Source organism: Bradyrhizobium sp. Kon10 (assembly GCF_055807395.1).
Genome location: NZ_JBVVOZ010000007.1, coordinates 55,459 through 111,727 on the forward strand (window position 1 = coordinate 55,459; position 56,269 = coordinate 111,727).

53 protein-coding genes and 1 pseudogene (2 of these 54 running past the window's edge) are annotated in these 56,269 nt (G+C 63.8%); 30 read left to right on the plus strand and 24 right to left on the minus strand.

What is annotated here, in order from left to right; all coding sequences use genetic code 11:
• Both AC0L2O_RS12670 and AC0L2O_RS12675 read right to left on the minus strand, forming a co-directional pair.
• Positions 1-1,375: the 5' portion of an outer membrane protein assembly factor BamB family protein gene (locus AC0L2O_RS12670; RefSeq protein WP_473369946.1), read on the minus strand. The gene continues 158 nt to the left of window position 1, outside the view; the window shows 1,375 of its 1,533 coding nt (coding positions 1-1,375); the start codon lies at positions 1,373-1,375; its stop codon lies beyond the left edge, outside the window.
• A 367-nt stretch (positions 1,376-1,742) separates the two neighbouring features.
• A complete protein-coding gene (locus AC0L2O_RS12675; RefSeq protein WP_473370071.1) occupies positions 1,743-2,087 on the minus strand; it encodes a hypothetical protein in 345 nt (114 codons plus the stop codon).
• A gap of 1,050 nt (positions 2,088-3,137) precedes the next feature.
• On the opposite strand from AC0L2O_RS12675, the gene AC0L2O_RS12680 reads away from it, so the two are divergent.
• The 8 genes from AC0L2O_RS12680 (at position 3,138) to AC0L2O_RS12715 (ending at position 11,059) form a co-directional block, all read left to right on the plus strand.
• Positions 3,138-3,596, plus strand: a complete 459-nt coding sequence (locus AC0L2O_RS12680) for a nuclear transport factor 2 family protein (protein ID WP_473369947.1) — start codon at positions 3,138-3,140, stop codon at positions 3,594-3,596.
• Positions 3,597-3,741: 145 nt separating this feature from the next.
• Positions 3,742-4,290, plus strand: coding sequence for a TetR family transcriptional regulator C-terminal domain-containing protein (locus AC0L2O_RS12685; protein WP_473369948.1), 549 nt, complete (start codon positions 3,742-3,744; stop codon positions 4,288-4,290).
• Positions 4,291-4,385: 95 nt separating this feature from the next.
• Positions 4,386-5,294 carry a LysR family transcriptional regulator gene (locus AC0L2O_RS12690; protein ID WP_473369949.1) on the plus strand — a complete coding sequence of 303 codons (909 nt, stop codon included), beginning with the start codon at positions 4,386-4,388 and terminating at the stop codon, positions 5,292-5,294.
• A 144-nt stretch (positions 5,295-5,438) separates the two neighbouring features.
• The gene (locus AC0L2O_RS12695; RefSeq protein WP_473369950.1) at positions 5,439-6,650 is read left to right on the plus strand and encodes an MFS transporter; all 1,212 of its coding nucleotides are present in this window, start codon (positions 5,439-5,441) and stop codon (positions 6,648-6,650) included.
• 209 nt (positions 6,651-6,859) lie between these two features.
• Positions 6,860-7,429 carry an aldehyde dehydrogenase iron-sulfur subunit PaoA gene (gene paoA, locus AC0L2O_RS12700; RefSeq protein WP_473370072.1) on the plus strand — a complete coding sequence of 190 codons (570 nt, stop codon included), beginning with the start codon at positions 6,860-6,862 and terminating at the stop codon, positions 7,427-7,429.
• A complete protein-coding gene (locus AC0L2O_RS12705; RefSeq protein WP_473369951.1) occupies positions 7,426-8,379 on the plus strand; it encodes an FAD binding domain-containing protein in 954 nt (317 codons plus the stop codon). The genes paoA and AC0L2O_RS12705 overlap by 4 nt, the downstream gene beginning before the upstream one ends.
• The gene (gene paoC, locus AC0L2O_RS12710; protein ID WP_473369952.1) at positions 8,376-10,595 is read left to right on the plus strand and encodes an aldehyde oxidoreductase molybdenum-binding subunit PaoC; all 2,220 of its coding nucleotides are present in this window, start codon (positions 8,376-8,378) and stop codon (positions 10,593-10,595) included. The genes AC0L2O_RS12705 and paoC overlap by 4 nt, the downstream gene beginning before the upstream one ends.
• A 62-nt stretch (positions 10,596-10,657) precedes the next feature.
• Positions 10,658-11,059, plus strand: a complete 402-nt coding sequence (locus tag AC0L2O_RS12715; protein WP_473369953.1) for a (R)-mandelonitrile lyase — start codon at positions 10,658-10,660, stop codon at positions 11,057-11,059.
• Between the two features lie 216 nt (positions 11,060-11,275).
• On the opposite strand, the gene AC0L2O_RS12720 is transcribed toward AC0L2O_RS12715, so the two are convergent.
• Positions 11,276-12,346: a LacI family DNA-binding transcriptional regulator gene (locus AC0L2O_RS12720; RefSeq protein ID WP_473369954.1), complete on the minus strand. Its 1,071-nt coding sequence runs from the start codon at positions 12,344-12,346 to the stop codon at positions 11,276-11,278.
• A 213-nt stretch (positions 12,347-12,559) separates the two neighbouring features.
• On the opposite strand from AC0L2O_RS12720, the gene AC0L2O_RS12725 reads away from it, so the two are divergent.
• The 8 genes and pseudogenes from AC0L2O_RS12725 to AC0L2O_RS12760 all read left to right on the plus strand — a co-directional run bounded on the left by AC0L2O_RS12725 (position 12,560) and on the right by AC0L2O_RS12760 (position 21,066).
• Positions 12,560-13,801 (plus strand): ABC transporter substrate-binding protein, encoded by a 1,242-nt coding sequence (locus AC0L2O_RS12725; RefSeq protein ID WP_473369955.1) that lies wholly within the window; start codon positions 12,560-12,562, stop codon positions 13,799-13,801.
• Between the two features lie 99 nt (positions 13,802-13,900).
• The gene (locus AC0L2O_RS12730) at positions 13,901-14,755 is read left to right on the plus strand and encodes a carbohydrate ABC transporter permease (RefSeq protein ID WP_473369956.1); all 855 of its coding nucleotides are present in this window, start codon (positions 13,901-13,903) and stop codon (positions 14,753-14,755) included.
• Positions 14,752-15,648 (plus strand): carbohydrate ABC transporter permease, encoded by an 897-nt coding sequence (locus AC0L2O_RS12735; protein WP_369719542.1) that lies wholly within the window; start codon positions 14,752-14,754, stop codon positions 15,646-15,648. The genes AC0L2O_RS12730 and AC0L2O_RS12735 overlap by 4 nt, the downstream gene beginning before the upstream one ends.
• Positions 15,649-15,654: 6 nt before the next feature.
• Positions 15,655-16,740, plus strand: coding sequence for an ABC transporter ATP-binding protein (locus AC0L2O_RS12740; RefSeq protein ID WP_473369957.1), 1,086 nt, complete (start codon positions 15,655-15,657; stop codon positions 16,738-16,740).
• Between the two features lie 26 nt (positions 16,741-16,766).
• On the plus strand, positions 16,767-17,528 hold the full coding sequence (locus tag AC0L2O_RS12745; protein ID WP_473369958.1) for a sugar phosphate isomerase/epimerase family protein: 762 nt from the start codon (positions 16,767-16,769) through the stop codon (positions 17,526-17,528).
• A 10-nt stretch (positions 17,529-17,538) separates the two neighbouring features.
• Positions 17,539-18,702: pseudogene (locus AC0L2O_RS12750) on the plus strand (Gfo/Idh/MocA family protein); the annotation flags it as partial.
• A gap of 119 nt (positions 18,703-18,821) precedes the next feature.
• The gene (locus AC0L2O_RS12755) at positions 18,822-19,877 is read left to right on the plus strand and encodes a sugar phosphate isomerase/epimerase family protein (protein ID WP_473369959.1); all 1,056 of its coding nucleotides are present in this window, start codon (positions 18,822-18,824) and stop codon (positions 19,875-19,877) included.
• Positions 19,878-19,890: 13 nt separating this feature from the next.
• Positions 19,891-21,066 carry a Gfo/Idh/MocA family protein gene (locus AC0L2O_RS12760; RefSeq protein WP_409190819.1) on the plus strand — a complete coding sequence of 392 codons (1,176 nt, stop codon included), beginning with the start codon at positions 19,891-19,893 and terminating at the stop codon, positions 21,064-21,066.
• A 510-nt stretch (positions 21,067-21,576) separates the two neighbouring features.
• Here the strand turns inward: AC0L2O_RS12760 and AC0L2O_RS12765 are convergent.
• Entirely contained in the window at positions 21,577-22,455 is an 879-nt protein-coding gene (locus AC0L2O_RS12765; protein WP_473369960.1) for an SDR family oxidoreductase, read from the minus strand.
• 150 nt (positions 22,456-22,605) lie between these two features.
• Here AC0L2O_RS12765 and AC0L2O_RS12770 point away from each other — a divergent pair, with 150 nt between their 5' ends.
• From AC0L2O_RS12770 to AC0L2O_RS12785, 4 genes are all read left to right on the plus strand, one after another.
• On the plus strand, positions 22,606-23,262 hold the full coding sequence (locus tag AC0L2O_RS12770) for a TetR/AcrR family transcriptional regulator (RefSeq protein WP_409192727.1): 657 nt from the start codon (positions 22,606-22,608) through the stop codon (positions 23,260-23,262).
• Positions 23,263-23,594: 332 nt separating this feature from the next.
• Complete coding sequence (locus tag AC0L2O_RS12775; RefSeq protein WP_473369961.1) at positions 23,595-23,891, plus strand: hypothetical protein; 297 nt, start codon at positions 23,595-23,597, stop codon at positions 23,889-23,891.
• Positions 23,892-23,913: 22 nt separating this feature from the next.
• Positions 23,914-24,618: a RibD family protein gene (locus tag AC0L2O_RS12780; RefSeq protein ID WP_473369962.1), complete on the plus strand. Its 705-nt coding sequence runs from the start codon at positions 23,914-23,916 to the stop codon at positions 24,616-24,618.
• 9 nt (positions 24,619-24,627) lie between these two features.
• Positions 24,628-25,890 carry a flavin monoamine oxidase family protein gene (locus tag AC0L2O_RS12785; RefSeq protein WP_473369963.1) on the plus strand — a complete coding sequence of 421 codons (1,263 nt, stop codon included), beginning with the start codon at positions 24,628-24,630 and terminating at the stop codon, positions 25,888-25,890.
• A 48-nt stretch (positions 25,891-25,938) separates the two neighbouring features.
• Here the strand turns inward: AC0L2O_RS12785 and AC0L2O_RS12790 are convergent, their stop codons facing one another.
• From AC0L2O_RS12790 to AC0L2O_RS12820, 7 genes are all read right to left on the minus strand, one after another.
• On the minus strand, positions 25,939-26,256 hold the full coding sequence (locus AC0L2O_RS12790; RefSeq protein ID WP_473369964.1) for a hypothetical protein: 318 nt from the start codon (positions 26,254-26,256) through the stop codon (positions 25,939-25,941).
• 108 nt (positions 26,257-26,364) lie between these two features.
• Positions 26,365-26,940, minus strand: coding sequence for a cysteine hydrolase family protein (locus AC0L2O_RS12795; RefSeq protein WP_473369965.1), 576 nt, complete (start codon positions 26,938-26,940; stop codon positions 26,365-26,367).
• A gap of 95 nt (positions 26,941-27,035) precedes the next feature.
• Complete coding sequence (locus AC0L2O_RS12800) at positions 27,036-27,383, minus strand: DUF3088 domain-containing protein (protein WP_473369966.1); 348 nt, start codon at positions 27,381-27,383, stop codon at positions 27,036-27,038.
• 32 nt (positions 27,384-27,415) lie between these two features.
• Positions 27,416-27,994 carry a hypothetical protein gene (locus AC0L2O_RS12805; protein WP_473369967.1) on the minus strand — a complete coding sequence of 193 codons (579 nt, stop codon included), beginning with the start codon at positions 27,992-27,994 and terminating at the stop codon, positions 27,416-27,418.
• 217 nt (positions 27,995-28,211) lie between these two features.
• Positions 28,212-29,525 (minus strand): tetratricopeptide repeat protein, encoded by a 1,314-nt coding sequence (locus AC0L2O_RS12810; RefSeq protein WP_473369968.1) that lies wholly within the window; start codon positions 29,523-29,525, stop codon positions 28,212-28,214.
• A 15-nt stretch (positions 29,526-29,540) separates the two neighbouring features.
• Positions 29,541-30,557: an aldo/keto reductase gene (locus tag AC0L2O_RS12815; RefSeq protein WP_473369969.1), complete on the minus strand. Its 1,017-nt coding sequence runs from the start codon at positions 30,555-30,557 to the stop codon at positions 29,541-29,543.
• A gap of 323 nt (positions 30,558-30,880) precedes the next feature.
• Positions 30,881-31,306, minus strand: a complete 426-nt coding sequence (locus AC0L2O_RS12820; protein WP_473369970.1) for a PaaI family thioesterase — start codon at positions 31,304-31,306, stop codon at positions 30,881-30,883.
• Between the two features lie 71 nt (positions 31,307-31,377).
• Here AC0L2O_RS12820 and AC0L2O_RS12825 point away from each other — a divergent pair, with 71 nt between their 5' ends.
• Together AC0L2O_RS12825 and AC0L2O_RS12830 are read left to right on the plus strand one after the other, a co-directional pair.
• Complete coding sequence (locus AC0L2O_RS12825) at positions 31,378-32,004, plus strand: NUDIX hydrolase (protein WP_473369971.1); 627 nt, start codon at positions 31,378-31,380, stop codon at positions 32,002-32,004.
• Between the two features lie 56 nt (positions 32,005-32,060).
• Positions 32,061-33,278: a hypothetical protein gene (locus tag AC0L2O_RS12830; protein ID WP_473369972.1), complete on the plus strand. Its 1,218-nt coding sequence runs from the start codon at positions 32,061-32,063 to the stop codon at positions 33,276-33,278.
• Positions 33,279-33,465: 187 nt separating this feature from the next.
• Here the strand turns inward: AC0L2O_RS12830 and AC0L2O_RS12835 are convergent, their stop codons facing one another.
• The gene (locus tag AC0L2O_RS12835) at positions 33,466-33,768 is read right to left on the minus strand and encodes a hypothetical protein (protein WP_473369973.1); all 303 of its coding nucleotides are present in this window, start codon (positions 33,766-33,768) and stop codon (positions 33,466-33,468) included.
• A 194-nt stretch (positions 33,769-33,962) separates the two neighbouring features.
• Between AC0L2O_RS12835 and AC0L2O_RS12840 the strand changes: the two genes are divergently transcribed.
• Positions 33,963-34,442, plus strand: a complete 480-nt coding sequence (locus AC0L2O_RS12840) for a hypothetical protein (RefSeq protein WP_369719523.1) — start codon at positions 33,963-33,965, stop codon at positions 34,440-34,442.
• A gap of 139 nt (positions 34,443-34,581) precedes the next feature.
• Here the strand turns inward: AC0L2O_RS12840 and AC0L2O_RS12845 are convergent, their stop codons facing one another.
• Positions 34,582-35,958, minus strand: a complete 1,377-nt coding sequence (locus tag AC0L2O_RS12845; protein ID WP_473369974.1) for a tetratricopeptide repeat protein — start codon at positions 35,956-35,958, stop codon at positions 34,582-34,584.
• A 134-nt stretch (positions 35,959-36,092) separates the two neighbouring features.
• Positions 36,093-36,869, minus strand: coding sequence for a tetratricopeptide repeat protein (locus tag AC0L2O_RS12850; RefSeq protein ID WP_473369975.1), 777 nt, complete (start codon positions 36,867-36,869; stop codon positions 36,093-36,095).
• 104 nt (positions 36,870-36,973) lie between these two features.
• Between AC0L2O_RS12850 and AC0L2O_RS12855 the strand changes: the two genes are divergently transcribed.
• Positions 36,974-38,518, plus strand: coding sequence for a cation:proton antiporter (locus tag AC0L2O_RS12855; RefSeq protein ID WP_473369976.1), 1,545 nt, complete (start codon positions 36,974-36,976; stop codon positions 38,516-38,518).
• Positions 38,519-38,607: 89 nt separating this feature from the next.
• Here AC0L2O_RS12855 and AC0L2O_RS12860 read toward each other — a convergent pair whose 3' ends face one another.
• Positions 38,608-40,386, minus strand: a complete 1,779-nt coding sequence (locus tag AC0L2O_RS12860) for a tannase/feruloyl esterase family alpha/beta hydrolase (protein WP_369719518.1) — start codon at positions 40,384-40,386, stop codon at positions 38,608-38,610.
• 133 nt (positions 40,387-40,519) lie between these two features.
• On the minus strand, positions 40,520-41,509 hold the full coding sequence (locus AC0L2O_RS12865; RefSeq protein ID WP_473369977.1) for a helix-turn-helix transcriptional regulator: 990 nt from the start codon (positions 41,507-41,509) through the stop codon (positions 40,520-40,522).
• A gap of 173 nt (positions 41,510-41,682) precedes the next feature.
• On the opposite strand from AC0L2O_RS12865, the gene AC0L2O_RS12870 reads away from it, so the two are divergent.
• On the plus strand, positions 41,683-42,558 hold the full coding sequence (locus AC0L2O_RS12870) for a helix-turn-helix domain-containing protein (protein ID WP_473369978.1): 876 nt from the start codon (positions 41,683-41,685) through the stop codon (positions 42,556-42,558).
• A gap of 8 nt (positions 42,559-42,566) precedes the next feature.
• Here the strand turns inward: AC0L2O_RS12870 and AC0L2O_RS12875 are convergent, their stop codons facing one another.
• From AC0L2O_RS12875 to AC0L2O_RS12890, 4 genes are all read right to left on the minus strand, one after another.
• A complete protein-coding gene (locus AC0L2O_RS12875; protein WP_473369979.1) occupies positions 42,567-43,373 on the minus strand; it encodes an SDR family NAD(P)-dependent oxidoreductase in 807 nt (268 codons plus the stop codon).
• A 94-nt stretch (positions 43,374-43,467) separates the two neighbouring features.
• Entirely contained in the window at positions 43,468-43,845 is a 378-nt protein-coding gene (locus tag AC0L2O_RS12880; RefSeq protein ID WP_473369980.1) for a DUF1850 domain-containing protein, read from the minus strand.
• Entirely contained in the window at positions 43,842-45,953 is a 2,112-nt protein-coding gene (locus AC0L2O_RS12885) for a TRAP transporter permease (protein ID WP_473369981.1), read from the minus strand. Before AC0L2O_RS12885 ends, AC0L2O_RS12880 begins: the two co-directional genes overlap by 4 nt.
• 150 nt (positions 45,954-46,103) lie before the next feature.
• Positions 46,104-47,051: a TAXI family TRAP transporter solute-binding subunit gene (locus AC0L2O_RS12890; protein ID WP_473369982.1), complete on the minus strand. Its 948-nt coding sequence runs from the start codon at positions 47,049-47,051 to the stop codon at positions 46,104-46,106.
• Positions 47,052-47,371: 320 nt separating this feature from the next.
• Between AC0L2O_RS12890 and AC0L2O_RS12895 the strand changes: the two genes are divergently transcribed.
• Positions 47,372-49,282 carry a propionyl-CoA synthetase gene (locus tag AC0L2O_RS12895; RefSeq protein WP_369719512.1) on the plus strand — a complete coding sequence of 637 codons (1,911 nt, stop codon included), beginning with the start codon at positions 47,372-47,374 and terminating at the stop codon, positions 49,280-49,282.
• Between the two features lie 171 nt (positions 49,283-49,453).
• A complete protein-coding gene (locus tag AC0L2O_RS12900; RefSeq protein ID WP_369719511.1) occupies positions 49,454-49,714 on the plus strand; it encodes a hypothetical protein in 261 nt (86 codons plus the stop codon).
• Between the two features lie 284 nt (positions 49,715-49,998).
• Here the strand turns inward: AC0L2O_RS12900 and AC0L2O_RS12905 are convergent, their stop codons facing one another.
• The gene (locus AC0L2O_RS12905) at positions 49,999-50,694 is read right to left on the minus strand and encodes a DUF1013 domain-containing protein (RefSeq protein WP_369719510.1); all 696 of its coding nucleotides are present in this window, start codon (positions 50,692-50,694) and stop codon (positions 49,999-50,001) included.
• A 243-nt stretch (positions 50,695-50,937) separates the two neighbouring features.
• Between AC0L2O_RS12905 and ispH the strand changes: the two genes are divergently transcribed.
• The 3 genes from ispH to rnhA are packed head-to-tail and all read left to right on the plus strand — an operon-like array spanning position 50,938 to position 53,357.
• Positions 50,938-51,906, plus strand: coding sequence for a 4-hydroxy-3-methylbut-2-enyl diphosphate reductase (ispH, locus tag AC0L2O_RS12910; RefSeq protein ID WP_369719509.1), 969 nt, complete (start codon positions 50,938-50,940; stop codon positions 51,904-51,906).
• A gap of 6 nt (positions 51,907-51,912) precedes the next feature.
• Positions 51,913-52,896: a homoserine kinase gene (locus tag AC0L2O_RS12915; protein ID WP_369719508.1), complete on the plus strand. Its 984-nt coding sequence runs from the start codon at positions 51,913-51,915 to the stop codon at positions 52,894-52,896.
• A complete protein-coding gene (gene rnhA, locus AC0L2O_RS12920) occupies positions 52,893-53,357 on the plus strand; it encodes a ribonuclease HI (RefSeq protein WP_409190799.1) in 465 nt (154 codons plus the stop codon). Before AC0L2O_RS12915 ends, rnhA begins: the two co-directional genes overlap by 4 nt.
• Before the next feature lie 176 nt (positions 53,358-53,533).
• Here rnhA and AC0L2O_RS12925 read toward each other — a convergent pair whose 3' ends face one another.
• From AC0L2O_RS12925 to AC0L2O_RS12935, 3 genes are all read right to left on the minus strand, one after another.
• Positions 53,534-54,019 (minus strand): peroxiredoxin, encoded by a 486-nt coding sequence (locus tag AC0L2O_RS12925; RefSeq protein ID WP_369719506.1) that lies wholly within the window; start codon positions 54,017-54,019, stop codon positions 53,534-53,536.
• A 201-nt stretch (positions 54,020-54,220) separates the two neighbouring features.
• Positions 54,221-55,906 (minus strand): long-chain-fatty-acid--CoA ligase, encoded by a 1,686-nt coding sequence (locus AC0L2O_RS12930; protein ID WP_473369983.1) that lies wholly within the window; start codon positions 55,904-55,906, stop codon positions 54,221-54,223.
• A gap of 196 nt (positions 55,907-56,102) precedes the next feature.
• Positions 56,103-56,269, minus strand: partial view of a D-alanyl-D-alanine carboxypeptidase family protein gene (locus AC0L2O_RS12935; protein ID WP_473369984.1) — the final stretch only. 1,285 nt of this gene lie beyond the right edge of the window; only the last 167 of its 1,452 coding nucleotides appear in the window; its start codon lies beyond the right edge, outside the window; its stop codon occupies positions 56,103-56,105.

Below are 56,269 nucleotides of genomic sequence, written 5' to 3' on the forward strand. Positions count from 1 at the left end.
CGGTAGACGAATCATAGGCCGCGAACTTGCCGTTGCCTTCGCCGCTGAACACGAGGCCGCCAGCCGTGGCGAGAATGCCCCCGATCATCGGCTCCGGTGTCTTCACCTGCCATTTGATCTTGCCGGTGTTGTAGTTCACCGCCGTGATATTGCCGGACTGCTTCTCCTCCGGGATGGCAGTGAATGCGCCGCCCAGCCACAGCTTTCCGTTCGGATACGGCGAGCTTTCGACGCGGTAGTGCATGGGCTGATGCAAGTTGATCGCGTAGGCGAGCCCCTGACCCGGGTCGGTCGCGATCGGCGACCACTCAACGCCGCCGTTGGCGCCCGGCAGCATGCGCGCACCTTCCTTGGTCGGCAGCACCCACATGTTCTCCTGCGGCACCATCGCTTCGGAGAAGCGGATCAGGCTACAATCCTTGCGGTCGTGCACGTAGATGTGCCCGGTCTTGCCGGCATGGATCACGCCGGGAATGGTCTTGCCGTTCTTGTCCGCCACGTTTACGAGCACCGGCGGGCTGACGGCGTCGAGATCCCAGACGTCATGCGCGATGTACTGGAAGTGACATGCATACTTCCCGGTATCGAGATCGAGCGACACCAGCGAATCCGTATAGAGATTGTCGCCAGGCCGGCTAGCGCCGTCGAGGTCGGGCGAGGGATTGCCGACCACGAAGTAGATCCGGTTTGTCTCGAGGTCGACGGCGGGATTTTGCCAGACGCCGCCACCGAGCTTTGCGTAGGGATCGCCGTTCTTGGCGACCGCATCCTTTTCTGCCGCGATGTCGCGATGCATGTCGCGGCCGGTGGCATCTTTGGTTGCCCAGACGCCGACCGACTTCTCCGGAACGGTGTCGAAATTCCACAGCTGCTTGCCGGTCTTGGCGTCGTAGGCCCGGACGAAGCCGCGAATGCCATATTCACCGCCGTTGGTGCCGATCAGGACCTTGTCCTTCACGACGGTCGGAGCCATCGTCTCGCTGTAGCCGAGCTCGGGATCGGCAATGTCGGTCTTCCAGACGACGTCTCCGGTCTTGGCATTCAGCGCCACCAGCTTCGAATCCAGCGTAGCCAGGTAAACCGTGTCATTGAGAACCTGGACGCCGCGATTGTTGGGACCGCAGCAATAGGTCGTGATGGGTCCCATCTTGTGATTGTAGTGCCAGAGCTCGCGGCCGCTCTTGGCATCGAGCGCGTAGACGTGGCTGTAGGATGTCGTCACGAACATCACGCCGTCCACCACGATCGGTGAGGTCTCCAGGGATTCCTTGACGTCCGTTTGGAAGATCCATGCAACGTGAAGGTTCTTCACGTTGTTGCGGTTGATCTGCTTCGCCGGATGAAACCGCGTCTGCGCGTAATTGCCGTTGGTCAAAAGGAAGTTGCTAGCGCTTTTGTCCGCTCCATTGAGCAGAGCTTGTGTGACGGGTGTGACGTTCGCCTGACCCACGGGGCCAATCGAGTCTTGCTTTACCTCCTGCTGTGCATAGGAGAGGGTTGGCAATGTGCAGGCTAACCCAAGTAGCGCGGCGTATCCGATCGAAAATCTATTCATCCGTTCCGCCCCAAACTATTCTTGCTTTTAACCGGCCAAAATACTGCGCGGTGCAATCGAACTGTGACTCCGGAGAGACTGGTTTGACAAGCAAAGTTGATGGCGTGTGCTGTTTATTTTCGACTCCTCAGCGGTTCGCGACCGCGATATGCGCGCGGTTGCGTTGCGAGATGCGCAACGGATTCACTCAGGTCATGCTTCCCGGCATGAAACAGCGGACAACTGGATTGCCGTTGAGGTACTGCGGCCAAACAATCGTCCGGCCCGTGCGATTGGCGTCAGTAACCACTCTATCACTCGGAACGATCACCCACTGTCCGTCAATGCGCACGCGATAGTGCCCATCCTCGGTGTCCCAATCGACGTCCGCGAGTGCCATGCCATCGGCATCCGAGCAACATTGAACGCCGTCCTTGCTGTGCAGGCCTTCGAACCATGATTTCAGTGGCGAATTCGCGTATCGGCCGTCATCATGCACCGCAATAGGACCGAGCGAGATCAGCACCGAGACGAGCAGGTTGGTGAGAGACATACTGAGGCCCGTAAACAACAAAAAGTTCACGCCAGCCCCGCAATCGTGCCGGCGCCAAATACGCAACGCTGATGGAAATATTTCGATCCACGCGGCCGAATCGACTGAGGAACCAAAGACTTATCACTGGTTAGCTGAATCAGCTGGGTATGAGGACACGCTGAATCCAACCGGCATTGGGAGTGGTAAATTCATTCGCTCTTTGGTCTTGGCGTTGGCCTGTCTATACAGTGGGAAAAATTCGGATCTCTTTGCCCGAGGGCCTTTTAATCGGCGCGGTGGCGCTTCCGTCCAGGAGCTTGAGGGCGCACTTCTCCACCGGCTAACTCCGCCGAATCTGACCTGCCACCCATGCCGCCCGGGGAAACGACGCAGCATCCGGAATTGACGGAAGCGACATCGGCTTTCACGCGGCGCAGCCGGTCTGGGGCGAGATTGACCGGGGCCCTCTCATGTTTCCAAGTTTGAAAATCTCAGCTTTCGAAGCTGTCAGCTTTGCCGACGCCTTCCTGCCGTATCCGCTTGGTCTCCAGTGCCCGTACACTTTTGAGTGGCGGAGCCGTTGAGGCGCTGCCCGCTACCGGCAAATTATTATGCGCTCTACGGCGCATCAGAGCGTTTGACCGTTGTACGGGACGGGCGATCGAGGGTCGCTTGCGGGCAAGTAGGATCGACAAAAGCACATTTGAGTGGTACAAACAGCATATCCGTCACTGTCGTAAGTTGTTGTTTTTGCGGATTGTTCTGGGATGCATGTCCAGTCCGCCCCTGGGCACCACGGCCCTTCTAAGGGTCTCTTCTCCCCGATTGAATCAGCAACCAACGGATTAGCGCTGCACGTTTGTAAAAAAAAACGGTGGTCAATGCCGCTCGCAATGTGACGTCCCTGAAAGCACTCCCAACCGCTACCGGAGGAGCTCGGCCAGATTGTCGCGAACGCGAGGAGAAGGTCGCCTTCACAACAAGCCGGACGATCGTACTTATAATTGTTGACTCTTCGCCGTAAAAACAATACGTACGATCGTGTTGTTAATTGAAGAGGAGACAACAATGTCCAGTGTTGGCACCCAAGCTCAAAATGCCTACGTCGCTCCCACTGCGGGGCAGCTTGCCGCGGCGCGCGATATCGTCGCGCGCTTTGCAGAGAAGTGGGACAAGCCGAGCGCGGACGCCCTGCGCGATCTGATGCACCCGGAGACACAAAATCTGATCCCGCCGATGACTGCTCCGGGCAACAGAGAGGCTGTCGTCGAACATTTCAGGGACGTCTTGAGGAGACTGCCGGATCTGCGACTCCAGATCGTGCGGTGGGCGCCTACGGACGACGCTGTGATGATCGAATGGCAAGCGACCGCAAGCGTCGCCGGCCAGCCGCTCGCGTGGAGCGGCGTAGATCGTTTCAACGTTCGCGGCGATCGCATCTACCAAGCCAATGTCTATTGGGACACCAGAGGCTTGGCTGAACGCATGGCGGCCGTGGTTGCGAAAACCAGTGCAGGTGTGGCCTAGTCGCGACCGCGAAAATTCCAGAGGCAGAGCGGCCAATTTGAATCTAGACGACCGGTCGTGTAATTTTCTGCCGATGAGTGCGACGATTCCAAGAAGCGAACGGCCCGACGGGCGCAGAGTCCGAGGCGATCGGACCCGCGCCGCTGTGCTCGAACAAGCCGCCAAAATCGCCGGCATCGAGGGCCTAGAGGGAATCACGTTCGGTCGTGTGGCGCTCGTTGCCAACGTCCCGAAGAGCACCTTGGCCAATCTTTTCCAGGACCGAGAGGATCTTCAGCTACAAACACTCAGGTTTGGAGCGGACGCATTTGCCGCCGCCTTGCGTGCCAAAATGCGCGCCCGGCGGGGCACTTTGGGGGCGCTGAAGGCGCTCTGCGATGCTTGGTTCCAACTGCTGGAGGACGAGGAGTTTCCGGGCGGCTGCATAGTGACGGCGGTAGCAGGCGAGTATCGCGCCCGGCCGGGCGCCATTCAATCGCTTGTCACGGAGTATAGGGAGATTTGGCGCCAAGCGCTTCTTTCGGCGACAATGCGGGCCAAGGGCGAGGGTGCGTTAGCGCCCAATGCGGATCCACAGCAGATCGTGTTCGAGATTGTTGCGTTTCAAGAGGCGGCCCATGTCGGAACCGCCGATCGGCTCCGAGCGCAGCGCGCCGTCAGCGCGCTGATTGATCGGATTCAGCGCGGCTCATGACCCACCGCTGTCACCGGGCGCGCGACTGACGTAAGAATGCCGCTTGGGAAGTCGTCGCCTCCTGCGAGGGCGTATTTGCGTGAGAGCCGCTGAGCATGCAGTTTCGCCGGTCCGACCTTGCTGACCTTGCCTACTTCCTGGAGATCGCGAAGCACCGGAATTTCCGTCGCGCTGCGCTCGAGCTCGGCATTGGCGCTTCGGCGCTGAGTCACGCGATCCGGAGCCTGGAGGAGCGCCTTGGGGTCCGGCTGCTCAACCGGACCAGCCGCAGCGTGACGCTCTCTGCGGCCGGCGAGGCGCTGCAGTCTGCGCTGGCGCGCCCGTTCGACGAGATCGGAAGCGCGATGGACGTGCTCAATCGCTTCCGGGACGGACCGATGGGCCGCGTGCGAATGAGCGTGCCGACCGAGGCGGCCGAATTTCTCGTCGGACCGGTGATGGCGACGTTCCTCGATCGCTACCCCGACGTCGAGATTGAATTCTCGGTGAACAACCGGATGATCGACGTGATCGAAAGCGGCTTCGACGCAGGGATCCGCCATGGCGGCACGGTGCCGCAGGACATGATCGCACAGCGTCTGTCCGCTGACGTCAGGTGGATGGTCGTCGGGGCGCCGTCCTACATCGAGCGGGTCGGCGCGCCGACGCATCCTGACGACCTCCAGGCTCATCGTTGCGTCAAGATTCGGATCGGAGACGAGAGCATCTACCGCTGGGAATTCGAGCGAGGTGACGAGAAGATCGAGGTGAATGCCCCAGGCGGGCTCACCGTCGATCAAGGCCATCTTGGCTTGGTCGCGGTGAGGGACGGGGCTGGGCTGATGTACGTCGCCGAGCCGATGGTCCGCAAGGATCTCCGCGACGGCACGCTGCGGACGGTGTTGGACGATTGGGCGCCGCTTGGCCCCGGCTTCCATATCTACTACTCGAGCCGGCGCCAGCTCCCCGCGGCGCTTCGACTGTTCATCGATCTCGTCCGGGAGCTGCGTCCGCTCGGCCTCTGAAGCGGCCATCGATGAATTCTTCTCAACGCGGCGTCCGATTGGCTCGGCCTATGCTGCACCTCGCCTGAAAGTTATCTGAACGAAGGCGGCAGATGGTCGCCTGATGTCCGGCTCGCCCGGGCGCTGAGCCGTTCAGAGGCAACAATGACATTTCAAACCACGCATGAGAACGGCGCCGTTCGCCGGCAATCGCCCGCGTGGAGTGCGGTCTTCGCGCTCACCTTGTGCGTTGCGACGCTGATTGCGTCCGAATTCATGCCGGTTAGTCTGCTGACGCCGATCGCCGCGGATCTCCACATCACAGAGGGTCAGGCGGGCCGGGCCATCGCGGTCTCCGGAATTTTCGCCGTGCTGGCGAGCCTGCTCATTTCCAGGGCGACGCGGGGCATCGATCGGCGCATCGTCTTGCTGTCTCTCACCGGCGTGATGATGATCTCGGGGCTGATCGTAGCGGTTGCGCCGAGCCAATCCGTCTTCATGGCGGGGCGGGCGCTGATCGGGATCGTCATCGGCGGCTTCTGGTCGATGTCTGCGGCCACTGCCATGCGCCTGGTCCCCGAGAGGCAGGTGCCGCGGGCGCTCGCCATCTTCAACGGCGGCAATGCGCTGGCGACGACGATTGCCGCGCCATTGGGAAGCTTTCTCGGTCAGTACATCGGTTGGCGAGGCGCCTGCTTTTCGGTCGTTCCGTTCGCGGCGCTCGCGCTGGTCTGGCAACTCCTGACGCTCCCGTCGATGCCGGCGGACAAAGCCACACGCGAGGTCTCCGTGTTCGGCATCCTTCGCATTCCGAGGGTCGGTTTCGGAATGGTGTCCGTCGCGTTCTTCTTCATGGGGCAATTCGCGCTGTTCACTTACGTGCGACCGTTCCTGGAAACCATCGCCCATGTCAGCGTTTCCACCCTTTCGTCGCTGCTGCTGATCATGGGTCTCGCCGGACTGCTTGGAACCTACTTGATCGGTACGATCCTCGAGACCCGGCTCTACGGCCCGCTTGTCGCAATGCCGCTGGCGATGGCGTTGATCGCGGTTGGGCTCATTTTTCTCGGAAGCTCGCTTCCGGCCGTGGCTAGCCTGATCGCGGCATGGGGATTGATCGGCACGGCCGCGCCCGTCGCGTGGTGGACCTGGCTCAGCCGGGTGCTGCCTGACGATGCCGAGCGGGGTGGGGGTCTCATGGTGGCCATCATCCAGCTCGCGATCACTATTGGCGCCACCGTCGGGGGTCAATTCTACGATTCGAGCGGTTACCAAAGCACCTTCGGCATCAGCGCGGCCTTGCTTTGTGCCTCTGCGCTCTTCGCCTGCTTCGGACGGCGCGCAAGCCGCCATGCTCGTACCATTGCCCAGCAATGAGGCAATCGAGCCGCCTGCCATTGATGAAAAACATTCACCGCCACATCCAGGCGGTCCACTCGAACTTGCGCGCCGCGTGGGAATTGTTGTGCGACGGAACCGTCCTGCAATCCGGCGGCCGGCGCAGGAAACCTAGCGGTGATGATATGCAAAAACCCGAACAGGAAATATCGAGGCGGCGCATTCTCGCGGCCGGGACTGCAACAGCCATGATCGGAGCTGTTCCGGGCGCACAGGGCCAACCGGCGCAACCGAAGCTCACCCAGCCCGGACTTGCTGTCTCGTTCGAGGTGAACGGGAAACCGTGCAGCCTTCAGCTCGATCCCCGCACGACGCTGCTCGACGCGCTGCGCGAACATCTGAACCTGACCGGCACCAAGAAAGGCTGCGACCACGGCCAGTGCGGAGCTTGCACCGTGATCGTCAACGGCGTGCGCATCAATTCGTGTCTCACGCTCGCGGTCATGCACGAAGGCGACAAGGTCACCACCATCGAGGGATTGGGCCAGCCGGACCGCCTGCATCCGATGCAGGCGGCCTTCGTCAAGCAGGACGGATATCAATGCGGATATTGCACGCCGGGGCAGATCTGCTCGGCCGTGGCGGTGCTCGACGAAATCAAGGCGGGAATCCCGAGCCACGTCACCGCCGATCTGGCTGCATCGCCTGAACTTACGAATCTCGAGCCGCGTGAGCGCATGAGCGGCAATATCTGCCGGTGCGGTGCTTACTCCAACATTGCCGAGGCCATCGTCGAGGTCGCCGGGAGCAAGACATGAAAGAGTTCACTTACCAGCGCGCCACCTCGGCCGAGCAAGCGGCCACTCAGGCTCAGGCAACGCCCGGAGCGAAGTTCATCGCCGGCGGGACCAATCTGCTGGACCTGATGAAGCTCGAGATCGAGACGCCGCAGCATCTGATCGACGTCAATGGTCTCGGCTTCGACAAGATCGAACCCACCCCGGAAGGCGGGCTCCGAATCGGTGCCCTGGTTCGCAATACGGCGCTCGCCGCCGAGATGCGGATCAGGAGAGACTACGGCGTGCTCAGCCGGGCGCTTCTGGCCGGTGCATCGGGCCAGCTCCGCAACAAGGCGACCACCGCGGGCAATCTGCTGCAGCGGACGCGCTGTCCCTATTTCTATGACACCAACCAACCCTGCAACAAGAGAAGCCCGGGATCGGGCTGCGCGGCCATCGACGGCGTCAGCCGTCAGCTGGGAGTGATCGGCGTGAGCGATGCCTGCATCGCGACGCACCCCTCCGATATGGCTGTCGCCATGCGCGCACTCGACGCGGAGGTTGAGACCACCAGTCCCGGAGGTAAGACGCGGCGCATGCCGCTTGCGGACCTGCATCGCCTCCCCGGTGATACGCCGCACCTGGAGACGACGCTTGCGCCGGGAGAACTGATCACGGCGGTCACGCTGCCGCCTCCGATCGGCGGTCGGCATATCTACCGGAAAGTCCGTGACCGCGCGTCCTACGCATTCGCACTCGTTTCCGTCGCGGCGGTGCTTCAGCGCGACGGCACCGGCCGGGTGGCGGTGGGCGGCATCGCCCCCAAGCCATGGCGGGTCGAGGCGGCCGAGACCGAATTGCCGCGCGGCGCGAAAGGGTTCGCCGCGCGCCTGCTCGCCGGCGCGAAGTGGACCGAGAAGAACGCATTCAAGGTGGCGCTGGTGGAGCGCACCGTGGCGGCGGCCATGAACGAAGCGAGGCAGCCATGAAGTTCGATACACCTGCGCAGACCAACCCCATCGATCGCCTGCGTGTCGTCGGACGTCCGCACCCGCGTATCGAGGGCCCGCTGAAGACCACCGGCAAGGCGACCTACGCCTACGAACACAATGACGTCGTCAGCAATCCGACCTACGGCGTGATCGTGGGCGCCGCGATCGGCAAGGGGCGCATCAAGAAGATGCATCTGGATGAGGCGCGCCGGGCGCCGGGCGTCATCGCCATCGTCACGGCCGAGAACTCCGGAAAGCTCGGCAAGGGTCAGTTCAACACCGCAAAGTTGCTCGGCGGCCCGGAGGTCGACCACTATCACCAGGCGATCGCCGTGGTGGTGGCGGAGAGCTTCGAACAGGCGCGCGCCGCGGCCGCCCTGGTCAGGGTCGACTACGCATCCGCAGCAGGGGCGTTTGATCTCGCGGAGGCACTGAAGACGGCACCCTTCGGAAAAGACCCGAACAGTCCCGAGGAGGACGGACCTCCCGAAAGTCGCGCCGGCGAATTCGAACAGGCCTTCGCTGAGGCTCCCGTCAAGCTCGACCAACACTACACGACTCCCGACCAGAGCCACTCGATGATGGAGCCGCACGCCTCGATCGCGACCTGGGCGGGCGACAAGCTGACCATCTGGACCTCCAGCCAGATGATCGATTGGGGCAGGACCGATCTCGCGGCCACGCTTGGCATCCCGAAGGAGAACATCCGCTTCATCTCGCCCTATATCGGCGGCGGATTCGGCTGCAAACTGTTCCTGCGTTCGGATGCGGTCATGGCCGCTCTGGCGGCGAAAGCCGCCGGCCGCCCCGTCAAGGTTGCGCTGCCGCGGCCGATGATCCCGAACAACACCACGCATCGTCCGGCCACCAGCCAGCGCATCCGGATTGGGGCCACGACAGACGGCAAGATCCTGGCGATCGCGCATGAAAGCGGCTCGGGCGATCTGCCCGGCGGCCAGCCGGAAACCGCGGTCAATCAGACTAGGCTGCTATACGCGGGCGCCAATCGTCTCACTTCGATGCGGCTCGCCGTCCTGGATCTTCCCGAAGGCAACGCGATGCGGGCTCCCGGCGAGGCGCCGGGAATGATGGCGCTCGAAATCGCCATGGACGAATTGGCCGAAAAACTTGGCATCGATCCGGTCGAGCTTCGGGTGCGGAACGACACCCAGGTCGACCCGGAGAACCCGAACCGTCCGTTTTCCCAGCGCAACCTCATCCGCTGTCTGCGCGAAGGCGCCGAGCGATTTGGCTGGCGCGATCGAAAGCCAGTCCCGGGCAAGGTGCGCGATGGTGACTGGCTGATCGGAATGGGCGTCGCGGCCGCGTTCCGCAACAATCTTCTGTTGCCATCCGGCGCACGCGTCCGTCTGGGACAGGACGGGCGGGTCACGGTCGAGACGGACATGACCGACATCGGCACGGGAAGCTACACGGTGATCGCGCAGACCGCGGCCGAGATGATGGGCGTCGACATCGACCAGGTCGCGGTTCGGCTCGGCGACTCGTCCTTCCCCGTTTCTTCCGGGTCGGGAGGACAATTCGGCGCGAACTGTTCGACCTCCGGCGTCTACGCAGCATGCGTGAAGCTACGTGATGCCATCGCGCAGAAGCTGGGCTTCAACTCTGAGGATGCTTCCTTCGCCGATGGCCTGGTGGTCGGCGGCAACCGTTCCGCAAGGTTGGTCGACGCCGTCCGCGACGGCGAGCTTGTCGGCGAGGACAAGATGGAGTGGGGCGACCTCCACAAGAGCTACCAGCAGTCAACTTTCGGAGCCCATTTCGTCGAGGCGGCGGTCGATAGCTTCACCGGCGAGATCCGCATCCGCCGCATGCTGGCGGTCTGCGCGGCTGGCCGCATCCTCAATCCGACGACGGCGCGGAGCCAGGTGATCGGAGCCATGACCATGGGCGCGGGAGCCGCCTTGATGGAGGAGCTCGCGGTCGACAAGCGGCGCGGCTTCTTCGTCAACCACGATCTTGCCGGCTACGAGGTGCCGGTCCATGCCGACATACCGCATCAGGAGGTGGTCTTCCTCGACGAGGCCGACGACAAGGTCTCGCCGATGAAGGCGAAGGGTGTGGCCGAGCTCGGCATATGCGGGGTTGCCGCTGCGATCGCCAATGCCGTCTATAACGCGACCGGCGTTCGGGTGCGGGATTATCCGATCACGCTGGACAAGCATCTGGACGCTCTGCCGCCGGTCTCGTGATCGAGACCGAATGGCTGCTCCGCGGAAGAGCGGCCCAGCATCCTATCATCCGGAGTGAGATCATGGATTTAGAGATACATAGAAGTGGCTCCAGACCGTCCGCCAAAGGGCCGGAGGATTGGTTTACCGGAACAGTCCGCCTCGATCCGCTGGTCCAGGCGCCTGATCCGGCGCGGGTGAGCGCGGCCCATGTGACGTTCGAGCCCGGCGCGCGGACAGCGTGGCACACGCATCCTCTCGGCCAGACGCTGATCATCACGTCAGGATTGGGATGGGTGCAGCGCGAGGGTGGGCCGATCGTGGAGATCCGCCCGGGCGACGTGGTGTGGTTTCCTCCGGGCCTGAAGCACTGGCACGGAGCCACCCCCTCCACGGCCATGAGCCATATCGCCATCCAGGAATCGCTGAACGGAAGTCCGGTGAGCTGGCTGGAGAAGGTCAGCGAGGAGCAATACCGCAAGTGATGTCGTCAAGCGCGATCGATGTGCTCGATCGCTTTCACGACCGCTCCGACGAGAAATTCGGCCGCCTCGGTCATGCCGACGTTCCTGGCAATGGAGCTGTGGGCAAAGGAGACGTTCTGAAGAAATGCCCGGTCCGCCTCTTGCCACCAGCAAGGAAGCAGATGATCGCCCGATGTCCGGCTCGCCCGCTCAGCCGTCAGAGACATCAATGACAGTTCAAACCAGGTTCGACAACGGCGCCGTTCGCCGACACGTCCCTGTGCTGTCGCGCAGCATCAGCCTGGCGGGAAGCGTGATGTCCTTGCGCGGCGCCGATTTGTCAGCCGTCATCAGCGCAATCAGTTCGGCCGCGGCGGTGGCCCCGAGCTCGCGGCGGGGCTGGACGACGGTCGTCAGCGTGGGCTCGCAATAATCGGCATAGGCAATGCCGTCGAAGCCGACGACGGAAAGATCATCCGGGATCTGCAGACCGGCCGCGTGCACGGTCTTGATCAGGCCGATCGCCATTTCGTCATTGGCCGCAAACAGCGCGGTCGGACGCGCCAGGGGCTCGAGCGCGAGCAGCGCCCGGCCGGCCTCGACACCGGTCCGGAAGGTGAAATCGCCGGGGAGAATCAACTCTGCATCGGCAGCAATCGCCGCCTTGCGCAAGGCCTGCCGGTAGCCTTCGAGACGCTGCTGCGCGAGGATGTTGGATTTGGGCCCGGACAGATAGGCGATGTTGGTGTGGCCTAGCTCGATGAGGTGTGCCACCGCCTCACGCGCAGTGGCGACATTGTCGATCGTGACCTGCGGGAAGCTTTCGCGGGGGATGTACTCGCAAGCGGCAACCAACGGCACGCGCGCTTCGCGCAAGTCGCGGTCGGGGCTGCGCATCACGTGGCCGCACAACAGCAATACGCCGTCGGCCTGGCCGGCGCAGACCAGGTCGACGTAGCGCGCCTCCTTCTCTGGCGAGCCGGCCAAATTCGCAATGATGAGTCCGTAGCCGGCGGTCGAGAGCGTATCGTCGATGCCCTGTAGAACCTCGGCGAAGAAGGGGTTGGCGATGTCAGGTACCGCGACCAGCACGACCATGGTCTTGCGGACACGCAGGTTTCTCGCGGAAATGTTGGGCGTGTAACCGGTGTCGCGCACGGCGGCGAGCACGCGCTTGCGGGTTTCTTCGGTGACCACTTCGGGCCGCGCCAGCGTGCGGCTGACGGTTGCGACCGAGACGCCGGCGAGCCGAGCGACATCCGCGATCTTGGCCGTGTTGCGGTGCAACGCTCGGGTTCGCTTTGCCATTCGGTTTCCTGCCGTCAAAACGGCCCTTGCAAAATCGCTGGCTTCTGATACGATAGAAATGTAATCGATTACATCGCCGTTGTACAGACATAAGAGCCCAAAGGCATGATCCGGAAAACCGCGCAGCGATTTTCCGAAAAGATCCTAACCTAACAAAAAGGGCCCCAAGCGCAAGACCAACAAGCCCGCGAGGGCAGATCCTGGGAGGGAATCATGAAACGCGCGCTGTTCGCATCGGTGGCGATTGCCGCCATCGCCTTGGCCTCGGTGCCCGTCTGTGCCGAGGAAATGAAAGCCGAGGTCATTCACTGGTGGACCTCCGGCGGCGAGGCCGCTGCCGTAAAGGTGTTCGCCGATCAGTTCACCAAGGCCGGCGGCACCTGGATCGACAGCGCGGTCGCCGGTGCCGCGAATGCCCGAAACGCCGCGATCAGCCGCACCGTCTCCGGCAATCCGCCGACCGCCATGCAGCTCAACACCGGAAAACAGTTCGACGAGTTGGTCGAGGGCGACCTGCTCGCCGACGTCGACACGGTCGCGACCGAAGGGAATTGGAAGAGCGTGATGCCGCAGGCCTTCGTCGCCGCGGCAACGCGCAAGGGCAAGATGTACGCGGTGCCGATCAACATCCATGGCCAGAACTGGCTCTGGTACAACAAGGAGGTGCTCGCCTCGGTCGGCGCCGCCGAGCCGAAGACCTGGGACGATGCCTTCGTCATCCTCGACAAGCTCAAGGCCGGGGGCAAGGTGATCCCGCTGGCCTTCTCGGGCCAGAAGAACTGGGAGCAAAACCTGTTCAACTCGGTCCTGATCGGCGTTGGCGGCGGACCGATGTGGATCGCCATGATGGGCAAGCGCGATGCGGCGCTGGCGCAGAGCGCCGAGTTCAAGGCTGTCGCGGTCGCCTACAAGAAGCTGAAGGACTATGTCGATGCCGGTGCGCCCGGGCGCAACTGGAACGATGCGACCAACCTGGTGATCCAGGGCAAGGCCGGCATGCAGATCATGGGCGATTGGGCCAAGGGCGAGTTCGTCGCCGCCGGCAAGGTCGCCGACAAGGATTATGGCTGCACCGTGCTGTCCAATCATGGCGGCGGCTACATGATGGGCGGCGACGTCTTCGTATTCCCGAAGTCGAATGATGCGGCCACCACCAAGGCGCAGATGACCCTCGCCAAGGTGATGCTGACGCCCGAGACCCAGATCCAGTTCGCGCTCAAGAAGGGCTCGATCCCGGTGCGCAGCGATGTCGACACCTCTGCGCTCGACGCCTGCGCCCAGAAGGGCACGCGATACGTCGCCGACAAGGCGCAGCAATTGCCATCTGTCGACATGCTGGCGGCGCCCGCGCTGGTTGGCGCGGTCCAGGACGCGATCTCGGAATATTGGAACACCGACATGAGCGCCGACAAATTCTCCGCCAAAGTCGCCGCGGTGCTGAAGGCGCAGTACTGACGCATCTCGATCGGGCGGCCGATGTTCCCGGCCGCCCTGTCTCGCTGGTCCATCCTCTCTCATTCGTTGGGCACGATGCGTCTTTCTCTGTCTTCCAGATTGTCCGCGATCTCCGCGCTCGTGCCGGCGCTGCTGGTGATGTTCGTGGTCTATATCGGCGCCACCGCCTGGACCGTGTGGATATCGCTGACCAATTCGCGCATGCTGCCGAACAACAATTTCATCGGCCTGCGCCAATACGAATCGCTGTTCGGCAACGACCGCTGGATCACCTCGGTCCACAACATCGTCATCTATGGCGTGCTGTTCGTCTCGCTGGCGCTGGCGATCGGCTTTCTCCTGGCGGTCGCGATCGACCAGCGGGTGCGGGCGGAGGACACCATCCGCTCGATCTATCTCTATCCCTATTCGATGTCCTTCGTGGTCACCGGGCTGGTCTGGCAATGGCTATTGAACCCGTCGCTCGGCATCCAGCACGTGCTGCGCAGCTGGGGTTTTGCAGGTGCCACCTTCGACTGGATCGTGCGGCCGGAGCGGGTGATCTATTGCCTGGTCATCGCCGGCGTCTGGCAGGCTTCCGGACTCGTGATGGCGGTCATGCTCGCGGGCCTGCGTGGCATCGACGAGGAAATCTGGAAGGCGGCCCGGATCGACGGCCTGCCGAAATGGCGGGTCTACCTGTCGATCGTGATTCCGATGATGGGCGCGAGCTTTGCGACCGCGGCGGTGTTGTTGTCGACCGCCGTGGTGCGCCTCTACGACCTCTCTGTCGCCATGACCAATGGCGGACCGGGCATTGCCTCGGAGGTGCCCGCCAAATTCGTCATGGATCATCTGTTCGAACGGGCCAATATCGGCCTTGCGACCGCGGCCGCCACCACCATGCTCGTCACCGTGATCGCGGTGGTCGCGCCTTATCTTTATTGGCGCGCGCGCAAGGGAGACATCCGATGACCGTGCTCGCCGAGCCCCTGCCTGCCGCGCGGCGGCGGCGGGCGCGCATGACGCCGGCGCGCTGGGGACTCTATGCCTTTATCCTCATATCAGCGCTGTATTTCCTGCTGCCGCTCTATGTGATGGTCGTGACCTCGCTGAAGCCGATGGCGGAGATCAGGCAGGGCAATATTCTGGCGCTGCCGGTGTCCCCCAGCATCGACGCCTGGATCAAAGCCTGGACCTCGGCCTGCACCGGGCTCACCTGCCAGGGCATCAAGGTCGGCTTCTTCAATTCGCTGCGCATCCTGGTGCCGTCCGTCGTCATCTCCATCCTGGTCGGATCGCTCACCGGATATGCGCTGTCGCTGTGGCGCGTGCGCGGCGGCAACATCCTGTTCGGAGCGATGATGGTGGTCGCCTTTATCCCCTATCAATTGTTCATCTACCCGCTGGTGCGCGTGTTCTCCTTCACCGGGCTCGGCCAGTCGCTCGCCACGATCGTGATCATCCACACCATCTTCGGCCTTCCGACGATGACGCTGCTGTTCCGCAATTATTTCGCAGCGCTGCCGGTCGAATTGTTCAAGGCGGCCCGCGTCGACGGCGCCGGCTTCTACCAGATCTATGCGCGCATCATGATGCCGATGGCGACCCCCATGATCGTCGTCGCGGTGATCCTGCAGACCACCGGCATCTGGAACGATTTCATCCTGGGCCTCGTCTTCGCCGGCCGCGACAACTTGCCGATGACGGTGCAGCTCAACAACATCGTCAATTCGACTCAGGGTGAGCGCGCATACAACGTCGACATGGCGGCGACGCTTCTGACCGCGCTGCTGCCCCTCCTCGTCTATTTCGGCTCCGGCCGCTGGTTCGTGCGCGGCATCGCTGCCGGCGCGGTGAAAGGCTGACATATCATGCAGCGGGCGAGCGTCGATATCAGGAGCCTCAGAATCGGCTTCGGCGGATTGAAGGTGCTGGACAATCTCAATCTGCATGTCGCGGCCAGCGAATTCCTCGTGCTGCTCGGTCCCTCCGGCTGCGGCAAGTCGACTCTTCTGAACGCCATCGCCGGCCTGATCGACGTCAAGAGTGGCGAGATCCATATCGGCGGCCGCGATGTCACCTGGGCCGAACCAAAGGATCGCGGCATCGCGATGGTGTTCCAGAGCTACGCGCTGTATCCGCGCATGACCGTGCGCAAGAACATGTCGTTCGGGCTGCAGGTCGCCGGCACGCCGCAGGCCGAGATCGGCCGCCGTCTCGCAGAGGCCGCGCAGATGCTGCGCCTCACCGAGCTGCTCGACCGCCGTCCTTTCGAATTGTCCGGCGGGCAACGCCAGCGCGTCGCCATCGGCCGGGCGCTGGTGCGGCATGCCGGTGTCTATTTGTTCGACGAGCCGCTCTCCAATCTGGACGCGCAGCTGCGCGCCGAGCTCCGGGTCGAGATCAAGCGCCTGCACGCGCGGCTCGGCGCCACCATGATCTACGTGACCCATGATCAGATCGAGGCGCTGACGCTGGCGGACCGCATCGCGGTCATGCAAGGCGGCGTGATCCAGCAGCTTGATACGCCGAAGACGATCTATCGCGCGCCGGTGAACCGCTTCGTCGCCTCGTTCGTCGGTTCCCCCGCGATGAACTTTATCCCCGGCCGGATCGCGCGCGATGGTGAGGCGGCCTTTGTCGCCGGCACGAGCCGGTTCGGCCTGAATGGCTACGTATTCAGCAGTCCGCCGACTGACGCGCCGGCCGTGCTCGGCATCCGCCCCGAGCATGTCGAGGTCACGGCCTCCGACCACCCGCGCGCCGCGCCTGCTCGCGTCGAGATGGTGGAGCCGATGGGCGCCGATAGCTTGATCTGGTGCCGCCTCGACGACGGCACCGCCTTCTCGCTCCGCCATGATGCCGACGCGCCGCTCCGCGCAGGCGACACGCTCACCGTGCGGTTTCCTCCCGAAACTCTCTCGCTGTTCGACGACAACAGCGGACAGCGTCTCTGACCCCCTTCACCTTCGAAAGCCCCGCTATGATCAAGCCGATCGACCGCCTGTCCATCCAGCTCTATTCCGCCCGCTCCATCACGCCGCTCGAGGCGCAGTTCGCGCTCGTAGCAGGGCTCGGCTACAGGATGGTCGAGCCGTGGGGCGGACTGTTCAATGATCCCGACGCGCTGCGGCGGCTTCTCGATCTCCACGGCATGACAGCGCCGAGCGCGCATGTCGGGCTCGACCGGCTGCGCGCGGATGCCGTCGGCACCGCAAGACTTTGCAAGGGCCTCGGCATCGAAATCGTTCTCGCGCCGGCTCCGCCGCCGGGCGAACGTGAGGGCGGCGAACAAGAATGGCGCGGCATCGGACGTGAACTGAACGAGATCGGCAAGGCCGTCACGGGCGAGGGGCTTCGTTTCGGCTGGCACAACCATCATTGGGAATATGGCCGCGCCGGCAGCGGCAAGACCTATCTCGAATGTCTGTTCGAGGAGGCCCCCGATCTCGTCTGGGAAGCCGATCTCGCATGGATTGTGCGCGGCGGCGGCGATCCCGTCGCCGAGATCAAGAAACATGCCCAGCGTCTGGTCGCCTGCCACATCAAGGATCTCGCACCGTCCGGACAATGCGCGGACGAGGACGGTTGGGCCGATCCCGGCCACGGCATCATGGACTGGCCGGCCCTGCGCGCGGCGATGACGGAGGCCGGCGTCTCCCTGTTCGTCGCCGAACACGACAAGCCGAACGACGTCGCCCGCTACGCGCGCCGGGCGCGCGAGACCGTATCGTCGTGGACGTGAGGGGGAGCAGGTCATGAGCAAGCTCGGAGTCGGCATCGTCGGATGCGGCAACATCTCGACGATCTACATGCAGAACATGCCGAACTTTCGCGATCTCAACCTGGTCGCGTGCGCCGATCTGCGGCCGGAGGCTGCGCAAGCCCAAGCGGAGAAGTTCGGGATCGAGGCCTTGTCGATCGATGCGCTACTGGCGCGCTCTGACATCCAGATCATCGTCAATCTCACCACGCCCGAGTCACATTTCGCCATAAGCCACGCGGCCTTGGCCGCAAACAAGCACGTGTTCGGGGAGAAGCCGATCACGATCGAGGCCAACGACGCCGCGACCCTGGTTGCGGAGGCCGCGCATCGGGGCCTGAAGATCGGCTGCGCGCCGGACACTTTCCTCGGCGGCGGCGGACGGACCGCGCGCGAACTCGTGGATGCAGGCCGGATCGGCAAGGTGCTCTCAGGGACCTGTTTTCTGATGTCGCATGGCATGGAGCACTGGCACCCCGATCCAACCTTCTTCTTCAAACGGGGCGGTGGGCCGATCCTTGACATGGGTCCGTATTACCTTGCCGCCCTCATCAACCTGTTGGGTCCCGTTGCCCAGGTGCAGGGGCGTGCGAGCGCCGGCTTTGCCACGCGGCTCGTTACCTCGAAGGGGCCGATGAACGGCAAGACCATCGCGGTGGAAACGCCGACGACGGTGATGTCGTTGCTGCACTTCGAGTCAGGCGCCGACATCATGTTTGCGATGAGCTGGGACGTCTGGAAGCACGGACACCCGCCGATCGAGCTTTACGGGACGGAAGGCTCGCTGCGCGTGCCGGATCCCAATTTCTTCGGCGGCGCGGTGCAGTACACTGAGAAAGGTGGTGACTGGATCTCGATCGCAGCCGACGACCGGCCGTTCGGCAGCCCGAACTGGCGCTCGCCGAATTGGGCCGATCACATGCCGAACCAGGCCAATTATCGCTGCCTCGGCGTCGCCGAGCTCGCAAGTGCGGTGCTGCGCGGCACGCCACACCGCTCCTCCGGGGCGCTGGCGAGCCACGCTCTGGAGGTGAAGCACGCGATCCTCAAGGCCGGCCTGGAGGGCGGAGCGATCGCGGTGCGCTCGCGCGTCGAGCGACCGGCGCCGCTGTCGGACGTCGATGCAATGGCGCTGTGGGCCGAGGAGGCGTTCTGAAGAGATGCCAGCTCCGCCGCTGAAACCAGCAAGTGTTGGAACCAGCAAGGAGGCGGGTTTTTGTAATGTCGAGCTCGGCGGGCGCATGCTGCTGAGGTCCAGGGAAGAAGGAGCATTCGATGAAGATGATCAAGGGGCCGGCGATATTCCTCGCTCAGTTCGCCGGCGACGCAGCGCCCTTCAACTCCTTCGACTCGATCTGCGGATGGGCCGCCTCGCTCGGTTACGAAGGGGTTCAGATTCCGAGCTGGGACGGACGGCTGTTCGACCTCAATAAGGCCTCGGAGTCGCAAGACTACGTCGACGAGGTGAAGGGGACCGCGGCCCGCCACGGGCTTGCGATTACCGAGCTCTCGACCCATCTCCAGGGCCAACTGGTTGCTGTTCATCCAGCTTATGACGCGGCGTTCGACGGCTTTGCCGCACCGCAGGTCCGTGGCAATCCGAAGGCCCGCACCGAATGGGCCGTCGACCAGGTCAAGCGCGCGATCCTCGCCTCCAGGCGCCTTGGGCTCACGGTCCACGCCACCTTCTCCGGCGCGCTTGCCTGGCCGTACATCTATCCATGGCCGCAACGTCCGGCGGGCCTCGTCGAGGCCGCGTTCGACGAGCTCGCGAAGCGTTGGCGGCCGATCCTCGACTATGCCGACGAGCACGGTGTTGATCTCGCTTACGAGATCCACCCGGGCGAGGATCTGCACGACGGCGTTTCGTACGAGATGTTCCTCGATCGGGTGAACAACCACAAGCGCGCCAATCTGCTCTACGATCCCTCACACTTCGTGCTGCAGCAGCTCGACTATCTCGACTACATCGACATTTACAACCAGCGCATCAAGGCCTTCCACGTCAAGGACGCCGAGTTCAACCCGACCGGCCGCCAGGGCGTCTACGGCGGCTTTCAGAGCTGGGCCGACCGTGCCGGCCGCTTCCGCTCGCTCGGCGACGGCCAGGTCGATTTCGGCGCGATCTTCTCGAAGCTCACGCAGTACGATTACGACAGCTGGGCGGTGCTCGAATGGGAGTGTGCGCTGAAGCATCCTGAGCAAGGCGCGCGAGAGGGGGCCGAGTTCATCAAGAGCCATATCATTCGGGTGACAGAGAAGGCCTTCGATGATTTCGCGGGCTCCGGCACCGACGATGCGGCGAACCGCAAGATGCTCGGTCTATCCTGAGCGGGAGACGCAAATGGCGATCAATGCAAGCAACGAATCCGGCAGCCATGGCCGTGTCAGGTTGGGAATGGTCGGCGGCGGCCAGGGAGCCTTTATCGGCGCCGTCCACCGCATTGCCGCCCGCATCGACGACCAGTTCGAGCTGGTCGCCGGCGCACTCGCGTCCGATCCGGTGCGAGCCAAGGCGTCGGCGAAGGAGCTCGGTATCGCCGACGACCGTGCCTATGGCTCGTTCGAAGAGATGGCGAAGGCCGAAGCCGCGCGAACGGACGGCATCGAGGCCGTGTCGATCGTGACGCCCAACCACATGCACGCTCCGGTCGCGAAGGTCTTCCTGCAAGCCGGCGTCCATGTGATCTGCGACAAGCCGCTGACGACGACCGTCGCCGAGGCCGAGGAACTGGTGGTGCTCGCGAACAAGAGCGGCAGGGTGTTCGCGGTGACGCACAACTACACGGGCTATCCCATGGTTCGGCAGGCCCGCGCCATGGTCGCGAACGGCGATCTCGGCGAGATCCGGCTTGTCCATGCGGAATATCTCCAGGACTGGCTGACCGAGCGAGTAGAGGCGACCAGCCACAAGCAGGCCGCGTGGCGCACGGACCCGGCGCGCTCCGGCGCCGGCGGGTGCATCGGCGACATCGGCACCCACGCCTACAATCTCGCCTGCTTCGTCACAGGGCTCAAGCTCGACGCATTGCTCGCCCAACTGTCGACATTTGTCGAGGGGCGGCGTCTCGATGACGACGTCCAGATCCTCCTCAAGTGGAAAGGCGGCGCCAAGGGCACGCTGTGGGCGAGCCAGGTCGCCGTCGGCAACGAGAACGGCCTGACGCTCCGTGTCTACGGCAGCAAAGGCGGCCTCGAATGGGCGCAGGAAAATCCAAATCAGCTCTGGTTCACGCCTTATGGCCGGCCCAAGCAGCTCCTGACCCGCGGCGGGGCCGGTGCCCTGGGCGAGGCGGGTCGGGTCACCCGCATCCCCGCGGGCCACCCGGAGGGTTACCTTGAAGGCTTCGCAACCATTTACGCCGAGGCCGCGCGCGCCATTCGCGCGGCACGGGCCGGGGAAAAGCCCCATCCCGAGGTGATCTTCCCGACGGTTGAGGATGGCCTGGCGGGCGTGAAGTTCATCGATGCTGCTGTGAGGTCCTCGGCATCCGACGGCGCCTGGATTCGAATGACGTAGTCACGCGCGTGCTGCGCAGCTGAAGGAGTGCGACGCGTTGAACGCTCAGGCCACGCCGACCGCCGCAAGTCCGGTGACCCGGATGGAGAAGGCGAGCGACGATCAATACCGCAAGTGATGTCGTCAGCACGCTCATATGGCGCGCAGGGATAGCGGGCGCTGATGTTTTAAGCGCCCGAGACCAGGAGCATCGCTGACTGGATCAAAGCGATTGGGTGAATGGATGCGCTGATCGCCCCTCCAGCACGACAATCAGCAGCGGCGGTTGCCGTTCTCAAACCGATCCCCTGACCGATGTTCGCGAACCCGGTCGCGCTGATATCATCGCCCGTGGTTGCAGATGAAATTGCGCGACACATCAGAGGGCATTTGCCGCCTTATTCGCTGCCGCGTGAGATCGAATTCCACGAGGCTGTTTGGCGCTCGAAAGAAGTTGTGAGTGTCATTCGGCCTGACCACTAACCCGGACATCGGTATTCCAAATGTACAAGCCGATTGACACCCACGATCTCAGATCATGCTCGACATACCGAATGCGCCGAGCATGTCGTTTTGAATAGAAGTAACGGCCTCGTTTAGTCGTTCCACTCCGAGATCCATGCCCTCGGGCATGACGACTGTCCGCAACGGGCGCCGTTCCGTTGCTTCGACCAGCCGCGCGATGGCATCGGCAACCAACTGGGGTCGTGGCGGATTGGACGGATCGTGTGCCTGGCTGGCGCTGTCCTTGATCTGGCCCGGGATCGCCGCGACCGCACCGTATGATGCCAGGACGGCTTCGTCTGACGGCTCTGGACTGGTTGGGAGCAGGTTGCTGGGGAATGCCCCTGGTTCGACGATCACCGAGTCGACGCCGAAGCTTGAAAGTTCATAGCGATAGGACTCGGCGAGCGCCTCGAGCGCAAATTTGCTCGCGGAATAAACACCGAAGAAGGGAAAGATCAGTCGGCCCATCAACGACGTGACATGGACGAGAAGTCCGCTGCCCGCGGCGCGCATATGCGGCAGAACGGCACGGTCCGCTCGCACGGCACCGAAGAAATTCACCGCAAATTGCCGTTCGACATCCGCAACCGTGTAGGCTTCCGTGACCCCGACGAACATGGTTCCTGCGTTGTTGATCAACGCATCGATTCTTCCATGTTGCTTGATGACATGGTTGACCGCCGAATTGACCGACGCCTCGTCGGTGACGTCCATTTCAAGGACCTGCAGCACGCGCCCTTCTGCTTTTGCCGCTTCGATGAGCTCGCTTCGGACTTGTGCATTTCGCCCTTCGACACCGCGCATGGTCGCGATCACCGTGTGGCCCCGCCTCGCCAGCTCCAATGCCGTAAGTCTTCCGAAACCACTGCTCGTGCCGGTCACGACAACGACTTTTCCGTTCATCCTATGTCCTTTCGCTTGTGCCTGAATGGCATCGCGGCATAACTAGACAGACCTGTACGTACATTGCAACAGAAAAATAGACAGGGTAGTCTGTCTATGTACCTGAGGAGTTTGAACCAGACCGAGGATGGGAGCGGAAACGTGCCGGAAATGATCGATTTGGAGCGGCAGCCCCTTAGCGCTCTCGCGCCGCGAGAACGGATTCTGAAGACAGCATCGGACCTGTTTTACCGGTTCAGCATCCACGCTGTCGGGGTCGACCGCATCATCGCCGAAAGCGGCGTCGCCAAGATGACGTTTTACAAGCACTTTCCGTCGAAGGCGAACATGGTCGCTACCTACCTGCGTCACCAGGATGCGGCCTGGTTTCAGATGCTCGCGGCCTCGACCGAAAAACCCGGACTATCGCCGCTGGAGCGCGTCCTCGCCATTTTTGACGCGCTGGGCGAGTCCTTTCGATCGCCTTCGTTCCGCGGCTGTCCGTTCGTGAGGGGACTGGCCGAGTTCGGACCGGATGTTGATTCTCCGGAGGTACAGGCAACCATCGCCGCTCATTTCAAAGGCTTGCAGGAATTTGTAACGTCGCTCGTCGACCCTCTGGCATTGAGCAGGCCTGAAAAAGCCGTGATCCAAATCCTGTCACTCATCCAGGGTTCGATCGTGATCGCACAATCGACGCACGATCCAGCTATAGCGGAGGCGAGCCGCGATGCAGCCAGACTGTTGCTCGATGGAGCATCGATCTTATCATCTGAGCCTGAAATTCGTGAGGCTGTCACCAGACGGGGCCGCCGTCTGAAGCCTTGATCGGATGCAATACGCGCGAGCCGCGCTCAGGGCGATCGCCTGCGACTAAATCGATCGCGCTTGTCGCTCAAATCGCACGCTCAAATCCACGAACGTCACCGTTCGTCCTTCGATGGTCAACGGCGCCGCCTGAATAGCGACTCGTTATCCAAGCGCAGCCGTTCAATTCGAGATCGCTCCGGGGTCCGCTATGCGGACATGCGGATGTTTGTGAGTCCGCCAAGGCTCGCAGGCGTGATATTGTCGCGATGCCACGTCACCCGAGACACCCGCAATGCTCCCCATTCCCGCCGACATTTTCACCGAGCCTGAGGACGTCTCGGCCGACGGGCTTGCCAATCTCGGCCCGCTTCGCCGCCTCCGTTAGGGCAAAGCGCGGCGATACGGTCTACGGCATCTGCTCGACCGATTTTCTGGAACAAGCCTTCCGCACCGATCGTTACCGCTGCGACATCACATTCAACGATGATGGCAGCTGGAGCTACCTGATCGAGACCAAGCTTTTTGTGAGAGGCGCCCCGTTCAACCATCGCGACAGCAACACGCTCACCCTGGTCGCCCCGCCAAGGCTCAATCCGCTCGCGGTCATCGTGAACGATCGCGCCAGGCGCGAGGGGCCGGCGGCCTGAGAGCTCGCCGCGGAGAATTCGCATGAAGCCCTACGTCATCTGCCTGATGCATTCGAGCCTGGACGGCCGCACCCATCCCAGCCGCTGGCGTCCGAAAGGCGCGGGCGTCGACTGGTTCGAGAAGATTCATGACGAGCTCGCGGGCGATGCCTGGGTGATCGGCCGCGTCACCGGTTCGGAGTTTGCCAAGGGCAAGCCGTATCCTGCGAGCTCGGGCGAGCGGCTTCCCCCCGAAAACTGGTTCGCGCGGCGCGACGCCAAAACCTATGGCGTCGTGCTCGACGCGCGCGGCAAGATCGGCTGGGGCCGCTCCGACATCGGCGGCGATCCGATCGTCGTGGTGCTGACTGAAAGTGTGCCTGATTCGCATCTGGCCGGGCTGCGCGGCGAGGGCGTGTCCTACATCTTTGCCGGCGAGTCCGAGATCGATCTGACGCTGACGCTCGACATCCTCAATCACGAGCTTGGCGTGAAGCGCCTGCTGGTGGAGGGCGGCGGCGTCGCCAACGGCGCGTTCCTGCGTGCCGGTCTCATCGACGAATTCAACCTGATCCTCAGTCCCGCGGTGGATGGTGCCAGGGGTGCGCCCTTCGTGTTCGACTCGACCGAGGCCGACAGCGACCAACGCGCGCCGCTCACCGCGATGACGCTGGAGAGCACGCGGCAGCTCGGCGGGGGTGTGTTATTGCTGCGCTACCTGATCCAGAACGACGCTGCGGCCAGGTAAAGCAGCGGCATGTCGGGCACATCGGAGCACATTGTTATTGTCGGCGCGGGTGCCGCCGGCCTCATCGCCGCCCGCGCGCTCGCGCGCGCCGCGAGGAGGGTGACGATCCTGGAGGCGCGTGACCGCTGCGGCGGGCGCATCCAGCCGTTGCCCGTCTCGCAGTTCGGCTATGCTGCCGACGGCGGCGCCGAGTTCGTTCACGGCGAGGCGCCGATCACGCGCGGCCTGCTGCGCGAAGCGGGGCTGTCGTTGCAGGCGATCGAAGGAGCGCAATGGAGCTTTGACGGCACAAAGCTCTTGCGCGAGCAGCGCGATGATCCGCACGAGGCCGAGCTCCATGCGGCGCTAGGGCACTTGAAGGACGACCTCACCGTCGCCGAGTTCCTGCGCCGGCATTTTGCCGGTGACGCGTACGCGCGGATGCGGCGTTCCATCGAGCGGATGGTCGAGGGCTACGACGCCGCCGATCCCGAGCGCGCCTCGACGCTGGCACTGCGCGAGGAATGGATGGATGGTGGACACCACACGCAGGGGCGCATTGTCGGCGGTTACGGTGCGCTGATCGCCTTCCTTGCGGCGGAGTGCCGCAAGTATAGTGTCGAGATTCGGCTCAATTGCGTGGTGACTGAGATCGAGCAGGACGGCGGTGCGGCCAAGGTTCGCTGCGCCGATGGCGAGATGCTCCCATGCGACAACGTGATCCTCACCGTGCCACTGCCGCTGTTGCGGGAGATCGCGCTGCCGCAGCCTGCGCGGGAGAAGGCCGCCCGCGCCGCCGATATCGGCTTCGGCAATGTCATCAAGATGCTGCTGCGCTTTAACGCGCCATGGTGGCGTGACCGCACCAAAGATCTCACCTTCCTGCTGTCGGACAAGGCGATCCCGGTTTGGTGGACGCAGCGGCCGTCCGAGCATCACGTGCTCACCGGCTGGTTCGGCGGCCCGCGGACGGCGGAGCTTGCTGGCCTCGATCCGCCCGCGCTGATCGAGGCTGGGATCGGTTCGCTCGCGGCCATCTTCGGCTTGCCCCGCAACGATCTCGCACGCGATGTCGTGGCGGCCGTGGCGACGAACTGGGCGCACGATCCCTTCGCGCGCGGCGCCTATTCCTGGGCTACGCCGCAGTCGCGCGCCGCGCAATCGGTTTTGGCGCGTGCCGATGGCCCGGTGCTGTTCTCCGGCGAAGCGCTCTATCGCGGCCGCGACATGGGCACGGTCGAGGCTGCCCTGGCAAGCGGCCTGGAGACGGCGGGTTTGCTCTTGCGCGGGTGAAAAAGGCCCGCGCTCGCGGGCCCTTTTGGTTTACCGGCGCTGCTTCGTTCACCAGCGATGGCCGGCGCCGAAGCCAAACGTCACGCCGGGACGGCCGCCGCCGTAATAGCCGTACGGTCCGCCGCCATAATAGCCGTGATGTCGCGGGTAGTAGCCGTAGCTTCGGTAGTGCGGACGATAGTGTCCATGATGGCGCCAGTGATGCTGGCGATAACCTTGATGGTGCGGCCGGTGCTGCGCCCTGATGTCGGTCGATTGGCTCGCTCGCGCGTTCGGTTTCGCGCTTCCGCTGCCAGCTGCGTGCGCCGCGGATCCGCCGGCCAGCGCCGCAGCGCCGACAGCCATCGCGACAAAGAGATACTTCATGTCATCACTCCAGTTGAGATATCGCGTGACAACAGATGGGCGTCCGTCGCGTTCCGGCGAGAGCGGGCGTCGAAACGACGCAGACGTGACGATAAAATGCGTGGCGGTTTATTGTCGCAGTGCTGCGAGCGAGGCGATCACGTCGTTCGTGGTCACAATGCGGGCGAATTCGCGGTTGAGATTCGACAGCGTCATCGCGTGGATCGCCTCGGCCGAATGCGCGTCGCCGTCAGGCCCGATGCGATCGAACGTCCAGGTCGCGTCGCGCACGAGGCGGGCGTCGAAGCCGAGATTGCCGGCCATCCGCGTCGTCGTCTCCACGCAATGATTGGTGGTGGCGCCGCAGATGACCAGCGTGCCGATGTTGCTTGCGCGCAGGCGGCTTTCGAGGTCGGTGCCGATGAAGGCGCTGTTGACGCGCTTCACGATCACCGGCTCGCTCGCCTGTTCGCGCGCTTCGTCCTTGACGGCGTAGCCGGAGCTTTCGGGACGGAACGACGAAGTCGGCTTGGTGCCCTCATGGCGGATGTGGAAGATCGGCGCGTCACTCGCCCTGAATGCCTTCAACAGCTCGGCGATGTGCGCCACCGCGTCCGGATTGTTGCGCCGTTTTCCCGCCGCCTCCCATTCGTCGAACGCGCGCTGGACGTCGACCACGATGAGAGCGGGGAGGGAGTGGGGCATGGAGGGGGATTCCGGAGATCTGGCGAGGCCAGTATGCGGGGCCCCGGCCGCTGCACGCAATGCCGATTTTCCCTCGTTTCGGGCCGGCGCGCGCCTCACGGATGCGGATCGGGAAAGCCGTGGCGCTCGGACAGCGCGGCGAGGATGCCGTCCTTGTCGGCGATGAAAGCGCGACCATGATAGCTGCCGGTCTGGTGCGGCGATGTCGCTCCATCCGCCAGCACCAGCAGCGGCAGCGACTGGTTCTCCTCGCCGACGAGCGCGACCACGGCCTGTCGCGGCCGCGGCCAGCCGATGCGCGCGACGTCGAGTTGGTCCGCCAGCGCCGGAAACGAGGCGAGCACGCCTTCGATCAGCGCACAATGCCAGCAATAGAAGCGCCGGCGAGGAAACGCCGGATCTTCGAAATCAGGGCGAAGCAGAAACAAGAGGTCACGCGTCATGGGCTCTCCGAAGTTTGCCAGGGGACGCGCTGCTATTTGAACGGATCCTGGATCGATGGCGCCGACTGCCTGATCCGGCGCACGCTCACCGGGGTGCCGTCGGAGACGAACAGCAGCTCGTATCGCCGGCCGTCGCTGTCGGTCGCAGTGCAGGTGACGTTCGAGACCTGCCTGGCGGCGAAATTGCCGGTCTGGCGGCAGACACCGGTGGAGGTCTGCTCCGCCGGGACCGGCAGGCCGTCGACCTTCGGCCGGTCCTTGGAGTTGAGCAGCATGCGGTCGATCGGCAGCTCATAGGAATTGTCGTCGGCCCGCTTGCCGTTCTCACCGGAGAACGAGACGACGTGGTTCTCGTCGCCGGGGTCGTCGACGGCGACCGCGAAATTGACCCGGCCCTTGTCGTCATGGGCGTAGGCCACCGTCTTGCAGGCAAATGGGCGTCCGGCGACCTTCAGCGTCTTGCAGTGGCCGGACATCAGCGCCAGCAGATCGACGAAGGAGTTCTGCTGGGCGGGCGGATTGCTGACCGCAAGCGCGGTGGAAGACTCGGCAAAACAAGGGCTTGCGGAGGAGACGAGGATTGCAGCCAGGACCGGTCGGGGGAGGCGCATCGTCAGGCTCGCATGCCGGGGGAGTATGAAAAATTCATGGAAAAGTTCCATGCAACAACCATCGAATCATGAATTGGTTGCGACCCCGTTCGTCCCGCCAAGCCCGTCTGGAATACCACCGCGCCACCCATCGGCGATTCGCCTCGACCGCCCCGACCGTCCCGCCAGGCACTTGCCGCCAGGCCGGTGTTTTTTTCGTGGCAGAGGCCGCGGCGCGTTAACCCGTCCTCGCCCGCCAGCGCGTATCGCGCAAGGAAGGACGGCGGTGCAGGCGGGCGTCGAGCATGCCGCGGGCGCGCGGCAGTTCGCCGCTGCGCATCAGTGCGACGATGAAAGTGTCCTCGATCAGCTCGCGCTGGGCATGGCTGCCGCCGATGCGCACGACGTCAGTCAAAAGAGGTGCGAGCGAGTGCACGCAAGCGGCATAATCCTCGTCCGCAAACGCCGCGAGCGCGCGACAGATCGCCGGCACCACGGGGCCGGCGGGGAGCTTGCCCTGGGCGAGCCGCTGCTCGATCACGGCAAGCCGCGCCGCGAGAGCTTCGCGATTTTGCGTCGCTGCGGCAAACAAGGCCATGTGGACGTCGGCAAAAGGCAGGCTCGACTTGGGAAACAGTTGGTGCGCGGCGGCGTCACCCTCGATCCAGAGCGTCTTTGGTACGGCGTGGCCGTAAGCCGACAGACGCCAGAGCAGCGAGGCGCCGTCGGTGATGGCGTTGAGGGGAGGCGCCTGCGTTGCTGAGGGCTGGAGCACGTCGGCATAGATCGCAAGCGCCCGTGCCGCATCGCCATGCTCGAGCGCGCCCAGCGCCTGGTGCCAGCGAATATGGCCATGCAGAATGCCGGCGCGGTCGTAACCAGGAATCCATTCGTCAACGAAGCGATCGGCCTCGTCGATCGAACCGTCCTCGAACATCGCGTGCAGCACGGCGTGCGCAGCATGAGCATTCTGGCGTCGCAGGCTGAAGCCGCGCTCGGTGACGGCGCGGCCGCGTGCGACGTTGCCGTTCTCCGTCATCGCCCAGCCGTAGAGCGTGAGGAACCACCAGTCCTCGCCATAATGCTGCGCGGCGCGCTCGCACAAATCCTGCCGCGCCTGATCATGATCGGCCATGCCGGAGAAGGCGAACAGGCCGAACGCGCCGAGCGGCAGCGACAGCACGATCGTATCGCGCGGCCACGCGTCGATATGCTTCAGCGTCGCCGCCAGCGCCTCGGGCAGTCGCCCCTCGATCGCGAGCGCCAGCGTCTCGACATGCGAGCGCTCGCGCGCATCGCCGCGCCTGGCCACGAGCTGCCGCGCCACCGCCGCCTTGGCGCGCGCAAGATCGCCCTGCTGGTAGAACGAATGCAGCCGTGCCCGCGCGATATGGGCCAACGCAAAATCCGGATCGGCCGCGATGGCGCGCTCCAATGCCTCCGCCGGGCCCGTCCAGCCCGCGAGCATGAGGTCGACGCCTTCGCGATAGGCGCTTGCTGCTTCGTCCGAGCTGGTGGACAGCGGCAACCCGCAGCGGTCTTCAGATGCCATTGTCGGCTCCCGCTCTCACGCCGTCCGCGCGCGGCGGCCCTCGATCGGATAGGCCGGATCGTTGTAGCCCGGCGTCGACGGATGGCCGGGCGTCACCAGGCGGTCGATCAGCGCCTCGTCATCGGCGGTGAAGCGATAATCGAGCGCGCGGATGTAATCGTGCCATTGCTCGTCGGTGCGAGGGCCGGCAATGACCGACGAGACGAAGGCCGAATTGAGCACCCAGGATACCGCGAACTGGCCGGCGGTGATGCCTTTGTTCTCGGCGTGGGTCTTGATCTCCTGCGCGAGCTCCAGCGATTCCGGCCGCCATTCGGTCTGCATCATGCGGGTGTCGTTGCGGCCCGCGCGCGTGTCCCTGTCCGGGGCTGCGTCGGGGCGATATTTGCCGGTGAGCACGCCGCGCGCCAGCGGGCTGTAGGCGACGACGCCGAGACCGTAATAGCCGCAGGCCGGAAAATGCTCGACCTCGGGCATCCGGTTCATCGCGTTGTAATAGGGCTGGCTCGCCACGGGCCGGTCGATGCCGAGCCGGTCGCAGATGTTGCAGATCTCGGCGACGCGCCAGGCGCGATAATTCGAGACGCCGAAATAACGGATCTTGCCGGCACGGATCAAATCCCCCATCGCGCGTACGGTTTCCTCCAGCGGCGTCGTATGGTCTTCCTTGTGCAGGTAGTAGATGTCGATGTGATCGGTGCCGAGCCGCTTCAGGCTCTCCTCGACCGCCTGCAACACCCAGCGCCGCGACAGCCCGGCACGATTGGGATCGTTGGCCGTGTTCATGGGATTGGCGAGCTTTGTCGCGAGCACCCAGGCGTGACGGTTGTCGGCGATGGCGCGGCCGACGACCTCCTCGGCGCCGGCCTTCGAATAGGCGTCGGCGGTATCGATGAAGTTGATGCCGGCCTGATGCGCTTTCGCGATGATGCGCTGCGAGGTGGTCTCATCCGTCGGCCCGCCGAACATCATGGTGCCCAAACAAATCGGCGACACCTTCAGGCCGCTACGGCCGAGCTGGCGGTATTGCATGGGCAGCCTCCTCGACGTTTCTGTTGCGGGGAGCATAGCCGCCCAATTGCGTCATTGCGAGGGTAGCGGAGCAATCTGGAAATGCATCCGCGGAGAGATCCTGGATTGCTTCGCTGCGCTCGCAATGACGGTGACACCACTGCCTCCGCAATGTCGTCCCGGCGAAGGCCGGGACCCATAACCATGGGAGAAGTTTGGCGAAGATCAGTCGTTCGGTACTCCGACCCGCCGTCATCGATAGATCACGCGGTATGGGTCCCGGCCTTCGCCGGGACGACACGGGAGTACGGGTTGGCAGCGGTGGCGGTCTTGCCCGCGCGCAGCTACCCCGGCCCCTTCAAAATCTTGAACACGCCGTTGGCCATGACCACGCAGCGATTGTCCACCGTCACTTCGGTGCTCATGAAAATCAGGCTGCGGGTCGCGCGCACCACGCGGGGGCGGGAGATCAGGAGGTCGCCGATCTGGCCGGCCTCGACGAAATGGGTGTCGAGCTGCACCGTGGCCATGAATTCCTTGCCGGAGACGTAGCGGGCAGCCATGCCGCAGGTGCGGTCGGCAAATGTCATCATCACGCCGCCCTGGACCATGCCACGACGGTTGTGGTGCTTGTCCTCGGTCGCAAGCGCGAATTCGTGCTGGCCGTCGATCTTGCGCTCCCAGAGCGGCCCGACCAGGTGCATGAAGCCGGTGGTCTCAAGGATGGTCCAGCCGTCCGATTTGAGCTTTGCGGCGGTCTTGTCGATCATCTCCCGGTCATCCTTGCAAGGCTTGATCTCACCTCGTTTCATCAAGCGCGGTCCTGGTGTAGTCAAGCATCATGAGACCTTTCGACGATGCCACCAGACGGAATATCGCGGAGGCCTGCGCGGCATTCGCGCGGCTGCCTGACGCGGTCGAGCCCTCGGCATTGAAGCATGCCGCGGTGGCCATTGCGCTGACCGCGACAGGAAAGGGCGACGACACCGCGCTCCTGCTCACGTTGCGCGCAGCGAGCCTGCGCGCCCATCGCGGTCAATGGGCCTTGCCGGGCGGTCGCTGCGACGCCGGCGAGACGCCGGTCGAAGCCGCGCTGCGCGAGCTCGACGAGGAGCTCGGGCTCAGGCTTGGAAGCGGCGAGGTGCTCGGCCAACTCGACGACTATCCGACACGCTCGGGCTATCTGATCACGCCGGTCGTGGTCTGGGCCGCCGACAGCGCCGCGATCGCGCCGAACCCGGTTGAAGTCGCCTCGGTGCACCGCATCGCGCTCGCGACCATCGAGCGCGATGACGCCTTCGATTTCGTCGCGATCCCCGAGAGCGCGCGCCGCGTGATCCGCTTCCATCACCAGCGGAGCCTGATCCACGCGCCGACCGCGGCACTGATCTATCAGTTCCGTGAAGTGCTGGCGGGACGGCAGACTCGCGTGCGTGAGCTGGAACAACCGGTGTTCGCCTGGAAGTGACGATGGTAAACGACGCGTTAACGTGACGGTTACCGGATGCCTGCTAAGAGGGCACCATGCATCATCACCCGATTCGAAACGCCCTGACGCTGGTTCCATTCGCGCTCGCATTGCTCGCGCCCGCCGCGCGCGGCGGCGAGTCCGACGCGCTGCCGCCCGCAATCGGCAATGCCAACGCCCAGCTCCTCTCGCAGTTTTTTGCACAAGGTGGCGCCTCGCCGGCCGTGCTCGAGTATCGCCGCAAGCTCGCGGAATATCAGGCCGCGCGCGGCGCCTTCGATGCCGAGGCGGGCGCCTATTGGAGCCAGATCTCGGAGAAGCGGCGCGGCCGCAACGCCAAGCGGCGCAGCGGACAGCAGATCACGCTGGACGATTACGTGCTGGAGCAGGCGCCGCTCTACAACGGGCCGAAGCGGCCGGTGAACCCGGAGCCGGAGGAAACCCCCGAGCGTCCGCAGCGCAAGCCGCTTCCCGTGGTCGCCGATCTGCTGCGCGCGGCGCAGGACCTCTATCAGTTCACGCCGCAACGCCCGGCGACCGAGGCCGAGTTCAAGCGTGTCTATGCCCACTACGCTTTGGCCTCTGGGCTGACGCGCGAACAGGCGGTGCGGGTCTATGCGTTCGAGACCGGCGGCACGGGCAATTACGACGTGCAGGCGGGCATTGAACATGGCGGCAAGCGCGCGATCTCGACCGCGATGGGCTACAACCAGTTGCTGACCACCAACAGTGTCGAGCTGCTGGCCGAACAAGGCCACGAGTTCATCCGCGCGCTCAGCGAGAAGGTGGCGCACACCTCAGGCCCGGCGCGGAAGTCCCTGGAGTACAAGCTCGGCGTTCTCAAGCGCATGGTGGCGCATGCCAAGTCGGTGCCAGACACCTGGTCGGAGCACGAGAAGATCGGCGATACCGCGCAGGGCTGGGCCATGCATGCGATGGTGCTCGACATCGATGTTGGCCCGATGCTCCAGACCCACAAGCTCCTGACCTCGGTGCTGTTCGCGCGCGCCAAGGGCTACACCCGCCCGCTCAGCGCGGCCGAGCTCGAGATGATGAATCTCACCGGCGATGGCACCGGGCTCGACATGGTGACGATGCCGCAGGCGATGCGCGAGCACGTGCCGACCTCGAACTTTTTCCAGCGCGGGGGATACGAACGCAACCCGGTCGCGATCCGCCACAACACGGTCGCGAAGCTGCTCGCGGTCACGGATGCGCGCATGGACTCGAACAGCAGTAATGGTGGGGCGAGGGAGTTGGCGGCGGCGTTTTAGCTGCGCTGTGGTCCCGGACAAGCGAAGCGGAGCGCAGCCGCGTAGGGTGGGCAAAGCGTAGCGTGCCCACCGCTTTCAATTGGAATGTGCTGATAGATGGTGGGCACGGCGCTGATGCGCCTTTGCCCACCCTACGGATATCTCCCCCGTAAGAACGGGACGAGGGAGCGCACCGTCATCGCGGCTTCTACTGATCCGACCCGAACTTGAACTTGCCATCGCCTTCGAGATACGGACCGCTGCGCAGGTACAGCTGGCCGTTATGGCCGATGAAGAACAACGTGCCCTTGGGCACCTTCTTGGCGCCCTTGAGGAGTTCGCCGGCGTTGCTGGTGCCCATCTTGTAGGAAAAGGTCTTGCCGTCCTTGTCGTAGGCGTAGCCCATGTCGGGCTTGAGCTCCCACGGCATCGCCTCGCTTTGTGCCAATGCCGGCCCCGCGAACGCGCCCAGCACCGCGACAAGCAGAACTGTCTTCGTTGAAAATGCCATCATCCATCTCCCCGCTACTGGGGTGCCCTGACTGAACAAATCACGAACAGTATCTCGGCGTCAATCCGCCATCAGCGCCCCAGCGCATCACGTCTTGCCGAGCAGTTTGTGATTTTCCCTTCGCCCCCTCGCGACTATGTTCCGCTTTCAGTCTAGAACGCAACTCGACAAAAATATGGGTGGGGATGATTCGAATGCGCCATGTCGTTAAATTCTGCTGGGCTGCTGCGTTGTCGCTGACGGCGCTGCCGCCGGCCGCCCGGGCCGATGACTACCAGCTCAGCCACAACCAGCGGATTTCGTGCAGCCGCGGTCTGGCGCCCGGCAAGCTCAACACCGCGACCTGCAAGTCCTACACTTATCTGTTCAATACCAAGACCTCGGAATATTTCCGCTGCCAGGTCTCCCTGGCGCTGACCCGCGACAACAAGGAAGTCATCAACGTCCAGACCGACGGTGGCTGCACCAGGAAGCCGCGCATTTTCGAAACCGACGGGCACTATGATTTCGACGCGACCGAGACCGAGCCGCCGAACACCAACTCGTTCTTCGGCCCCGGCGGCTACTCGGTGTGGGCCGCCGACGTCACCGCGCAGAAGGTGCGCGGCTGCATCACCATCTCCTCCGGCCTCGGCTCCGACATCTCCAAATGCCTGGATATGACGTTCCAGTGAGGGTGCGCTGCGGCTGACACGGTCTCGCCGCGGACTGCTTCCGCAGCGACCGTAAGAGCTGGACCCGCGGAAGCTCCCCCTCACCCGGAATTTGCTTTCGCAAATTCCGGCCTCTCCCCGCAGGCGGGGAGAGGCGAAGCTAACTCGCCATCGCATTCAACCGCTGCAGCCTCTGCTGCATGATCTTCTTCAAATCGTAGCCGGGGCGGCGGAAGCTGGCATCGCGGGTGACGAGGAAATCGCGCTGGGCCTTGCGCAGGTCACCCGCCGAGCGCCCGCTTGCCGATTTCAGCATGCGCTCGTAGGTCTCGGCGATCTGGCGGTCGAGCACGCTCAGCTGCGGATCGGCGCAGATCACCTTCTCGACCTCGCGCTTCGCATCGGCACAACCGAACGACGGACCGCTGCCGGAATTCGCCGCCAGCGGGCGCGGCGGCTCGGCGCCGAACTTTGCGATCTCCGCGATCATGGTGCGGCGGCCGCCGGCGGCGTTGTCGTTGCCGGGATCTAGCTTGAGCGCCGTCTCGTAGTCAGCCAGCGCCTTCTTGCGGTCGCCCATCTTCTTGTAGAGCACGGCGCGGTTGTTGTAGGTCTGCGCGAAATTCGGGTCGATCTTGAGCGCCGACTCATAATCGCTCAGCGCCGCGCCAAATTCGCCCTTGAACTGGTAGGAATCGCCGCGGTTGGTGAAGAAATTCGGCCGTGGCGCCAGCCGCAGCGCCTGATCGAAATCGGCGATCGCCTCGTCGTACTTGCCCATCGCGGCCAGCGACAGGCCGCGATTGTCGTAATACTCCGGAACCCTCGGATCGAGCCCGATCGCCTCGCTGTCGTCGGCGACCGACTTGTCGAGCTGGCCGAGCTTCTTGTAGGCCGCGCCGCGATTGGTGTAGCTGCGCGGCCGGTTCGGATCGAGCCGCAGCGCTTCGCTGAGATCGCTGATCGCCTTCTCGTTGTCGCCGCCGAGATAGTAGGTCGCGCCGCGATCGGACCAGGCCTGCGCATCGTCGGGCTTCAGCTTGATCGCCTGGTCGTAATCGGCGAGGGCGCGGTCGAGCCGGCGCTGATTGGTATAGGCCACGCCGCGCAGCTCATAGGCTTCCGCATCCTGCGGATCGAGTTCGATCGTCTTGCTGAGGTCAGCCGCAGCGCGGTTGAGATCGCCGCCGGCCTCGCGCAGCAGACCGCCGCGCAGGCGCCAGGCGCGGGCATTCTTGCCGTCGAGCGCGATGGCGCGGTCGATATCCCGCAGCGCCGCCGTGAGACCGCCCGAGGTCCGCGCATTGGCGTCAGCGCGAACCAGCAGTGCCGCGGCGCGGTCGGAGGCCGGATTGGCGGCCTGATCGATGATCGCGCTGCACGCCGGGATCAATTCGGCAGGCGTGGCCTTGGTGCCGAGCACGCAATCGGCGGCCGCCGAGGCCGGGGCCGCGAGAGCGAGGCTCATCGCCGCGCCGAAAAGCAAGGCGTGTAGCGAAATTTTGAAAATTTGCGCGGAAGAACGCTTGCCGCACATGGCAGAAGGCTCCGTGACATCAGGCTTTCACCATTGTCGCGGCGGACAGGTATAGGGTTCAAATCGGACCTGTAGTCAGGGGAGCACCGGCCCTGCACTCCCTCGCCCCATTCTTACGGGGAGAGACGAAGACGCTAGTACCCGTCCACCCCGTTCAGCTTTTGCAGCCTATCCTGCATCGCCTTCTTCAAGTCATATCCTGGCCGGCCGAACCCGGCATTCCTGCGCGCGATGAATTCATCCTGCTCGCGCTGCAGCGACTTCGCTTCGGCCGCGTTGCGCGCTTCCTGGATCACGCGGGCATTCGCCGCGTAAACCTCGCGGTCGAGATCGGCAAGCTCGCGGTTGGCACAGATTGTCTTCTCCACCGGACGGTGCGCGCTTCCGCAATTGAAGCTCGGCTTGCCCGCGACCGCCATCTGGGCACCGATCCGCTCGATCTCGCGCGCCATCGCTTTGTGATTGGCCTTGGCCTTCTCGTGGTTCGGATCGATCTTCAGCGCCGCGCCAAAGTCCTGCACCGCTTTGGGCTTGTCGCCCTTCTTCAGCCAGAGCTCGCCGCGCGCGTTGAAGACGTCCGCAAGCGTGGGATCGAGCAACAGCGCGCGGCTGTCGTCGGCGATCGCGCGATCGGTCTGATCATGCCGCGCCAACAGCGCGCCCCGCGCGATCAGCGCCTTGATCAGGTCCGGCTTGGCCGTCTTCTCGTTATCGATGACCGCGGCACAGGCCGGCGTAGCCTTGTCCATGTCGTCGTCGGCGGCAGCAGCGAGACACGGCGCGATGTCGGCCTGTGCGACGGCCGCCGGCTCGCCGCCGGTCGCGGCGTGAGCCGCGCCAGGCGGAAGCGCCAAGAGCGCTGGCAAGAGCAGCGCCGCGCCAGACATTTGAATCAGAGAGAAAGAACGCATGGTCGTTGCAGTCGGAAGCTCTTGCTTTGTGGCAGCACTATCCATCTTACGGCCGGATTGATGCTAACCTATGGTGCCGCTCAAATCTGTTTCGGGGCTCTCAATTGTCGACTTTCGAATGGATCATCGCGCTTCTGCTCGGCGCTGTTGCATTATCGGCGCTGGCGCGGCGGATCAAGGTCCCCTACCCGACCTTTCTCGCCATCGGTGGCGCGCTGATCGCTTTCGTTCCGAACAGCCCGTCCTGGACGCTGGAGCCCGATCTTGCGCTGGCGCTCTTTGTCGCACCGGTGCTGCTCGATGCCGCTTACGATACCTCGCTGCGCGACCTGCGCAACAACTGGGTTCCGGTCTCGACGCTGGTCGTGGCCGCCGTCGGCATGACGACGGCCGGTGTCGCGCTGGTCGCGCATTGGCTGATGCCGGACATCCCCTGGGCCGCCGCGGTGGCGCTCGGCGCGATCGTGGCGCCGCCGGATGCGGCGGCCGCGGTCGCGATCCTGAGCCAGGTGAAGCTACCCTACCGCATGGTGAAGGTGCTGGAGGGCGAGAGCCTGCTCAACGATGCCAGCGCGCTGCTGACCTATCGCATCGCGGTCGGCGCGGTTGCCACGGAGCACCTGACCTGGAGCCAGGTCGCGCCGACCATGGTGCTGGCACTTGTCGGTAGCGTCGTTGCCGGCTATCTCGCCGCGCGATTGATGCCACTGATGATCGTGCGGATCACGCAGGCTCCCAGTTCGATCATCGTCCAGTTCGCCACCACCTTCATGGTCTGGATCGGCGCCGAACATCTCGGCCTGTCCGGCATCCTCACCATCGTCGTCTACGCCATCACGATGGCGCGCGCTGCACCCGCCCGCATGCCGGCGCGGTTGCGGGTGCCGTCCTATGCGGTCTGGGAGACGATGGTGTTCGTGCTCAACGTGCTCGCTTTCATGCTGATCGGCATGCAGATGCGACCGATCTGGACGCGGTTAGATGCGGACGTGCGCTGGGAATATTGCGTGGCGGCTGCCTGGATCCTGCTCACGGTGATCCTGGTGCGGCTCGCCTGGGTGACGTTCTATCGTACGATGCTGCGGGCGCTGATGGCGCGCGGGGTCTATCAGCCGAAGGATCCGAAGGCGGTCGCCTCGCGCAAAGGCGGGCTGATCATCTCCTGGTGCGGCATGCGCGGCTTGGTCACGCTCGCCACCGCCTTCGCGCTGCCGGAGAACTTTCCTCATCGCGATTTCATCGTCTTCAGTGCCTTCGCGGTCGTGCTTGGCACGCTGGTCGTGCAGGGACTGACGCTGCGCCCGCTGATCCTGTTCTTCGGCCTGCGGGACGACGATCCGGTCGGCATCGAGGTCGCGCGCGCCCGCGCAATCGCCTATCGCGCCGCGCTCGATGCGATCGAGGATGATCCGTCCGAGGAAGCCGAAATCCTGCGGCTGGAGTATCGCGCCGTCCTGATGCAGGCCGACGACGATCCGCACGGGGGCATCACCAATGGCGAACTGCCCGCCGATCCCCTCCGCCGCCGCGCCATCGAGGCCGCGCGAAAAACGATCTTCGACCTGCGCGCCACCGAGGTGATCGGCGACGACGCGTTTCACAGGATCGAGGAAGAGCTCGATCGGGCGGAATTGAGCGCGGGGGGATGAGCCGATCTCACCTCTCCCCGCAGAGAACGGGGAGAGGTGAGGCACGTCTGATCATTTCCAATCGGACGATTTGCAGGTCGGTGTCATGTTCAGTGCCGGTCATCGTCGTGTGCGACGTTCCGGCCCTTGCAGAAGCTTGGATGGACCGCGCTTGCCTCGAAGTCGAGCGGCCCGTCCACCTCGTCCTTGTACTTCACGAGCACGTCCGGGCAGACGGCCTCGCGCGTCTCGAGATTGCCGCCGCAGCTCCAATTCGCGGCATCATTGACGTCGCCCGTGCCCTTGTATTTTGCGGTCTGCGGATAGGGGCACAGCGGCCGCGATAGCGCCGGCGAGAGGCTCTTGCCAACCACCTGATCCGGCGCAACGCCCTTTTCGACCCAGTTCACCAGCGCCGCGAAGTCCGCGCCGTTCTGCGGCCAGGGTCCCGTGGTGCCGAGGCTGAAAATCGGCGCGCCGCAATGGCCGACACCGGGCGCATGGAACAGGCGATAGAAGCTCTGCACGCCTTCGAAGCCGGTTCGATCGTCCCGCCTTTGATAACGCTCAGCCATCCGCCGATAGTAATTGAGCACGCCGCGCGGGTAGATGAACTGGTCGTTGGCGCCGACAAATGTCAGCAGTTTTCCGCCGCGCGCCCTGAAGTCGTCGAGCGGGCCGAACGTGTCTGTCACGTCGGCGATGTTGCGAGACCCGGCTTCAGCCACTTGCGGGTAGGAGAGACCCTTGCCGCCGAGGCTGACGCTGCTCCATTTCGTCGATGGCGGCGCATAGCTCGGATCGATCAGGTTCCATTCGAACTGGGTGACGCCGAGCGGGAACGGGGTGGGCCCATCGAGAACGGAAAAGTCGCTGCCGCGGTCCAGCCCGAACCAGATGCGATCGCCATGCTTGTTGCGAGGTCCGTCCCAGATCCTGTCGACGGCCGTCGCCTCGTCCGTCGTCAGACAGTTCGGGGCCGCCGGCGCCCCCGGTCGTCCGCACACATTGGCCGTCGCACTGAAGCGGCAAACGCGAGGGTCATCGATGATACCGTCGATCGCGCCGTCTGCGGCATCGCAGGCGGCGATTGCCGATTTCTGCACCGCCACCAGTTTGGCCGGGGAAATTGCGCCGCTGGGCGATTCGCCCGCCTGTTCGAACATGGCAAGCTGCCCCCACATCTGCGCGGTCTGGAAGCGCGTCCAGTACATCGCCGGCGCGCTTGCAAGAACGCCGTCGAGTTGGGAGCCGAGTTCCTGAGCCAGCAGGTAACCCTGGCGTCCCCCGGTCGAGCATCCGTTCCAGTAACTATAGCTGGGTGGCCTGCTATAGTAGGATGTCGCGATGCGCTTGGACCACTGGATCTGCTGCTTGATCCCGACGCGGAAGAAGTCCTGGATGAATTCGAGATTATAAGTGCGATTGGCATTCACACCCGGCGTACAGTCGCCACCGCTGTGACCGCCGTCGGTACCAGATCCGACGTAGCCGGCGTTCACGGCAGCATCAACATTGAGATTTCCGGCACAGCCGCCACCGCCGAGGCCTTCTGTTCGACCGTTCCAGGCACCTGCGATGCCGCCGGATCCTCCGTCCGTCGAGTTGAGCGGCAGCCCGATCGCGATCGTGATGTTCTGGTTCGTGTTGGTGCCGTAGACCAGCGTGACGTTGCAGTACTGGATGTTGGCGGGAGCAGCTGTGTTCTTGATGCTTGCGGTCACCGTCTTGATGACTGGATTGCTCTTTAATTCAAACTGCGGATCGGTCGCCAGGCTCGCGCACGCCGGCGCTCCGCTGGCTGCAGCAACGCCGGATAGCGCGATAGCTCCAGCAGCGAGCGCGATGATTGATACGCAAAAGCGTGATATGATTCCGAGACGCTTCATGATGACCTCCCCGACTTGCCGTATTTTGCCAAGTCGTAGCATCACGATGTGGAAGCGCCCTAGAACGGGAGCGTCGTCGAATGGAAGAAAACCTTCTAACGGCGGGAATTTCCTACCGAGCGCGCCGTGCAGTCTACTTGCGCGCTCCTCTTGAGGTCCCTGCGCGCGCCGACCTGGCCGTTTCGGACGGCGCTTCGCCAAACGTCACGCGATATCGCGCTGCAAAATGTCCCATATGCGCAAACCCCCATTTCAGCGCCACGTCGCGGATCGTCAGCGTGTTCAATGGGGACGACAATTCCGCCTGTACGGCCTCTAGACGGATCTCGCGCAAATAGGCGAGCGGCGTGACGCTCCGGAAGCGGCGAAATCCATATTGCAGAGATCGCACACAGATTCCCGCAGCCTGCGCCACTTCGCTCAAAGTCAACGGTTGGTGCATATTGGCGCGCATAAAATCGATTGCTTCCGTGACCTGACGCGACGTGGCATCCGCTCGTCGACGATGCAAGCGATCGGTCGAGCCATGGGGGAAGCTCAGAAGGACCAATCGCAGAATGGCCTCCCCGAGCAGCGCCATTGACTTCTCGGACCGAAGCGACGTGTCACGCATGCCGACCCCGATGGCTTCGCCCAGGGTCCTGAGCACGCGTCCTGCCGGAGAGGCGAGATCGAGTTGCGGGCCGAGCTCGATGTTGCGCATTGCAGCGCCCTCGCAAATGGCGGAAAGGGTCTTTTGCACGGTCGGCACGTCGAATTCGAGCGTGACGTGCCCGTGCGTGCCGCGACCAGAATACGAGATCGAGCCGACATCGGGCACGCTAAGCGCAAGCGCGTAGTTCCGGTCGATTGCCACGGTCCGGTTTCGAACCCTGGCACTCACGAGCCCAGTGCTGGGCAGCACGAGGCCGAGCCTTTGCTTCTGCTGCGGGAACCGGCAAGTCCAGTCGATCTCGGACTCGACCTCCCACCAGGAAAAGCCGCTCACTGAGGCAAACCTGCCTTGCCACCGAAATGCGCTCTGGCCGCTGTTGAGCTCTATCCTCGCATGAGGCGCGAGCAGGTTGAACGTGCTCAGAAATGTCTCGAAGCTTTCGTCGCGGCTGCTGAGATCGCGGTACATCAGGTCGCCCGGCCCATCGTGACACTTTTGCCAACCGCACTTCGCTCAAATTCAATCCCAAACACGCAATATTGTCCAGTACGCGCAGTCCTTGATCGATCGGCATTTTGTTCCGCATCTCGCCGCCATAGTATCGACTTCCGGCGCCTCGCCGAGGACACGAGAACCGTTCGATGGACCTGCCGCTCTTCCATCTCTACGGCGACCCGCCCGATCCTCGTGCGTTCAATTTCGTTCACGCCGAGACGATCCCGTCACGCAGCTCGCGTCACGATTGGAGGATTTGCACCCATCGCCACGCCAACCTGTCGCAGATTCTGGTGATCGAGCGTGGCGGCGGTGAAGTGCAGTACGAAGCATCGACGGCGGCCCTTTCTAGCCCAGCCATTATCCTGGTGCCCCCGACGGTAGCCCACGGATTCAGATTTCAGACCTCGACGGATGGGTGGGTCATAAGCTTCACGGAAGACGTGGCGCGGACGTTCGGCGATCCTTCGGGAGAGACTATCGCATGCCTGAAAGGGTCGATGATGAATCCGGTGCTTTCGGTCACGCAGGGCAAGAACATGGCCCGCCTGTTCGAGCTATGCGCGAGCTTGACTGAAGAGCGCCTTCAGTCCCGCGACGGATTCCGCATCGCAATGAATAGCTACGTTGCCCTGATCGCGGTCGAGGTGTGCCGCCTTGTGACGAGCCACGATCTATCGTCAGCCCACACCGGCGATGCAACGGTCGCAAAACTGCTCAAATTGATAGAAGCCCATTTTCGCGGCCAACGATCGCTGGCTTTCTATGCCGCGAAGCTCGCGATGACGTCAGATCACCTCAATAAGCACGTGAAGCGCGTGACCGGAGTAACGGCCGGCCAGTTGATCAGGCAAAGGGTGTTGACGGAAGCGAAGCGACTGCTTGCGTTCTCGAATCAACCGATCAACGAGATCGCATATGATCTCGCCTTTGCCGACCCGTCCCACTTCGCGCGCTCGTTTCGCGAGGACACGGGTGTAACCCCACGAACCTTCCGCGAACGGGCGGGCCGGTTGACTTGAACTCGCAGCTACGCCCCCGCCTTGCAGGTGATGCCGCCGTCGACCACGAGCTCGATCCCCGTGACATATTTCGACTCGTCCGACGCCAGGAACAGCGCCGCATTGGCGACGTCGAAGGCGTCGCCCATGTGACCCATCGGCACCTGGGCGTCGCGGGCGCGCCACATCGCCTCGACGTCGCCCTTGGCATAGCTGGCGGCGAGGCCGGCGGAATGCGCCACCATCGGCGTCTTCATCAGGCCGGGCAGGATGGCATTCACCCGCACATGGTGCCGGGCGAACTCGATCGCAGTGGTGCGCGTCATCTGGTTCATCGCCGCCTTCGACGTGCCGTAAGTGACATAGGAGATGCCCATGTGGCGGATCGAGGCGATGGAGGAGATGTTGATGATCGAGCCGCCGCCCTGCTTCACCATGACGGGAATGACGTGCTTCATGGCGAAATAGGCGCTCTTGAGGTTGACGCTGAAGACGCGGTCCCAGCTTTCTTCCGTCACCTCGACCACGCTGCCCATCTCGGCGATGCCGACATTGTTGTCGAGCACGTCGATGCGACCGTAAGTGCTCAGGCACGCGGCGACCATCGCCTCCACCTGGCTCGCACGCGATACGTCGGCCGTGAACGCCGTCGCCTTGCCGCCTTCGTCCGTGATGAGCTTCGCGGTCTCTTCAGCGGCGGCGCCGTTGCGATCGACGCAAAGCACCTGCGCGCCCTCGCGCGCGAACGTGACCGCGGTCGCCTTGCCGTTGCCCCAGCCCGGCCCGATCGAACCGGCGCCCACCACCATCGCAACCTTGCCCTTGAGCCGATCCATCGCGCGTTCTCCCGTGTTGTTATTCTTGTAGCCCGGATGGAGCGCAGCGTAATCCGGAGGCAGCAGTCCCGGATTGCGCTACGCTCCATCCGGGCTACGGGTCGTTGCAGATTTTCATCGTCGTGACGTTACCACCAATGGGATGACCGACAATCTCCGACAATGTCCGGCACGCGCCATCGTGGCATAGCCGCCATTCACCGGCCGCACCGGAATTGCCGAGCACGACCTCCGGCATCGGCGCGCGCTGCGGGCGCCACTGAAACCAGCCGTCAACGAGCCGCGCTTCCGGTGGCGGCTCCATGCCGGCGCCGGAGCCTTTCACCCGCGCCTGCACCAGTTCAAGCCCGGCCGGCGTCACGCGCCAGTCCTCCTGCCAATCGACTTTCTCGATCGAATGCGTCCAGACCAGCGTGAAGGCGGACAGCGCCAGCGCCTTCACGCCGCCCGCTGTTGCGAAGCAGAGGCTCACGCCGCCTCGAGCGTTGCCGACGGGCGCTGCCGCCACTGCCACAGCACCAGCGCGGCCGAGAGCACGAAACCTGCGGTGTCGCTGAACCTGAAATCGCCGAGCAGGCAGAGCGCCGCACCGAGCGCGATCACGCGCTCGATCAGCGTCAGGCGCGTGAACAGGAAGCCGATCGCGACCATGCCGAACAGCGCGATCGCGACCAGCGCCTTGAAGGTTGCCAGCGCCACCGCGCCGTAGAAGCCGAGCTGCGCCGCCATGGGATCGCCCGCCTGGAGCATCAGGGCCGGCGAATAGACGAAGATGAAGGGAATGACGTAGCCCGCGAGCGCGATGCGCATTGCCTCCCAGCCGATCTTGTCCGGATTCTCCTTGGCGATCGGCGCCGCCGCGAGGGCGGCCAGCGCCACCGGCGGCGAGAGGTCGGCCATGATGCCGTAGTAGAACGCGAACATGTGGCTCGCGATCAGCGGCACGCCAAGCTTTGCCAGCGCGGGCGCGGCAAGTGCGGCGGTGATGATGTAGGTCGGGATTGTCGGGATGCCGGTGCCGAGCAGGATCGACAGCAGCATCGTCATGATCAGCGCCAGGAACAGGCTCTTCTCGCCAAGGCCGATGACCCAGCCTCCAAAGATGGTGCCGACGCCGGTCTGCGACATCATGCCGATGATGACCCCGACGATGGCGCAGGCCATGCCCACGGTGATGGCGGATTTTGCGCTTTCGGCGAGCGAGTCGCGGCAGGCCCGCAGCGCCGCAAAGCCGCCGCGCACGAACGCAGTGATCACGATTAGTGCGACGACGACGCCTGCGACCGGCACGATCTGCAGGCCGTCATGCGACAGCGCGGCAACGACAAGCGCAAGCCCGATCCAGAAGATGGAGCGGACCAGTGTGGACGGAGCGCCGGCCGTGATGCTGGCGCCCAGGATCAGCGCCACGGTCAGCGCGAGGCCCATGCTGCCGGCGTAAAGCGGCGTAAAGCCCTCGAACAGCATGTAGACCAGCGCTGCCAGCGGCAGCACGAGATACCAGCGCGTCACGAGCGCTTTCCACGCGCTCGGGATCTCCGAGCGCTTCATGCCGATGAGGCCGTGCTTGCCGGCTTCCAGATGCACCATCCAGAAGGCGGAGGCGAAATAGAGCATCGCGGGAATCGCGGCCGCTTTGACGATCTCGGAATATTGGACCCCTAGTGTCTCCGCCATGATGAAGGCGACGGCGCCCATCACCGGCGGCATGATCTGCCCGCCCATCGACGCCGTGGCCTCGACGCCGGCAGCAAAGGCGCGGCGATAGCCGAACCTGATCATCAGGGGAATCGTGAACTGGCCGACGGTGACGACGTTGGCGACGCCCGAGCCGGAGATCGTGCCCATCATGCCGGATGCGAACACCGCGACCTTGGCCGGACCGCCGCGGGTGCGGCCGAACAGGCCGAGCGAGACATCGGTGAAAAGCTGGATCATGCCGGCGCGTTCCAGGAACGAGCCGAACAGGATGAACAGGAAGATATAGGTCGCCGAGACGTAGATCGGCACGCCGTAAAAGCCTTCGGTGCCGAACGACAGATGGGTGACGATCTGGTCGAAATCATAGCCGCGATGGTTGAGTGGCGACGGCAGATATTGACCGAAGAACCAGTAGACGAGACACGCCCCGCACATCAGCGGCAGCGCCGCACCCATCAGCCGCCGCGTGCCCTCGAAGATCAGGACCGCGAGCAGCGTGCCGACCGCGAGATCGAGCCTGGTCGGATCGCCGTCGCGCGCGATCAGATCGGCATAGAAGATCCATTGATAGAGCCCGCACAGGAAACCGGCGCCGCCGACCAGCCAGCCAAGCGCGCGGCCGAAATCGCCCTTGGCGGTGAAGTTGCCGATCAGGCCAAAGGTGAGGAGGATGAGGAAGCCGACATGGACGCCGCGCACCACCTGGCTCGGCAAATAGTTGAAGGCGGCGACATAGAGCTGGAAGGCGGCAAAGGCGATGCCGATCCAGTAGGCGAGCGCGCCCCACCAGCCCGGGCCAAAACCTTCCGGGAAACCATGCTCGAAATTGTCGAACTCGACCTTGACGGGCGCTTCCGCGCCCTCTGGCTTTTCCGGCATCTCAAATCGTCCTTGCCCGCTCACGCGAGATAGCATTGGCACAGGGCTCCAAAAACGCCATGCCCGGGCTTATCCCGGGCATTCGCGAAAGTCCCTCGTCGTCATTCCGGGTTCGATGCTGCGCATCGGCCCGGAATGACTGACAGAGGCTTACTTGATCAGCCCTTTTTCCTTGTAATAGCGGATCGCACCGGGGTGCAGCGGAACCGGGCTGCCGGTCGCCGCCGTCTCCAGCTTGATCTCCTTGCCGGCCGCATGTGCGTTGGCAAGCTCGGGCAGCGACTCGTAAATCAGCTTGGTCATCTGGTAGGCGAGATCGTCCGACACCGCGGAGCTGGTCACGAGGTAATTGACCACGGCCGCGGTCGGCACGTCCTTGTCCTGGCCGGTATAGGTGTTGGCGGGAATGATCGCCGCGATGAAGGGCGGGCCGATCTTGTCGACCGTTTCCTTCGGCACCGCGACCACGCTGATCGCGCTCGAGCTCGAGAGATCCTTCAGCGAGGCGACGCCGAGGCCCGCCGATTGCAGCGTCGCGCCGAGCTGACGGTTCTTCATGAGATCGACGGATTCGGCGAACGGCAGGTACTCGACCTTGCCGAGATCCTTGTAGGTCATGCCGGCGGCCGCCAGGATCGCGCGCGAGTTCAGCTCCGTGCCCGATTTCGGCGCGCCGACCGACAGGCTCTTGCCCTTGAGGTCGGCCAGCGTCTTGATGCCGCTCTCGGCGGTGGCGACGATCTGAATGTAGTTCGGATAGATCGCGCCGATGGTGCGCAGCTTGTCCAGCTTGGCCTTGAAGCCGGCTTCCTCGTTGCCCTCCCAGGCCGCTTTCAGCGAGTCCCCCAGCGTGAACGCCAGTTCGCCGCGGCCCTGCTGCAGCAGGATCAGATTCTCGACCGACGCCTTGGTGGCCTGCACCTGCGTCTTCACGTTCGGAATTTTGTCGCCGTAGATCTTCCCGATCGCGACCCCGAGCGGATAGTAGACGCCGGAGGTGCCGCCGGTCAGGATGTTGATGAAGGATTGCGCATGCGCGCAAGGTGCCGAGGCCGCCAGAGCCAAAGCCATGGCCGCGCCGAAAAGCTTCAATTTCATGATTCTTGTACTCCCCAAACCGGCGGGGAAATTGGCCGGATGAGGCGAGCGGGTCAACCCATCCAAAAGGCAAATCGGGGCTGCGCCAAGCAGCCGCTTTCCGCGGCCTCTGGGGAACCCGGAAGATGCGGCGACGTGGCGCAGTCGGTGCCACCGGGCTCGGTGTCACACCTTCTCTCCGGCTCTTTTCAGCTTGAACCGCGCCTCGATCCCGGGACAATAGCTCTCAACCAAGGCCGGCAGTTGATCCGGGTCATGGCGGGCCTGACGTCCTGCCGTCAGATCAGAGCCAGGCAAATAAAGGGAACGGGAGCGCGGCAATGAATGTTCAGGCAAAGAGCAGATATCACGAGGTCCACGCGCGCTCGCTGGCCGATCCCGCGGGTTTCTGGGCCGAGGCGGCGCAGGAGATCGACTGGATCGAGCCGCCGAAAAAGATATTCAATCCCGCGCAGGGCGTCTACGGCCGCTGGTTCAGCGGCGGCGTCGTCAACACCTGCTACAATGCGCTCGACCGCCATGTCGAACGCGGCCGCGCCGACCAGGTCGCGCTGATCCATGATTCGCCGTTGGCCAACTCGGTCACCAAATTCACCTATGCCGAGCTGCTGGCCGAGGTGCAGGCGCTCGCCGCCATCATGCAGGATTTCGGCGTCGCCAAGGGCGACCGCGTCATCCTCTACATGCCGATGGTGCCGGAGGCCGTGGTCGCGATGCTCGCCTGCGCGCGCATCGGCGCGGTGCATTCCGTGGTGTTCGGCGGCTTTGCCGCGAAGGAGCTCGCGACGCGCATCGACGATGCGCAGCCGAAACTCATTCTGTCCGCGAGCTGCGGCATCGAGCCCGGCCGCATCGTGCACTACAAGCCGCTGCTCGACGAGGCGATCAGGCTTGCCGGGAGCAAACCGAAGGCGTGCATCGTGCTGCAACGTCCGCAGCATATCTGCAGCCTCACGCCAAAGCGCGATTACGATTGGGCGAGCCTGCGCCGCAAGGCGATGAATGACGGCAAGAAGGCGGCTTGCGTTCCGGTAGCTGCCACCGATCCGCTCTACATCCTCTACACGTCAGGTACGACCGGCATTCCCAAGGGCGTGGTGCGCGACAATGGCGGCCATCTGGTCGCGGTGAAATGGTCGATGTTCAACCTCTATGGCGTCAAGCCGGGCGAGGTCTGGTGGTGCGGCTCCGACATCGGCTGGGTGGTCGGCCACAGCTACATCGTCTATGGCCCGCTGCTGCACGGCGCGACCACGATCATGTACGAGGGCAAACCGGTCGGCACGCCCGATGCCGGGGCGTTCTGGCGCGTCATCAGCGAGCACAAGGCGGTTGCCTTCTTCACCGCGCCGACGGCGTTCCGCGCCATCCGCAAAGAGGATCCGGAAGGCAAGTTCATCCGGCAATACGATCTCTCCAAATTCCGCACCCTGTTTCTCGCCGGCGAGCGCGCCGATCCGCCGACGGTCGAATGGGCGGAGCAACAGTTGAAGGTGCCGGTGATCGACCATTGGTGGCAGACCGAGACCGGCTGGTGCATCGCCGGCAATCCGGTCGGGTTGGGCATGCTGCCGGTGAAGCACGGTTCGCCGACCGTGCCGATGCCGGGATACCAGGTCGACGTCGTAGATGAAGCGGCAAAGCCGGTCGGTCCCAACACCATGGGCTCGATCGTCATCAAGCTGCCGATGCCGCCGGGCTGCCTGCCGACGCTGTGGAATCAGGATGCGCGCTTCAAGGAAGCCTATCTCACCGAATTTCCCGGCTATTACAAAACCTCCGATGCCGGCTACAAGGACGAGGACGGTTATGTCTTCGTGATGGGCCGCACCGACGACATCATCAACGTCGCGGGCCATCGTCTCTCCACCGGCGGCATGGAGGAGATTTTGGCCTCGCATCCGGACGTCGCCGAATGCGCTGTGCTTGGCGTCAAGGACGCGATCAAGGGCGAGGTGCCCTGCGGCTTCCTGGTGCTCAAGGCCGGCGTCAAGCGCGCGCCCGCCGAGATCGAGAAGGAAATCATCGCGCTGGTGCGCGACAAGCTCGGCCCCGTCGCCGCCTTCAAGCTCGCCATCACCGTCGGTCGCCTGCCCAAGACGCGCTCGGGCAAGATCCTGCGCGGCACCATCAAGAAGATCGCCGACGGCGATGCGTGGGCGATGCCGGCGACCATCGAGGACCCGAAGGTGCTGGACGAGATCGGGGAGGCGCTGAAGGGGAGGGTGTAACGGTTGCGATGGGGCTTGAATAGGCCGCATTTTTCCGCTCAACCCTCATCCTGAGGAGCGCGCTCTTCGCGCGCGTCTCGAAGGATGAAAGGCCCCGCTGTTGCGTCCGGGCCTGCATGGTTCGAGACGCCCGCTGCGCGGGCTCCTCACCATGAGGATGAAGGGCCTGCTATGAGTTCGAAGCCGTTTCTTGCGATTGCGTTTGCGGGCCTCATCCTCTCCGCCTGCTCGGCGCGCTATCAGACGCCGGTCGCGATGGGCGGTGACGACGACGATGCCGTGTGCCAGAGCCGTGGCTATGCGTCCGGCTCGCCGGAATACGTGGCCTGCCGCAAGGATCGCGATGTCCAGCGCAGCGCCGCCACCGCCCGCGCCGACCGCCGCCAGCGCGATCTCGGCGAATACATGCTGAACCATCCGGAGCGGCCGTAAGGCACTGCATCATCCTGCCGCGCTTCTGCATCACACGCGCGAATATCTCCCCGCTGTCGTCCCGGCGAAGGCCGGGACCCATACCGCGGAATCTATCGATCGCGGCGGTAGAAGTACCGAACTGCGGATCTTCGCCAAACTACTCTCTGGGGTTATGGGTCCCGCCCTCGCCGGGACGACACCTGAGAGCGTGGTGATGTCCTTTCTCGCAACCAAAAACAAAAACGCGGCAGGTCTGACCCTGCCGCGATCATAGTGCATTCGAATAGCAACCAAGAGAAGGATTACTCCTCCTCTTGCTCCTGCTTCTTGCCGCCGAGGGTCTTCAGCTTGGCGAACACGGCGTCGACGTTGAGGTCGTCGCCGGACTTCTCCGCCGGCTCGAACTCGTCCTTCTTGGTGGTCTCGGAGGCCGGCAGCAGCGTCGCGCCGCCATAGGCTGCGTCGATCGGCTTTTCCTTGGCCGCGCGCGCCACCTCGAAATCGAGCTCGATCTGCGAGCAGAGGCCGAGCGTCACCGGATCGATCGGCGTCAGCGAGGACGTATTCCAGTGGGTGCGGTCACGGACGCTCGCGATCGTGCTCTTGGTGGTGCCGACCAGGCGCATGATCTGGGCGTCCTTGAGTTCGGGATGGTTGCGCAGCAGCCAGAGGATGGCGCTCGGGCGCTCGTGGCGGCGCGACACCGGGGTGTAGCGCGGGCCCTTGCGCTTGGGTTGGGGCGGCAGCACCACCTTGCTCTCCTGCAGCCGGAGCCGGGCGTCCGGATTCTTCTCCGCCTTCTCGATCTCCTCGCGGGTGAGCTGGCCGTTGGAGATCGGGTCCATGCCCTTGATGCCCTGGGCGGCGTCGCCGTCCGCGATCGCCCGGATCTCGAGAGGATGCATCTTGGTGAAATCGGCGACCTGGTCGAAGGTCAGCGCCGTGTTGTCGAGCAGCCAGACGGCGGTCGCCTTGGGCATCAGAGGTGCGTTGCTCATGGCAAATCTCCTTTGTGCTTCGCCCACCCCCTTGGAGGCGAAGCCGGTGGTCATCAGCGATGACTGGGAATTCGCGCTATATAAGCCCGGAGGGGGTAGCCACGCAATGGTTCTGCTATAGATAGTGCCTTGACAGCGCCCGAAAGGGGGCCCAATTCCCTGTAAGCCCGTACCCAAGCCCTATTTCATTCATCGACCGTTTCCCGCCCGTTTTGCGCAGTGATTCGGTCCCGAGATCGCTCAATGTCAGCCAAACCAGACCTCAAGATCGTGCTTTGTTCTCCTCGCGGCTTCTGTGCCGGGGTGGTCCGGGCGATCGACACCGTGGAACGGGCGCTCGATAAATACGGTGCCCCGGTCTATGTTCGCCATGAGATTGTGCACAACAAATACGTCGTCGACGGGTTGAAAAAGAAGGGTGCCATCTTCGTCGAGGAGCTGGCGGAGATCCCGGCAAACACCACCGCGCCGGTGGTGTTCTCGGCCCATGGCGTGCCGAAGTCGGTTCCGTCGGACGCCCAGTCCCGCAACCTGTTCTCGTTGGACGCGACCTGCCCGCTGGTGACCAAGGTGCACCGCGAGGCCGCGATCCATTTCAAGCGCGGCCGCGAGATCTTCCTGATCGGACATTCCCATCACCCCGAGGTGGTCGGCACGCTGGGCCAGCTTCCGGTTGGTGCCGTGACGCTGATCGAGACCGCCGAGGACGCCAAGACCATCGCTCCGAAGGATCCGAACAACCTCGCCTTCGTGACCCAGACCACGCTGTCGATCGACGACACCGCGGAGATCGTGGCGCTGCTGAAGGAGCGCTTCCCGAACATCAACGGGCCGCACAAGGAAGACATCTGCTACGCCACCACCAACCGCCAGCTCGCGGTGAAGAAGGTGGCGCCGGTGGTCGACGCCCTGATCGTGGTCGGTGCGCCGAACTCGTCGAACTCGCAGCGCCTGCGCGAAGTCGCCGAGCGCGAGGGCTGCCCGATCGCGGTGCTGGCGCAGCGCGCCGCCGAGATCGACTGGAAGCGGTTCGAGAACATCACGAGCCTCGGCATCACGGCGGGCGCCTCGGCGCCGGAAGTGATCGTCGAGGAGATCATGGACGCCTTCGCCGAGCGCTTCACGCTGCATGTCGAGACGGTCTCGGCCGCGGAGGAGAACGAGTTCTTCCCGCTGCCGCGCCAGGTGCGCCCCGAAGCCGCCGCCGAGTAGACCTTGATGGCGGTCTACACCGACGTGGCCGCCGACGAGCTTGCGGATTTCCTCGGCCAATACGATCTCGGCGAATTGCTCTCCTACAAGGGCATCGCCGAGGGCGTCGAAAACTCCAACTTCCTGCTGCATACCACCAAGGGATCGTTCATCCTCACGCTCTACGAGAAGCGCGTGGCGAAGAACGATCTGCCGTACTTCCTCGCGCTGATGACGCATCTCGCCGGGCACGGCATCAATTGCCCGCTGCCGGTGAAGGCGAAGGACGGCGAAGCGCTGCGCGATCTGGCAGGACGGCCGGCGGCGATCATCACCTTTCTCGAAGGCGTCTGGCCGCGCAAGCCGAGCGCGACGCATTGCGCCGGCGTCGGCGACGCGCTGGCGAAGATGCATCTGGCCGGCGCCAATTTCGCGATCAAGCGCGCCAACGCGCTCTCGGTCTCGGGCTGGCGGCCGCTATTTGATGCGGCATCACACCGGGCCGACGAGGTGCAGCCGGACTTGCACGCTTTTCTCGCGGCCGAGCTCGATTATCTCTCGAGCGGCATCTGGCCGGACAAATTGCCGGAAGGCGTGATCCACGCCGATCTCTTCAACGACAACGTCTTTTTTCTCGGCGACCAGCTCTCGGGAATCATCGACTTCACCTTCGCCTGCAACGACATGCTGGCCTACGACATTGCGATCTGCCTCAATGCCTGGTGCTTCGAGCCGGATCATTCCTTCAACGTCACCAAGGCGCGCGCCTTCCTCAATGCCTATGGCCGCGTGCGCAAGCTGACTGACGCTGAAGAAGCCGCGCTGCCGCTGCTGGCGCGCGGCGCCGCGATCCGTTTCCTGCTGACGCGGCTGGTCGACTGGCTCAACGTGCCGCCGGGCGCGTTGGTCAAGCCGAAGGATCCCCTGGAATATGTCCGCAAGCTGCGCTTCCACCAGAGCGTTGCGAGCGTGCGCGATTACGGGCTGATGCCCTCGGGGCTGCTGGCGTGAGCGAGCTTCCGGTTGTCACGATCTTTACCGACGGCGCCTGCTCGGGCAATCCCGGCCCCGGGGGCTGGGGTGCGATCCTGAAGTTCGGCGACAAGGAGAAGGAGTTGAACGGCGGCGAGCGCCACACCACCAACAACCGGATGGAGTTGATGGCGGCAATCTCCGCGCTGGAGGCGCTGAAGAAGCCTTGCATTGTCGATCTCTACACTGACAGCCAGTATGTCCGGCAGGGCATCACCAGCTGGATCCACGGCTGGAAACGCAACGGCTGGCGCACCGCCGACAAAAAGCCGGTCAAAAATGTCGAGCTATGGCAGCGCCTCGATGCCGCGCTGAAGGCCCATGACGTGCGCTGGCACTGGGTCAAGGGCCACGCCGGCCACCCCGAGAACGAACGCGCCGATCAACTCGCACGCGACGGCGTCGCGATGGCGAGATTGCAGCAGAGGGTGCGGGAGTAGCAGCGTCGACATCGTCGTCGATGCCACCTCATTCTCAACTGTCATCGCCCGGCTTGACCGGGCGATCCAGTACGCCGCAGAAGTCGTTGTGAACCTCGAAGCCTCTGGAATACTGGATGCCCCGCTTTCGCGGGGCATGACAGCGTCATTTGTGGCTAAGAGCGGCGTCTAAACGCTTACAGCTGCCCGAGCAGCGTATCGCCGCCGGACACCTCGACCTTGCCCGGCATCGCCTCGAGGTTCAGCTTCTTGACCACGCCGTCCTCGACCAGCATCGAATAACGCTTGGAGCGGATGCCGAGGCCGTTGGCGGAGGCGTCGAGCTCCATGCCGATCGCCTTGGTGAAATCGGCATTGCCGTCGGCGAGGAAGGTGGCCTCATCGCGCTGGTCGGTGTCGCGCTTCCAGGCGTTCATGACGAAGGCGTCGTTGACGGAGACGATGGCGATGCTGTCGACGCCCTTGTCCTTGAGGGCGTAGGCGTTGAGGAAGATGCTCGGCAGATGCATCTTGTGGCAGGTGCCCGTATAGGCGCCGGGTACGGCGAACAGCGCCACCTTCTTGCCCTTGAAGATGTCGTCGGTGGTCTTCACCTGCGGACCTTCCGCCGTCATCACGCGGAATTTCGCCTCGGGCAGCTTCTCGCCAATCTGGATGGTCATGGTCGTTTCTCCTGAAAAGGGGCGGCCCTTTCTAGAGCATTTTACCGGCGGAGGGAAACAGCTTCAAAAAGGTGTGATCTGGCAGGCTGCCAATTTTCTCGTCATTGCGAGCGAAGCGAAGCAATCCAGAGATGTCGCCGCGGAGGCGCGCTGGATTGCTTCGTCGCGAAGAGCTCCTCGCAATGACGGTGGAGCGCGCGCCTACGCCGCTTCCGCCTTCTTCTCGTCGCGCAACTGCCGGCGCAAGATCTTGCCGACATTTGTCTTCGGCAGCTCGGTGCGGAATTCGATGTGCTTGGGCACCTTGTAGCCGGTGAGCTCCCCGTGACAGAACTTGATCACGTCCTCTGCGGTGAGGTTGGGATCCTTCTTCACCACGAACGCCTTCACGGCTTCGCCCGACTTGGCGTCGGGGATGCCGATCACGGCGCATTCGAGCACGCCCGGATGGCTCGCGATCACTTCCTCGATCTCGTTCGGATAGACGTTGAAGCCGGAGACCAGGATCATGTCCTTCTTGCGGTCGACGATCTTGGTGTAGCCCTTTTCGTCCATCACGCCGATGTCGCCGGTCCGGAAGAAGCCGTCGGCCGTCATCACCTTGGCGGTCTCCTCAGGCCTGTTCCAGTAACCCGACATCACCTGCGGGCCCTTGGCGCAGATCTCGCCGGGCTGGCCGAGCGGGACCTCGTTGCCGTCGTCGTCGCGGATCGAAATCCAGGTCGAGGGCACGGGGATGCCGATGGTGCCGTTGAACTCGGGATTGGTGGTGGTGTTGCAGGTCAGCGTCGGCGAGGTCTCCGACAGGCCGTAGCCTTCCGCGATCGAGCAGCCCGTGATCGCCTTCCACTGCTCGGCGACGGGCCGCTGCACAGCCATGCCGCCGCCATTCGAGATCTTCAGCTTGGAGAAGTCGAGCTTCTTGAAATCCGGATGGTGCATCAGGCCATTGTAGAGCGTGTTCACCGCCGGGAAGTTATTGACCTGGTACTTGGCCAGCTCCTTGACGAAGCCTGCGATATCGCGCGGATTGGGGATCAGCAGATTGCAGCCGCCAGCGCGTACCGCGAGCAGGTAACAGGCCGTCAGTGCGAAGATGTGATAGAGCGGCAGAGCGCAGACGATCAGGAGCTGGTCGATCTGTGGCGGCTGCGCCAGCGCCGGTTGGAGCCAGGCGTCGTTCTGCAAGACGTTGGCGACGATGTTGCGGTGGAGCAGCGTCGCGCCCTTGGAGACACCGGTGGTGCCGCCGGTATATTGCAGGAAAGCGACGTCGCCCGGCGATAGCTTTGGCTTGTTGAAGGTCAGGCCGCGGCCGGCGGAGAGCGCGTCGTTGAACGACACCGCGCCCGGCAGCGACCAGGCCGGCACCATCTTCTTGACGCGGCGGACCACGAGATTGACGATCACGCCCTTGATCCCGAGCAGGTCGCCCATGCTGGCGACGATGACGTGCTTCACGGCCGTCTTGGCGATCACCTGGTCGACCGTATGCGCAAAATTCTCCAGCACGATGACGGCTTCGGCGCCGGAATCCTTGAGCTGATGCTCGAGCTCGCGCGGGGTGTAGAGCGGGTTGACGTTGACCACCGCGAACCCGGCGCGCAGCACGGCGGCGGTCGCAACCGGATATTGCAGCACGTTCGGCATCATGATCGCGACGCGCGCGCCGCGCTGGAGGCCGCGGCCTTGCAGGTAAGCGCCGAGCGCCAGCGACATCTGGTCGAGGTCGCGATAGCTGATCGACTTGTCCATGCAGATGAACGCCTTGCGGTCGGCGAACCTGGCAAAGCTCTCCTCAAGGAGATCGACCAGCGATGCGTATTGGGTCGGCTCGATATCAGCGGGCACGCCGGGCGGATATTGCTTGAGCCAGATGCGCTCCATGGAAACTCCCTCTCTATCACCTGAGCCCGTTGTGTCTCGGGCTTGCCTCGTTGCCGGCAGTATCGAGCCTGCCGGAACGGCTGGCAAGCGGTCGAAGGCTTAGGGCATAGCGCGTGGAGGGGCTACTGGAATTGGCGCAAATCGCTGCCGCAGGTGCGAAGTGCAGGCGCGATGCGACAGGCTCGAGCCTGTTAACCTAACTGTTGTTGGGCGCCGGCTTGGGCGCGGGCTTGGTGGCCGCCTTGGGCTTGGCGGGTTTGGCGGGCTGATCGCCGCTCGCGGCCGGCTTTTCGGCGGGCTTGGCTGCAGCGTGCTTGATCGGAGCCGGCTTGGCCGCGTTCTTGGGCGCGTTCTTGGCCTCGG

Coding starts and splice junctions, on each gene's coding strand:
- AC0L2O_RS12675 (WP_473370071.1), bottom strand. CDS start 2,087: ATGTCTCTCACCAACCTGCTCGTCTCGGTGCTGATCTCGCTCGGTCCT.
- AC0L2O_RS12680 (WP_473369947.1), top strand. CDS start 3,138: ATGTCCAGTGTTGGCACCCAAGCTCAAAATGCCTACGTCGCTCCCACT.
- AC0L2O_RS12690 (WP_473369949.1), top strand. CDS start 4,386: ATGCAGTTTCGCCGGTCCGACCTTGCTGACCTTGCCTACTTCCTGGAG.
- AC0L2O_RS12695 (WP_473369950.1), top strand. CDS start 5,439: ATGACATTTCAAACCACGCATGAGAACGGCGCCGTTCGCCGGCAATCG.
- paoA (WP_473370072.1), top strand. CDS start 6,860: ATGATCGGAGCTGTTCCGGGCGCACAGGGCCAACCGGCGCAACCGAAG.
- AC0L2O_RS12705 (WP_473369951.1), top strand. CDS start 7,426: ATGAAAGAGTTCACTTACCAGCGCGCCACCTCGGCCGAGCAAGCGGCC.
- paoC (WP_473369952.1), top strand. CDS start 8,376: ATGAAGTTCGATACACCTGCGCAGACCAACCCCATCGATCGCCTGCGT.
- AC0L2O_RS12715 (WP_473369953.1), top strand. CDS start 10,658: ATGGATTTAGAGATACATAGAAGTGGCTCCAGACCGTCCGCCAAAGGG.
- AC0L2O_RS12720 (WP_473369954.1), bottom strand. CDS start 12,346: ATGGCAAAGCGAACCCGAGCGTTGCACCGCAACACGGCCAAGATCGCG.
- AC0L2O_RS12725 (WP_473369955.1), top strand. CDS start 12,560: ATGAAACGCGCGCTGTTCGCATCGGTGGCGATTGCCGCCATCGCCTTG.
- AC0L2O_RS12735 (WP_369719542.1), top strand. CDS start 14,752: ATGACCGTGCTCGCCGAGCCCCTGCCTGCCGCGCGGCGGCGGCGGGCG.
- AC0L2O_RS12740 (WP_473369957.1), top strand. CDS start 15,655: ATGCAGCGGGCGAGCGTCGATATCAGGAGCCTCAGAATCGGCTTCGGC.
- AC0L2O_RS12745 (WP_473369958.1), top strand. CDS start 16,767: ATGATCAAGCCGATCGACCGCCTGTCCATCCAGCTCTATTCCGCCCGC.
- AC0L2O_RS12755 (WP_473369959.1), top strand. CDS start 18,822: ATGAAGATGATCAAGGGGCCGGCGATATTCCTCGCTCAGTTCGCCGGC.
- AC0L2O_RS12760 (WP_409190819.1), top strand. CDS start 19,891: ATGGCGATCAATGCAAGCAACGAATCCGGCAGCCATGGCCGTGTCAGG.
- AC0L2O_RS12765 (WP_473369960.1), bottom strand. CDS start 22,455: ATGAACGGAAAAGTCGTTGTCGTGACCGGCACGAGCAGTGGTTTCGGA.
- AC0L2O_RS12770 (WP_409192727.1), top strand. CDS start 22,606: ATGATCGATTTGGAGCGGCAGCCCCTTAGCGCTCTCGCGCCGCGAGAA.
- AC0L2O_RS12780 (WP_473369962.1), top strand. CDS start 23,914: ATGAAGCCCTACGTCATCTGCCTGATGCATTCGAGCCTGGACGGCCGC.
- AC0L2O_RS12785 (WP_473369963.1), top strand. CDS start 24,628: ATGTCGGGCACATCGGAGCACATTGTTATTGTCGGCGCGGGTGCCGCC.
- AC0L2O_RS12790 (WP_473369964.1), bottom strand. CDS start 26,256: ATGAAGTATCTCTTTGTCGCGATGGCTGTCGGCGCTGCGGCGCTGGCC.
- AC0L2O_RS12795 (WP_473369965.1), bottom strand. CDS start 26,940: ATGCCCCACTCCCTCCCCGCTCTCATCGTGGTCGACGTCCAGCGCGCG.
- AC0L2O_RS12800 (WP_473369966.1), bottom strand. CDS start 27,383: ATGACGCGTGACCTCTTGTTTCTGCTTCGCCCTGATTTCGAAGATCCG.
- AC0L2O_RS12805 (WP_473369967.1), bottom strand. CDS start 27,994: ATGCGCCTCCCCCGACCGGTCCTGGCTGCAATCCTCGTCTCCTCCGCA.
- AC0L2O_RS12810 (WP_473369968.1), bottom strand. CDS start 29,525: ATGGCATCTGAAGACCGCTGCGGGTTGCCGCTGTCCACCAGCTCGGAC.
- AC0L2O_RS12815 (WP_473369969.1), bottom strand. CDS start 30,557: ATGCAATACCGCCAGCTCGGCCGTAGCGGCCTGAAGGTGTCGCCGATT.
- AC0L2O_RS12820 (WP_473369970.1), bottom strand. CDS start 31,306: ATGATCGACAAGACCGCCGCAAAGCTCAAATCGGACGGCTGGACCATC.
- AC0L2O_RS12825 (WP_473369971.1), top strand. CDS start 31,378: ATGAGACCTTTCGACGATGCCACCAGACGGAATATCGCGGAGGCCTGC.
- AC0L2O_RS12830 (WP_473369972.1), top strand. CDS start 32,061: ATGCATCATCACCCGATTCGAAACGCCCTGACGCTGGTTCCATTCGCG.
- AC0L2O_RS12835 (WP_473369973.1), bottom strand. CDS start 33,768: ATGGCATTTTCAACGAAGACAGTTCTGCTTGTCGCGGTGCTGGGCGCG.
- AC0L2O_RS12840 (WP_369719523.1), top strand. CDS start 33,963: ATGCGCCATGTCGTTAAATTCTGCTGGGCTGCTGCGTTGTCGCTGACG.
- AC0L2O_RS12845 (WP_473369974.1), bottom strand. CDS start 35,958: ATGTGCGGCAAGCGTTCTTCCGCGCAAATTTTCAAAATTTCGCTACAC.
- AC0L2O_RS12850 (WP_473369975.1), bottom strand. CDS start 36,869: ATGCGTTCTTTCTCTCTGATTCAAATGTCTGGCGCGGCGCTGCTCTTG.
- AC0L2O_RS12860 (WP_369719518.1), bottom strand. CDS start 40,386: ATGAAGCGTCTCGGAATCATATCACGCTTTTGCGTATCAATCATCGCG.
- AC0L2O_RS12865 (WP_473369977.1), bottom strand. CDS start 41,509: ATGTACCGCGATCTCAGCAGCCGCGACGAAAGCTTCGAGACATTTCTG.
- AC0L2O_RS12870 (WP_473369978.1), top strand. CDS start 41,683: ATGGACCTGCCGCTCTTCCATCTCTACGGCGACCCGCCCGATCCTCGT.
- AC0L2O_RS12875 (WP_473369979.1), bottom strand. CDS start 43,373: ATGGATCGGCTCAAGGGCAAGGTTGCGATGGTGGTGGGCGCCGGTTCG.
- AC0L2O_RS12885 (WP_473369981.1), bottom strand. CDS start 45,953: ATGCCGGAAAAGCCAGAGGGCGCGGAAGCGCCCGTCAAGGTCGAGTTC.
- AC0L2O_RS12890 (WP_473369982.1), bottom strand. CDS start 47,051: ATGAAATTGAAGCTTTTCGGCGCGGCCATGGCTTTGGCTCTGGCGGCC.
- AC0L2O_RS12895 (WP_369719512.1), top strand. CDS start 47,372: ATGAATGTTCAGGCAAAGAGCAGATATCACGAGGTCCACGCGCGCTCG.
- AC0L2O_RS12900 (WP_369719511.1), top strand. CDS start 49,454: ATGAGTTCGAAGCCGTTTCTTGCGATTGCGTTTGCGGGCCTCATCCTC.
- AC0L2O_RS12905 (WP_369719510.1), bottom strand. CDS start 50,694: ATGAGCAACGCACCTCTGATGCCCAAGGCGACCGCCGTCTGGCTGCTC.
- ispH (WP_369719509.1), top strand. CDS start 50,938: ATGTCAGCCAAACCAGACCTCAAGATCGTGCTTTGTTCTCCTCGCGGC.
- AC0L2O_RS12915 (WP_369719508.1), top strand. CDS start 51,913: ATGGCGGTCTACACCGACGTGGCCGCCGACGAGCTTGCGGATTTCCTC.
- AC0L2O_RS12925 (WP_369719506.1), bottom strand. CDS start 54,019: ATGACCATCCAGATTGGCGAGAAGCTGCCCGAGGCGAAATTCCGCGTG.
- AC0L2O_RS12930 (WP_473369983.1), bottom strand. CDS start 55,906: ATGGAGCGCATCTGGCTCAAGCAATATCCGCCCGGCGTGCCCGCTGAT.